Origin of the sequence: Brevundimonas variabilis (genome assembly GCF_014199945.1) — a bacterium.
Classification (GTDB): Bacteria; Pseudomonadota; Alphaproteobacteria; order Caulobacterales; family Caulobacteraceae; genus Brevundimonas; species Brevundimonas variabilis.
The window spans coordinates 113,028-168,182 of the sequence record NZ_JACHOR010000004.1; the positions used below are offsets into that span (position 1 = coordinate 113,028).

The 55,155-nt window shown below is 67.3% G+C and carries 60 protein-coding genes (2 of these 60 running past the window's edge); 33 read left to right on the forward strand and 27 right to left on the reverse strand.

The genetic code is table 11. The features are described 5' to 3' along the window. Both GGR13_RS11860 and GGR13_RS11865 read left to right on the forward strand, forming a co-directional pair. Positions 1–109, forward strand: the 3' end of a protein-coding gene (locus GGR13_RS11860; protein ID WP_183213763.1) for an ammonium transporter. Its footprint begins 1,247 nt before the window's first position; the window shows 109 of its 1,356 coding nt (coding positions 1,248–1,356); its start codon lies beyond the left edge, outside the window; it ends in the stop codon at positions 107–109. Between the two features lie 79 nt (positions 110–188). Continuing rightward, positions 189–863, forward strand: a complete 675-nt coding sequence (locus tag GGR13_RS11865) for a TorF family putative porin (RefSeq protein WP_183213764.1) — start codon at positions 189–191, stop codon at positions 861–863. A gap of 48 nt (positions 864–911) precedes the next feature. Here the strand turns inward: GGR13_RS11865 and GGR13_RS11870 are convergent, their stop codons facing one another. The 5 genes from GGR13_RS11870 to GGR13_RS11890 all read right to left on the reverse strand — a co-directional run bounded on the left by GGR13_RS11870 (position 912) and on the right by GGR13_RS11890 (position 7,818). After that, a complete protein-coding gene (locus tag GGR13_RS11870) occupies positions 912–3,059 on the reverse strand; it encodes an amylo-alpha-1,6-glucosidase (protein WP_183213765.1) in 2,148 nt (715 codons plus the stop codon). 114 nt (positions 3,060–3,173) lie between these two features. Continuing rightward, a complete protein-coding gene (locus GGR13_RS11875; protein WP_183213766.1) occupies positions 3,174–4,277 on the reverse strand; it encodes a glycosyltransferase family 4 protein in 1,104 nt (367 codons plus the stop codon). A gap of 57 nt (positions 4,278–4,334) precedes the next feature. Beyond that, positions 4,335–5,921, reverse strand: coding sequence for a hypothetical protein (locus tag GGR13_RS11880; RefSeq protein WP_183213767.1), 1,587 nt, complete (start codon positions 5,919–5,921; stop codon positions 4,335–4,337). Further along, positions 5,918–6,658 carry an ABC transporter ATP-binding protein gene (locus tag GGR13_RS11885; RefSeq protein ID WP_183213768.1) on the reverse strand — a complete coding sequence of 247 codons (741 nt, stop codon included), beginning with the start codon at positions 6,656–6,658 and terminating at the stop codon, positions 5,918–5,920. The genes GGR13_RS11880 and GGR13_RS11885 overlap by 4 nt, the downstream gene beginning before the upstream one ends. An 86-nt stretch (positions 6,659–6,744) precedes the next feature. Further along, positions 6,745–7,818, reverse strand: a complete 1,074-nt coding sequence (locus GGR13_RS11890) for a DNA methyltransferase (RefSeq protein ID WP_484478988.1) — start codon at positions 7,816–7,818, stop codon at positions 6,745–6,747. Between the two features lie 134 nt (positions 7,819–7,952). On the opposite strand from GGR13_RS11890, the gene murC reads away from it, so the two are divergent. From murC to lpxC, 10 genes are all read left to right on the forward strand, one after another. Then, a complete protein-coding gene (gene murC, locus GGR13_RS11895) occupies positions 7,953–9,377 on the forward strand; it encodes a UDP-N-acetylmuramate--L-alanine ligase (protein WP_183213770.1) in 1,425 nt (474 codons plus the stop codon). Positions 9,378–9,794: 417 nt separating this feature from the next. Further along, positions 9,795–10,709 carry a UDP-N-acetylmuramate dehydrogenase gene (gene murB / locus GGR13_RS11900; RefSeq protein WP_183213771.1) on the forward strand — a complete coding sequence of 305 codons (915 nt, stop codon included), beginning with the start codon at positions 9,795–9,797 and terminating at the stop codon, positions 10,707–10,709. 31 nt (positions 10,710–10,740) lie between these two features. Next, the gene (locus tag GGR13_RS11905) at positions 10,741–11,037 is read left to right on the forward strand and encodes a type II toxin-antitoxin system Phd/YefM family antitoxin (protein ID WP_221230653.1); all 297 of its coding nucleotides are present in this window, start codon (positions 10,741–10,743) and stop codon (positions 11,035–11,037) included. After that, positions 11,034–11,459 (forward strand): type II toxin-antitoxin system VapC family toxin, encoded by a 426-nt coding sequence (locus GGR13_RS11910; protein ID WP_183213772.1) that lies wholly within the window; start codon positions 11,034–11,036, stop codon positions 11,457–11,459. Before GGR13_RS11905 ends, GGR13_RS11910 begins: the two co-directional genes overlap by 4 nt. Before the next feature lie 119 nt (positions 11,460–11,578). Beyond that, a complete protein-coding gene (locus tag GGR13_RS11915) occupies positions 11,579–12,514 on the forward strand; it encodes a D-alanine--D-alanine ligase (protein ID WP_183213773.1) in 936 nt (311 codons plus the stop codon). Next, positions 12,502–13,416 carry a cell division protein FtsQ/DivIB gene (locus GGR13_RS11920; RefSeq protein WP_183213774.1) on the forward strand — a complete coding sequence of 305 codons (915 nt, stop codon included), beginning with the start codon at positions 12,502–12,504 and terminating at the stop codon, positions 13,414–13,416. The genes GGR13_RS11915 and GGR13_RS11920 overlap by 13 nt, the downstream gene beginning before the upstream one ends. 22 nt (positions 13,417–13,438) lie before the next feature. Continuing rightward, positions 13,439–14,767: a cell division protein FtsA gene (ftsA, locus tag GGR13_RS11925; protein WP_183213775.1), complete on the forward strand. Its 1,329-nt coding sequence runs from the start codon at positions 13,439–13,441 to the stop codon at positions 14,765–14,767. A 252-nt stretch (positions 14,768–15,019) separates the two neighbouring features. Then, positions 15,020–18,391 (forward strand): TonB-dependent receptor domain-containing protein, encoded by a 3,372-nt coding sequence (locus GGR13_RS11930; protein ID WP_183213776.1) that lies wholly within the window; start codon positions 15,020–15,022, stop codon positions 18,389–18,391. Between the two features lie 261 nt (positions 18,392–18,652). Further along, a complete protein-coding gene (gene ftsZ / locus GGR13_RS11935; RefSeq protein WP_183213777.1) occupies positions 18,653–20,263 on the forward strand; it encodes a cell division protein FtsZ in 1,611 nt (536 codons plus the stop codon). A gap of 274 nt (positions 20,264–20,537) precedes the next feature. Beyond that, the gene (gene lpxC / locus GGR13_RS11940) at positions 20,538–21,437 is read left to right on the forward strand and encodes a UDP-3-O-acyl-N-acetylglucosamine deacetylase (RefSeq protein ID WP_183213778.1); all 900 of its coding nucleotides are present in this window, start codon (positions 20,538–20,540) and stop codon (positions 21,435–21,437) included. On the opposite strand, the gene GGR13_RS11945 is transcribed toward lpxC, so the two are convergent. From GGR13_RS11945 to lgt, 5 genes are all read right to left on the reverse strand, one after another. Further along, positions 21,438–21,962, reverse strand: coding sequence for an SgcJ/EcaC family oxidoreductase (locus GGR13_RS11945; RefSeq protein ID WP_183213779.1), 525 nt, complete (start codon positions 21,960–21,962; stop codon positions 21,438–21,440). Between the two features lie 50 nt (positions 21,963–22,012). Continuing rightward, a complete protein-coding gene (locus GGR13_RS16860; RefSeq protein ID WP_183213780.1) occupies positions 22,013–22,813 on the reverse strand; it encodes a helix-turn-helix domain-containing protein in 801 nt (266 codons plus the stop codon). A gap of 95 nt (positions 22,814–22,908) precedes the next feature. Continuing rightward, positions 22,909–23,676 carry a peptidoglycan editing factor PgeF gene (gene pgeF, locus GGR13_RS11955; RefSeq protein ID WP_183213781.1) on the reverse strand — a complete coding sequence of 256 codons (768 nt, stop codon included), beginning with the start codon at positions 23,674–23,676 and terminating at the stop codon, positions 22,909–22,911. Further along, entirely contained in the window at positions 23,673–24,746 is a 1,074-nt protein-coding gene (locus GGR13_RS11960) for a class I SAM-dependent methyltransferase (protein ID WP_343060380.1), read from the reverse strand. Before GGR13_RS11960 ends, pgeF begins: the two co-directional genes overlap by 4 nt. Next, entirely contained in the window at positions 24,743–25,645 is a 903-nt protein-coding gene (gene lgt / locus GGR13_RS11965) for a prolipoprotein diacylglyceryl transferase (RefSeq protein ID WP_183213782.1), read from the reverse strand. The genes GGR13_RS11960 and lgt overlap by 4 nt, the downstream gene beginning before the upstream one ends. Positions 25,646–25,825: 180 nt before the next feature. Here lgt and GGR13_RS11970 point away from each other — a divergent pair, with 180 nt between their 5' ends. The 3 genes from GGR13_RS11970 (at position 25,826) to GGR13_RS11980 (ending at position 27,516) form a co-directional block, all read left to right on the forward strand. Then, positions 25,826–26,113: an accessory factor UbiK family protein gene (locus GGR13_RS11970; protein ID WP_183213783.1), complete on the forward strand. Its 288-nt coding sequence runs from the start codon at positions 25,826–25,828 to the stop codon at positions 26,111–26,113. 67 nt (positions 26,114–26,180) lie between these two features. Next, positions 26,181–26,684, forward strand: a complete 504-nt coding sequence (locus GGR13_RS11975; RefSeq protein WP_183213784.1) for a type III secretion system chaperone family protein — start codon at positions 26,181–26,183, stop codon at positions 26,682–26,684. Positions 26,685–26,718: 34 nt separating this feature from the next. Then, entirely contained in the window at positions 26,719–27,516 is a 798-nt protein-coding gene (locus GGR13_RS11980) for a pyrroline-5-carboxylate reductase family protein (protein ID WP_221230655.1), read from the forward strand. Here GGR13_RS11980 and GGR13_RS11985 read toward each other — a convergent pair. The 3 genes from GGR13_RS11985 to GGR13_RS11995 form a co-directional block, all read right to left on the reverse strand. Then, positions 27,506–28,021 (reverse strand): hypothetical protein, encoded by a 516-nt coding sequence (locus tag GGR13_RS11985; RefSeq protein WP_183213785.1) that lies wholly within the window; start codon positions 28,019–28,021, stop codon positions 27,506–27,508. The genes GGR13_RS11980 and GGR13_RS11985 overlap by 11 nt on opposite strands. Before the next feature lie 63 nt (positions 28,022–28,084). Next, positions 28,085–29,428, reverse strand: coding sequence for an ATP-binding protein (locus tag GGR13_RS11990; protein WP_183213786.1), 1,344 nt, complete (start codon positions 29,426–29,428; stop codon positions 28,085–28,087). Between the two features lie 172 nt (positions 29,429–29,600). Then, positions 29,601–30,359, reverse strand: coding sequence for a response regulator (locus GGR13_RS11995; RefSeq protein WP_183213787.1), 759 nt, complete (start codon positions 30,357–30,359; stop codon positions 29,601–29,603). A gap of 64 nt (positions 30,360–30,423) precedes the next feature. On the opposite strand from GGR13_RS11995, the gene GGR13_RS12000 reads away from it, so the two are divergent. Then, the gene (locus GGR13_RS12000; RefSeq protein WP_183213788.1) at positions 30,424–31,302 is read left to right on the forward strand and encodes a branched-chain amino acid aminotransferase; all 879 of its coding nucleotides are present in this window, start codon (positions 30,424–30,426) and stop codon (positions 31,300–31,302) included. A 25-nt stretch (positions 31,303–31,327) separates the two neighbouring features. Here GGR13_RS12000 and GGR13_RS12005 read toward each other — a convergent pair whose 3' ends face one another. Continuing rightward, complete coding sequence (locus GGR13_RS12005; protein WP_183213789.1) at positions 31,328–31,606, reverse strand: hypothetical protein; 279 nt, start codon at positions 31,604–31,606, stop codon at positions 31,328–31,330. A 154-nt stretch (positions 31,607–31,760) separates the two neighbouring features. Between GGR13_RS12005 and GGR13_RS12010 the strand changes: the two genes are divergently transcribed. Continuing rightward, complete coding sequence (locus GGR13_RS12010; protein ID WP_183213790.1) at positions 31,761–32,375, forward strand: superoxide dismutase; 615 nt, start codon at positions 31,761–31,763, stop codon at positions 32,373–32,375. 199 nt (positions 32,376–32,574) lie between these two features. After that, positions 32,575–33,504 carry an MBL fold metallo-hydrolase gene (locus tag GGR13_RS12015; protein WP_183213791.1) on the forward strand — a complete coding sequence of 310 codons (930 nt, stop codon included), beginning with the start codon at positions 32,575–32,577 and terminating at the stop codon, positions 33,502–33,504. 25 nt (positions 33,505–33,529) lie between these two features. Here the strand turns inward: GGR13_RS12015 and GGR13_RS12020 are convergent, their stop codons facing one another. Continuing rightward, positions 33,530–33,934: a type II toxin-antitoxin system VapC family toxin gene (locus tag GGR13_RS12020; RefSeq protein ID WP_183213792.1), complete on the reverse strand. Its 405-nt coding sequence runs from the start codon at positions 33,932–33,934 to the stop codon at positions 33,530–33,532. Next, the gene (locus tag GGR13_RS12025) at positions 33,934–34,194 is read right to left on the reverse strand and encodes a type II toxin-antitoxin system VapB family antitoxin (protein ID WP_183213793.1); all 261 of its coding nucleotides are present in this window, start codon (positions 34,192–34,194) and stop codon (positions 33,934–33,936) included. Before GGR13_RS12025 ends, GGR13_RS12020 begins: the two co-directional genes overlap by 1 nt. A gap of 212 nt (positions 34,195–34,406) precedes the next feature. Between GGR13_RS12025 and rpsD the strand changes: the two genes are divergently transcribed. After that, positions 34,407–35,024 carry a 30S ribosomal protein S4 gene (rpsD, locus tag GGR13_RS12030; RefSeq protein WP_183213794.1) on the forward strand — a complete coding sequence of 206 codons (618 nt, stop codon included), beginning with the start codon at positions 34,407–34,409 and terminating at the stop codon, positions 35,022–35,024. Positions 35,025–35,170: 146 nt separating this feature from the next. Further along, positions 35,171–36,259, forward strand: coding sequence for a WD40/YVTN/BNR-like repeat-containing protein (locus GGR13_RS12035; RefSeq protein ID WP_183213795.1), 1,089 nt, complete (start codon positions 35,171–35,173; stop codon positions 36,257–36,259). 337 nt (positions 36,260–36,596) lie between these two features. Here the strand turns inward: GGR13_RS12035 and GGR13_RS12040 are convergent, their stop codons facing one another. The 7 genes from GGR13_RS12040 to radC all read right to left on the reverse strand — a co-directional run bounded on the left by GGR13_RS12040 (position 36,597) and on the right by radC (position 40,867). Beyond that, positions 36,597–37,352 carry a hypothetical protein gene (locus tag GGR13_RS12040; RefSeq protein ID WP_183213796.1) on the reverse strand — a complete coding sequence of 252 codons (756 nt, stop codon included), beginning with the start codon at positions 37,350–37,352 and terminating at the stop codon, positions 36,597–36,599. Positions 37,353–37,519: 167 nt separating this feature from the next. Beyond that, on the reverse strand, positions 37,520–37,948 hold the full coding sequence (locus GGR13_RS12045; RefSeq protein ID WP_183213797.1) for an acyl-CoA thioesterase: 429 nt from the start codon (positions 37,946–37,948) through the stop codon (positions 37,520–37,522). 1 nt (position 37,949) lies between these two features. Beyond that, positions 37,950–38,321, reverse strand: coding sequence for a Grx4 family monothiol glutaredoxin (gene grxD / locus GGR13_RS12050; RefSeq protein WP_425486093.1), 372 nt, complete (start codon positions 38,319–38,321; stop codon positions 37,950–37,952). 59 nt (positions 38,322–38,380) lie between these two features. Then, positions 38,381–39,289 (reverse strand): aldo-keto reductase family protein, encoded by a 909-nt coding sequence (locus GGR13_RS12055; protein ID WP_183213798.1) that lies wholly within the window; start codon positions 39,287–39,289, stop codon positions 38,381–38,383. Between the two features lie 2 nt (positions 39,290–39,291). Then, positions 39,292–39,540 carry a BolA/IbaG family iron-sulfur metabolism protein gene (locus GGR13_RS12060; RefSeq protein ID WP_183213799.1) on the reverse strand — a complete coding sequence of 83 codons (249 nt, stop codon included), beginning with the start codon at positions 39,538–39,540 and terminating at the stop codon, positions 39,292–39,294. A gap of 83 nt (positions 39,541–39,623) precedes the next feature. Next, a complete protein-coding gene (locus GGR13_RS12065) occupies positions 39,624–40,136 on the reverse strand; it encodes a GNAT family N-acetyltransferase (protein WP_183213800.1) in 513 nt (170 codons plus the stop codon). Beyond that, complete coding sequence (radC, locus tag GGR13_RS12070; RefSeq protein WP_183213801.1) at positions 40,133–40,867, reverse strand: RadC family protein; 735 nt, start codon at positions 40,865–40,867, stop codon at positions 40,133–40,135. Before radC ends, GGR13_RS12065 begins: the two co-directional genes overlap by 4 nt. 126 nt (positions 40,868–40,993) lie before the next feature. Here radC and GGR13_RS12075 point away from each other — a divergent pair, with 126 nt between their 5' ends. The 10 genes from GGR13_RS12075 to GGR13_RS12120 all read left to right on the forward strand — a co-directional run bounded on the left by GGR13_RS12075 (position 40,994) and on the right by GGR13_RS12120 (position 49,982). Continuing rightward, positions 40,994–41,860 (forward strand): WecB/TagA/CpsF family glycosyltransferase, encoded by an 867-nt coding sequence (locus GGR13_RS12075; protein WP_183213802.1) that lies wholly within the window; start codon positions 40,994–40,996, stop codon positions 41,858–41,860. 9 nt (positions 41,861–41,869) lie between these two features. Beyond that, positions 41,870–42,625, forward strand: coding sequence for a competence/damage-inducible protein A (locus GGR13_RS12080; RefSeq protein WP_183213803.1), 756 nt, complete (start codon positions 41,870–41,872; stop codon positions 42,623–42,625). 75 nt (positions 42,626–42,700) lie between these two features. Further along, positions 42,701–43,336: a LuxR C-terminal-related transcriptional regulator gene (locus GGR13_RS12085; RefSeq protein WP_221230657.1), complete on the forward strand. Its 636-nt coding sequence runs from the start codon at positions 42,701–42,703 to the stop codon at positions 43,334–43,336. A 159-nt stretch (positions 43,337–43,495) separates the two neighbouring features. Next, entirely contained in the window at positions 43,496–44,272 is a 777-nt protein-coding gene (locus tag GGR13_RS12090) for a bacteriorhodopsin-like (protein WP_183213804.1), read from the forward strand. 64 nt (positions 44,273–44,336) lie between these two features. Next, the gene (locus GGR13_RS12095) at positions 44,337–45,290 is read left to right on the forward strand and encodes a Brp/Blh family beta-carotene 15,15'-dioxygenase (RefSeq protein WP_183213805.1); all 954 of its coding nucleotides are present in this window, start codon (positions 44,337–44,339) and stop codon (positions 45,288–45,290) included. A gap of 54 nt (positions 45,291–45,344) precedes the next feature. Beyond that, complete coding sequence (locus GGR13_RS12100; protein ID WP_183213806.1) at positions 45,345–46,283, forward strand: septation protein IspZ; 939 nt, start codon at positions 45,345–45,347, stop codon at positions 46,281–46,283. A gap of 59 nt (positions 46,284–46,342) precedes the next feature. After that, positions 46,343–47,686 (forward strand): flagellar protein export ATPase FliI, encoded by a 1,344-nt coding sequence (gene fliI, locus GGR13_RS12105; RefSeq protein ID WP_183213807.1) that lies wholly within the window; start codon positions 46,343–46,345, stop codon positions 47,684–47,686. Between the two features lie 16 nt (positions 47,687–47,702). After that, entirely contained in the window at positions 47,703–48,113 is a 411-nt protein-coding gene (locus GGR13_RS12110) for a flagellar export protein FliJ (protein WP_183213808.1), read from the forward strand. A gap of 13 nt (positions 48,114–48,126) precedes the next feature. Next, entirely contained in the window at positions 48,127–49,269 is a 1,143-nt protein-coding gene (locus GGR13_RS12115) for an endo-1,4-beta-xylanase (protein ID WP_183213809.1), read from the forward strand. 35 nt (positions 49,270–49,304) lie between these two features. Continuing rightward, on the forward strand, positions 49,305–49,982 hold the full coding sequence (locus GGR13_RS12120) for a class I SAM-dependent methyltransferase (RefSeq protein WP_183213810.1): 678 nt from the start codon (positions 49,305–49,307) through the stop codon (positions 49,980–49,982). Positions 49,983–49,985: 3 nt separating this feature from the next. On the opposite strand, the gene GGR13_RS12125 is transcribed toward GGR13_RS12120, so the two are convergent. Further along, positions 49,986–50,171 (reverse strand): hypothetical protein, encoded by a 186-nt coding sequence (locus GGR13_RS12125; RefSeq protein WP_183213811.1) that lies wholly within the window; start codon positions 50,169–50,171, stop codon positions 49,986–49,988. A gap of 61 nt (positions 50,172–50,232) precedes the next feature. Then, positions 50,233–51,342, reverse strand: a complete 1,110-nt coding sequence (locus GGR13_RS12130; protein WP_246347831.1) for a DUF2336 domain-containing protein — start codon at positions 51,340–51,342, stop codon at positions 50,233–50,235. A 208-nt stretch (positions 51,343–51,550) separates the two neighbouring features. Between GGR13_RS12130 and GGR13_RS12135 the strand changes: the two genes are divergently transcribed. Beyond that, positions 51,551–52,522, forward strand: a complete 972-nt coding sequence (locus tag GGR13_RS12135) for an alpha/beta hydrolase (protein ID WP_183213812.1) — start codon at positions 51,551–51,553, stop codon at positions 52,520–52,522. A 66-nt stretch (positions 52,523–52,588) separates the two neighbouring features. Here GGR13_RS12135 and ctrA read toward each other — a convergent pair whose 3' ends face one another. Then, on the reverse strand, positions 52,589–53,290 hold the full coding sequence (gene ctrA / locus GGR13_RS12140; protein ID WP_183213813.1) for a response regulator transcription factor CtrA: 702 nt from the start codon (positions 53,288–53,290) through the stop codon (positions 52,589–52,591). Positions 53,291–53,631: 341 nt separating this feature from the next. On the opposite strand from ctrA, the gene GGR13_RS12145 reads away from it, so the two are divergent. Both GGR13_RS12145 and GGR13_RS12150 read left to right on the forward strand, forming a co-directional pair. Continuing rightward, positions 53,632–54,000 (forward strand): helix-turn-helix domain-containing protein, encoded by a 369-nt coding sequence (locus GGR13_RS12145; protein WP_183213814.1) that lies wholly within the window; start codon positions 53,632–53,634, stop codon positions 53,998–54,000. Then, positions 53,997–54,707: a DUF6456 domain-containing protein gene (locus GGR13_RS12150; protein ID WP_183213815.1), complete on the forward strand. Its 711-nt coding sequence runs from the start codon at positions 53,997–53,999 to the stop codon at positions 54,705–54,707. Before GGR13_RS12145 ends, GGR13_RS12150 begins: the two co-directional genes overlap by 4 nt. Here GGR13_RS12150 and GGR13_RS12155 read toward each other — a convergent pair. Next, positions 54,692–55,155 carry the end of an alpha/beta hydrolase family protein gene (locus GGR13_RS12155; protein WP_183213816.1) on the reverse strand. The gene runs 508 nt beyond the window's last position, so the window shows 464 of its 972 coding nt (coding positions 509–972); its start codon lies beyond the right edge, outside the window; it ends in the stop codon at positions 54,692–54,694. The genes GGR13_RS12150 and GGR13_RS12155 overlap by 16 nt on opposite strands.

Sequence of the window (55,155 nt, forward strand, 5' to 3'; positions counted from 1 at the left end):
GGTGATCCTGGTGATCTGCAAATACACCACGGGTCTTCGGGTGACCGACGCCCAGGAGTCGGAAGGTCTGGATACCCACCTGCACGGCGAGGCCATGGACCACGCCTGACAACGACCATGACCGGGCGCAGGCGATCCCTGCGCCCGGGCTTCACAACAACAACAACCTCAATCAGGGGATCATCATCATGAGAAATCTAACCGTCTGTGCAGCCGCGCTTGCCGTCGCTGCCCTCGCCGGCACCGCATCGGCTCAGGACGCCCAGGTCGCGTTCAACGTCGTGGGGACCAGCGACTATGTCTTCCGCGGCTTCAGCCAGACCGGCGAGGATCCGGCTATTCAGGGCGGCGTCGACCTGACCATTGGCAGCGTCTACCTCGGGGCCTGGGCCTCGAACGTCGACTTCGGCGACTCCACCGATGCCGAAATCGACGTCTATGGCGGCTATCGCTGGGAATCCGTCGGCGTGGCCTGGGACGTGGGCGTGGTCGGCTATTTCTACGCACCCGGGTCCAACAGCGACTATGACTATGTCGAGGTCAAGGTTGCCGGGTCGCGGGCCATCGGCCCGCTGACTGTCGGAGCCGCAGCCTACTTCTCGCCGGACTTCTTCGGCGTCGACGATGAGGCGACCTATCTGGAAGCCAACGCCGCCATCACACCCGCCGACAAGTGGACGGTCTCGGGCGCGATCGGCAAGCAGTGGCTGAGCACTTCGGACGACTACAGCACCTGGAATGCCGGGGTGGCTTACGCGATCACCGAGAACGTCGCGCTCGACCTGCGCTACTACGATACCGACGTCAAAAACGTCCCCATCGCCAGCGACCGCGTCGTCGGCACCGTCAAACTGCTGTTCTAGTTTCTGCCATCAGGGGCTCTGCCGGTGAGGGCGGGGCCCCTTTTTTTTCTAATGGGTCATCACGATCCGGATGTCGCCGACCTTGTTTGTCGGCATGACCACCACCTGATCGCCGAGCCGCTGGAACGCCAGATCGACGCAGGCATCTCCGACCGCCAGGCCCGTGACCGACAGCCGGTCGATGCCGACTGGCAACGTCGGGCTTGCGATCTGCACTGTCCGTTCGAAGGCGTCGATGCTCAGCCCCAGTGACGCCTGCAGCATCAGGAAGACCGAGCCCGCCGCCCAGGCCTGGGGGATACAGGCCACCGGATAGGCGATCGGCGGTTCGCCTGCCTCCCGGTCAAACCCGCAGAAGAGTTCCGGCAGGCGCATCTGGAAATGGGTGGCGGCCGCGTAGAGTTCGCCCAGGATCAGGGCCGCTGCGTCCCGCTCGCCATACAGGGCCATGCCGGCAACCCCCAGCGCCGTGTCGTGCGGCCAGACCGAGCCATTGTGATAGCTCATCGGATTGAAGCGGGCCTGGCCCCTGGCCAGGGTCCGCAGGCCCCAGCCCGTCCGGAATTCGCCGGACAGCAATCGTGCCGACACCGCCTGTGCGCGGTCGCAGGCCGGCAGGCCAGTGAACAGCAGGTGGCCCGCATTCGACCCGATCGACCGGCACTGGGCCCCGTCGCCGTCGAGGGCGATGGCGTAGAAGCCCTCATCCTCCATCCAGAACCGGTCCTCGACCCGCTGGCGCAGGTCTTCGGCCCTGCCGGCCCAGTCCGCGGTACGGGCGTCGCCCATGCGGGCTCCCAGATCGGCCATCGCCCGCCAGGCCGCATAGGCATAGCCCTGGACCTCCAGCAGGGCGACCGGACCCTTTGGAAAGGCCCCGTCGGTGTGGAAGATCGAGTCCTCGGAATCCTTCCAGCCCTGGTTGGACAGCCCGGTTTCGGCCGCGCGCTGGTAGTCGATCAGGCCATCGCCGTTGCTGTCGCCGTAGTCCCGCATCCATTCGGTCGCGGCGATCAGGTGCGGCCAGAGCGTCCGGATCAGCTCCAGATCCCCGGTCCGCGTTGCATAGGCTCCGGCCAGGGCCACGAACAGACAGGTGGTGTCGACACCGCCGTAGTAGAGGCCGAACGGCACTTCGTGCAGCGCGCTCATCTCGCCGCCGCGGGTCTCGTGCATGATCTTGCCGGGCTGGCTGTCGCGGAAGGCCGAGGTCTCGGTGGCCTGGCGCGCCGCCAGATAGGACAGCACGCCCCTGGCCAGGGACGGATCCAGCCACAGCATCTGCCACGCTGAAAGAATGCCGTCGCGGCCGAACGGGGTCGAGAACCAGGGCACGCCGGCATAGGGATAGGGGCCCGTCGGCAGGTCGCTGGTCAGCAGGGCCATGTCGGCCCGCGACTGGTCCAGCCACTGGTTGAAGCGGGGACTGCGGGGCCCGCGCACGGAGGCTCCGCGACGACGACGCGCCCGCATGGCCATCCGCGCTGCCACGGCGTTGGCGCGCCAGCGGGTCTGGTCGGGCGTGTCGGCCGGGACCGGGCCGCATTCAATGAACAGGTTTAGCCGCTTTCCGGTGGGCAGGCTGAACAGGAACTCCGCGCGGCTGGCGGTCAGGCGGGCCGGGGGCTCCGAGAAGGAAAGGGTGCTGGTGCGAACGACGTCATCCAGGCCCGTGTAGCGGAAGGTCACGCGCCGCCCGTCGTGGGTCGGTGTCTCTGCCCTGCCGCTGCGCTGGCGCAGGGTGCCACGCACCTGGAAGATGTCCGCGAAATCGGCCCCGAACTCGAAGGCGACCGGCAGCAACACGTCTTCCATGCCATGGTTGACCATCTGCACCCGTTCGAACATCCGCCGGTTCCAGACGAACCGCCGGCGTTCGACATGCATCACGCCCGCAGGCGCGGACCGGCCGCCCATCGGCGGCAGGGGGCGGTTCGTCGAGTGGCAGGTGAAGAAGACGTTGTCGCGGGATGCGCCCGAGCTCAGCCGCGATGGGCGCGCGCCACCCACGGTCATGACCAGCCGCGACAGGATACGGGTGTCCTGATCGAACAGGCCATCGGCCCCGCCCTTCAAGTCACCCCAGCCATCGGCCACAAGAAAAGTGTCGCGGTCCTTCAGCGCCAGCAGCCGCTCCAGCCCTTCGTTGCCGGAGGCCTCTGCAGCCGTGGTCTGCACCGAATAGCCGTCGTCCATCACATCATTCCGTACGCTTACTGGGTGGGGCGGACCCTACAGCCAAATGCGGGGGGATGATGGCGGTTCAGGTATTCCGGTCACTTTAAAGGCGACCGGAAGCGTTTCGTCCGGTCAGGCGTGGGCGGCGAAGCTGCGGGGTTCGCCGACCACACGCGTGACGGAATCATTGACCGCGACGCCAAACGGTCGCTGGGCCAGCAGGTCGCCATAGACGTCGAGATACCGTCGGGCCATGGCGGCGGCCGAGAACCGCTGCTCGAACCGGTCGCGAATGGCCGAGCGATCCAGCAGATGGGCCCGGCCGGCTGCCTCGACCGCCGCATCCATCGTGTCGACGAGGAAGCCGGTGGTCCCGTCCTCGATGATCTCGGTGGTCGAGCCACATTTGAAGGCGATGACCGGCGTGCCGCAGGCCATGGCCTCGATCATCACCAGACCAAAAGGCTCGGGCCAGTCGATCGGGAACAGCAGGGCGTCGGCCTTGCCGAGGAACTCGGACTTCTGGTGATCACCGATCTCGCCGACGAATTCGATCAGCGGATTGGCCAGCAGGGGTTTGATCTTTGTCTCGTAATAGACCTTGTCGGCCGCATCGACCTTGGCCGCGATCTTCAGCGGCTTGCCCAGTTTCAGGGCGATCTCGATGGCGCGGTCGGGGCGCTTCTCCGGCGAGATCCGGCCGAGGAAGGCCAGATAGCCGTCCGACTTCGGCGCAAACCGGTAGAGCTCCTCGGGCATGCCGTGGTGAACCGTCGCCCGCCAGTTGGCAAAGGCCAGGGGCTTTCGCTGGTCGTCCGAGATCGAGACCAGGCCGAACTCGGGCCAGCGCTCATAGACCGGGGCCAGATCCTTCATGTCCAGACGGCCGTGCAGGGTCGTGATCGTCTTGTCCGCGAACCGGCCGAACATCGGGAAGTGGATCATGTCGGTGTGGAAGTGGATGACGTCGAATTCCTCGGCGCGCTCCAGGACCTCGCCCAGCATCGACAGATGGGCGGCCAGGTCGGACTTCAGCGGCGCCGGATCCAGACGGATCGCCTGATCGCGCACAGGTATAAGTCGAGCGCGGGTCCGGGCCTCGGCGCTGGCGAACAGGGTCACGTCATGGCCCAGGTCGACAAGGGCGTCGGTCAGGTGCGCGACAACGCGCTCGGTCCCGCCGTACAGCTTGGGCGGAACGGCTTCATAGAGGGGAGTAACCTGGGCAATTTTCATGGTGTGGGTCCCTGCGCGTCGACGTGCGCCCGTGCTCCCAAACTCGCGTCAGATCAATCAGTTCCCTGTGAGCACCGTCCGCTGTGACACATAGCGTGTTTTATCGGATCGCCGCAGCAGCGCCGTCGTTCCGATGGCCAGCGTGGCGGGGAGCAGCGCCCAGATCATGCCCGCGATGGCCAGGCCTGTGGCGGCGGCCCAGAACGCCTGGACGATGAACTCGGCCAGGCCGATCAGCACCGACCCGCGCTTGTTCTGGTTGAATGCCTTGCGTTTCTCCGGCCGCTGTTGCCACAGCTGGATCAGGCCGGAGGATCCGGCGGAACACACACAGCCGACCGCGACGATCAGGGCCGCCAGCGGTGACATGAAGGCAAAGCCCGTCAGCGCCAGCGCGGTAAGCGCCAGGGTGGGCACGAGCGCGGCCATCAGCTTGGCGCGATCGGCCGCGGCCCGGTTGATCGGCGCGCACCCCAGAAGGTCCGGGCTGTCCTCGGCCGAGATGATGATCCAGGCGAAATTGCCGGCCAGCTGTCCGGCCATGACCACGATGGCCGCGCCCCCGATGGCGGCGGACGCGCCGCTGGAGGCGTCCCGGAACATGATGAAGCCCAGCGGCAGCAGATAGATCAGCCGCAGCACCACCTGACTGACCAGCTGCGGGTCGCGGGCCAGCAGGCGCAGTTCCTTGCGGATCATGACCCGGGTCATGCCCTCGGCGAACGGCTTGTCGGCTCCGGCGCGCGGAGGGGGCGGGGCCTTGCCGCCGGCGGCCTCGGTTGCATTCGCCGCGAACCGGGGCGCCAGGCCGATGCTGACGGCCGCGAAACCGGCCACGGCAATCCCGCCGAGAACCAGAAGGGCCATCAGGTCGCCGGTCAGGGCCTGAACCGGCCAGGACAGGGGCTGGCCGGCTTCGAACAGGCCGGTGTCCAGCACACCGCGAAGGCTGGCATACAGGGGGCCGGGGCCATCGTCCTCGTCCCCCGGACGGGTCAGGTTCCACATCTGGCTGGCCAGGAAGGCGAGGCCGCCGGTCACGCCCGCCAGGATCTGGGCCACGGTGCGGGTCGCGCGCGGGCCGATGGCGGCAAACAGCCCCAGCGTCAGCATGATGCCGAGGGTCGTCGCCACCATGGCCATGGCCAGCAGCAGCACATAGAGCCCCAGCCACTCGGGCCGCCCCAGCACACTGGCCGTCACGATGAAGGGAGTGGCGAGCGCCGCATAGAGCATGACGGTCACCAGGGCGATCGACACCGCCCGCACCGTCAGCACGACGCGCGGCTTCAGGGGCGAGGACATCAGCAGGTCCAGGTCGCGCCGTTCGAACAGGGCCTGGACGCTCATGTTGATGGCCTGGGACAGCATCAGGGTGAACAGGGCCAGTGTGCCCCCCGTGACGATCAGGGCCACCAATGGTGTCTCGGGCAGGGGGAACCGTGCGGCGAGGAAACCGAACCCGATGCCGCCGATCGCGATCACGGCCATGCCGAAGATCGCCAGGCCGATCAGGACGATCTGGCTGGCCCCCTTTTTCGCCTTCTTGCCGTCGGCGGTCGGCTGCTCCATTCCGCGCAGGCCCATCCGCATCTCGTGCGCCAGTAGCCAGATCGCCGATCCGGCGGGCAGGAACCGCATCATGGCGCGTCGGTCCCAACCAGATCGAGGAAGACGTCCTCCAGCGTCCGGCCCTCGCGGCCCGAGCGGGTGCGCAGCTCGTCCAGGGTGCCTTCGGCCAGCAGCCTGCCCGACTGGATGATGCCGATCCGGTCCGACATCCGCTCGGCGACATCGAGGATATGGGTGGTCAGGATGACGGTAGCCCCGGCCTCGACGCGGGCCTGCAGCAGGTCCTTGACCTGACGGGCCATGGCGGCGTCCAGCCCGGTCAGGGGCTCGTCCAGCATCAGCAGTTTCGGATCATGGATCAGGGCCCCGGCCAGGGCCGCCTTCTGCTTCATGCCGCGCGAAAAGCCCTCGCAGCGTTCGGCCCGGTGCTCCCACAGGGCCAGCCATTCCAGCAGTTCCTGGGCCTTGGCCCGCGCGGACTTGGCGTCCACGCCCCAAAGGCCGGCGACGAACTCCAGATATTCCATCGGGGTCAGCTTGTCGTAGAGCATCGGCTCGTCCGGCAGCCATGCCACCATCCGCTTGGCCGCGACCGGATCGGCCAGGGCATCGACCCCGAAGATGCGGATCGACCCGGCCCCCGGCTGAGTCAGCCCGGCCACCATCCGCAGCGTCGTCGTCTTGCCCGCGCCATTGGGCCCAAGCAGGGCATAGAGCTCGCCGGCCCTCACCGTCAGGTCCAGATTGTCCACCGCCGGCCGCGTGAAAACCTTCCGCAGACCGCGGACTTCCAGCGCGCTCTCAACCATGACTCGATCCCCTGACTTACGCGCAGCGATGGTGACGGCGGGGCAGGGCGGGGTCAAATGACTCCGGTGTCATGGAGCGCGTTTTGTTACTGCATCCCCGCCCGCACCTCGGCGCGGAGGGCGTCGATGGAGCGCAGGCCGGTGTCGGTCTTGAAGCGCCAGTAGGTCCAGCCATTGCAGGCCGGGGCGTTCTCCAGGATCGCGCCCAGCTTGTGGATCGAGCCGGTGAACTCGCCGGAAATCAGTGAACCATCGGCCCGGACGCGGGCCTCGCGGTGGCCCTTGGGGCAATACAGGGTGTCGCCGGGGGCCAGCAGGCCGGCCTCGACCAGGGCCCCGAACGGTACCTTCACCTCGGCGCGCTTGGAGCCCATGACCACCAGGTCCTCGGGCTTGGCGGGGATGACGGCCTTGATCCGGGTCTCGGCCACATCGGCATAGGCGGCGTCACGCTCGATACCGACGAAACGACGGCCCAGGCGTTTGGCGGCGGCACCCGTGGTGCCGGTGCCGAAGAAGGGGTCCAGGATGACGTCGCCCGGCTTGGTCGCGGCCATGATGACCCGGTGCAGCAGGCCCTCGGGCTTCTGGGTCGGATGGGCCTTCTTGCCGTCCTCTCCCTTGATCCGCTCCTCGCCGGTGCACAGCGCCAGCGTCCAGTCGGAACGCATTTGGGTGTCCTCGTTGAAGGCCTTCAGCGCATCATAGTTGAAGGTATAGCGCTTCTGGTCGCGCGACTTGGCGGCCCAGATCAGGGTCTCGTGGGCATTGGTGAACCGGGTGCCCTTGAAATTCGGCATGGGGTTCGACTTGCGCCAGATGATGTCGTTCAGCACCCAGTAGCCCAGGTCCTGGATGGCGGTGCCGAGGCGGAAGATGTTGTGATAGCTGCCGATCACCCAGATCGAGCCCTCGTCCTTGAGCACCCGCCGGCATTCCTTCAGCCAGTCGCGGCAGAAGGCGTCATAGGCGGCAAAACTGTCGAACTTGTCCCAGTCGTCGTCGACCGCATCGACCTTGGAGTTGTCGGGCCGCAGCAGGTCGCCGCCCAGCTGCAGGTTATAGGGAGGATCGGCAAAGACCATGTCCACCGACCGGTCGGGCAGGGTCCGCAGGATCTCGAGGCAGTCGCCGCGGTGGATGACGTCGGTGGCGAGAATTGGGGTCTTGATATCGGTCACGGACACGGCCCTGCGCAGCTTGAGCCGACAGGGTGAATCCTTGTGGTTAAGGACGGTTGAACGGGGGCGTTTCCGATCGTGCATTCCTGCAAATCGGTCGCTATGACGCTTTGATGATCGCTCGCCTTCGCCCCGTTCCGTTCGACCTCGGTCCTGTCCATTTTGTCGGTATCGGCGGCATCGGCATGAGCGGCATTGCCGAGATCATGCTGAAGATCGGCTATTCCGTGCAGGGCTCGGACGCCAAGGCTTCGGCCAATACCGAGCGGCTGGAGGCCCTGGGGGCCCGCATCTTCATCGGCCATGACGCCACCCATGTCGGAGAAAGCGTTTCCGCTGTGGTCTATTCGACGGCGGTCAAGGCGACCAATCCCGAGATGGTGACCGCCCGGGCGCGGCGCATTCCCCTAGTCCGGCGGGCCGAAATGCTGGCCGAGCTGATGCGGCTGCAGTTCTCGATCGCGGTGGGCGGGACCCACGGCAAGACCACGACGACCTCGATGGTGGCGGCCCTGCTGGATGCGGCGGGGCTGGATCCCACCGTGGTCAATGGCGGGATCATCAATGCTTACGGGACCAATGCCAAGGTCGGGGACGGCGACTGGATCGTGGTCGAGGCCGATGAATCGGACGGCAGCTTCCTGCGGCTGAAGTCGACGGTGGCCATCGTCACCAATATCGATCCCGAGCACCTGGACCACTACGGCGACTTCGATGCGGTGCGTAAGGCGTTCATCGATTTCGTCGAGAACATTCCCTTCTACGGCTTTGCCTGTGTCTGTCTGGATCATCCGGAGGTGCAGAAGCTGGTGGCGGCGATCGATAACCGCCGTCTGGTCACCTATGGGCTGAACCCTCAGGCCATGGTGCGGGCCGACAATGTCGAGATGGCCGCCGATGGCTGCCGCTTCGATGTGGTGTTCCAGTCGGGATCGCAGGGGGGCGAGCCTCACCGGATCGAGGGCCTGCACCTGCCCATGGCGGGCTGGCACAATGTGGCCAATGCCCTGGCCGCCATCGCCGTGGCGCGCGAGCTGGATGTGTCGGACGAGGCGATCAAGGCCGGTCTGGCGGGCTTCGGCGGGGTCAAGCGGCGCTTCACCACAACGGGCGTCGTCGGCGGCGTCCGGATCGTCGACGACTATGGCCACCACCCGGTCGAGATCGCCGCCGTCCTGAAGGCCGCGCGTCAGGTCACCGAGGGCCGGGTCATCGCCGTGATGCAGCCGCATCGCTTCACCCGCCTGCGCGACCTGATGGAAGAGTTCTCGACCAGTTTCTCGGATGCGGACTCCGTCCTGATCGCCGACGTCTATCCGGCCGGCGAGGCGCCGATCGAGGGGGTCGACAAACATGCGCTCGTCGATGGCGTGCAGCGATATGGCCACCGCAGCGTGGCTGCACTGGACGGCGTGGCGGCCCTGCCGGGCGTGATCGCCGCCGAGGCGAAACCGGGGGATGTGGTCGTGCTGCTGGGGGCAGGGGACATCACGTCATGGGCCTACGCCCTGCCGGGCCAGCTGGAAGCGCTGGCGTGAGCCCCGGGGCTTTCGTCATCCTCCGGCGAAGCGCAGCGGAGACCGGGGGACCCAGCGGTGCCGAAGGCGATCTTTTCAACCGCGCAGTGTCCGCGACAGGGTCGCGCGTTCGCGCGCCGCTGGGTTCTCCGGTCGCTGCGCGCCGGACAATGACGAACACGGAGGGATGCGATGGTGCTGCCGGGCCTGCTGGAAGCGCTGGCGTGAGCCCCGGGGCTTTCGTCATCCTCCGGCGAAGCGCAGCGAAGACCAGGGCTTTCGTCATCCTCCGGCGAAGCGCAGCGGAGACCGGGGGACCCAGCGGTGCCGAAGGCGATCTTTTCACCCACGCTGTGTCCGCGACAGGGTCGCGCGTTCGCGCGCCGCTGGGTTCCCCGGTCGCTGCGCGCCGGAGAATGACGAAGGCGGGGGATGCGCATGACCTGGCGTAACACCCTTCCCACCGTGCGTGGCAAGCTGCTGCGAGACGAACCGCTGGCCCCGTTCACCTGGTTCCGGGTCGGAGGCGCGGCCGATGTGCTGTTCATCCCGGCCGATGCGGAAGACCTTGCGGACTTCCTGAAGGCGATCGCCCCCAACGTGCCGCTGACGGTGCTGGGCGTCGGGTCCAATGTCATCGTGCGCGACGGCGGCGTCGAGGGTGTGGTGATCCGGCTGGCGGGCCGGGCCTTTGCCGGGATCGCCGTCGACGGCCAGACCCTGACCGTCGGGGCCGGTGCGCTGGACGCCATGGTCGCAAAGGCCTCGGCGAAGGCCGGCATCGCCGGGCTGGAGTTCCTTGCGGGCATCCCCGGCACCATCGGCGGGGCCCTGACCATGAATGCGGGCTGCTATGGCTCCGAGACGAAGGACGTCCTGGTCTCGGCCCGGGGTCTGACCCGCAACGGCCAGAGGGTCGACTATGACCTGGCCGATTTCGGCTACACCTATCGCCATTCCGAGGCCCCGGCCGACATCCTGTGGCTCGAGGCCGTGTTCCGGGGTCAGCCGGACGACCCGGACGCCGTCATGGCCCGGATCGAGGCGATCACCGCCCGGCGCGAGACCACCCAGCCGATTCGAGAAAAGACCGGCGGCTCGACCTTCAAGAACCCGCCCGGCCATTCATCGTGGAAGCTGGTCGACGAGGCGGGCTGGCGCGGGCGGCTGCATGCCGTGACGGGCGGCGGGGCGATGTTCAGCGACCTGCATTCCAACTTCATGATCAATCCCGGCGAGGCGACCGCCGCCGACATCGAGGGCCTGGGCGAGGCTGTCCGCGCCGATGTGCTGGCAAAGACCGGCGTCCAGCTGGACTGGGAGATCAAGCGGATCGGACGTCCGGCGGATTGAATTCGAGCAGGGTCTGACTATGATGACCAACATGTCATCGAACGCTTCAAATCCGACCTGGTCGGTCGCCGAGGCCAAGGCGCGGTTCAGCGAAGTCGTCCTGCGCGCCAGGGCCGGAGAACCCCAGCGGGTGAGCCGCTATGGCAAGGACGAGGTCGTCGTCGTTTCGATCGACGACTGGAACGCCATGTCGGATCGCCAGAATGCGTCCGCGGTAAAGCCGCGTGGCAGTCTGCTGGACCTGTTCGAACCCCTCCGCGGCTCCGGCCTCGTGCTGGAGCGCGCGCCCGGTGGTGCCAGGACGCCCCCGTTCGGGGATGACGATTGAGGTATCTTCTCGATACCGTCGCCATTTCGGACTTCACCAAGATACCGGGAAATCCGGGCGTGACCGCATGGATCGGGTCGGTAGACGAAGACGATACCTTTCTGAGTGTCGGCGTTGTCGCCGAGCTACGCCTCGGCATCCAGAACCGGAGCGTGAACAGGCACGGCATCGATCTCGAGGCCTGGCTCAGCCAGAAACTTCTGCCGCGATTTGCCGGCCGGATCATCGGCGTTGATCCCATGGTCGCGGATGTGTGGGGCCGCAATCTGCATTTCCTGCGCGCGGCCGGTCGCGTGGACTATGTGGTCGATGCCCTGATCGCGGCGACGGCTCGCGTTCATGGACTGGTCGTCGTGACGCGCAATGTTCGCGACTTCGCGCCGCTTGGCGTGGATGTCCTGAACCCCTGGACGGACGAGTAGGGGCGAAGTCATCGCCGCTTTTCACAAATTTATCCGCGGCCGACCATCTCTTGGTTAAGGCTTCTTAACCCTCCCGGAGGCAATCGGGTGCGGGGCATCAAGGACGCCCGGAGCCGATCATGACCCGCCCGATTTCAGATCTTCACGTCGCCGTCCTGATGGGCGGGCTGTCGTCCGAGCGCGCGGTCTCGCTGTCGTCGGGCAAGCAGTGTGCCGATGCGCTGGAGGGGCAGGTCGCCCGGGTCACGCGCGTCGATGCCGGGCGCGACCTGGCCCAGGTGCTGGCCGCCCTGAAGCCCGATGTCGTCTTCAATGCCCTGCACGGCGACTGGGGCGAGGACGGCTGCGTCCAGGGCATCCTGGAAACATTGCAGATTCCCTATACCCACTCCGGCCTGCTGGCCTCGGCGATCACCATGGACAAGGACAAGTCCAAGGCCGTGCTGCGCGCCGCCGGGATCAACGTGCCGGGCGGCGGCCTGTTCGACCGCCATGCCGTGGCCCGCGGTCACGTCATTGCGCCACCCTATATCGTCAAGCCCAATGCCGAGGGCTCCTCGGTCGGGGTCTATCGCGTGCTGGAGGGCGAAGTCCCCGTCGCCGCCGTCGGGGCCGACGACTGGGCCTATGGCGAGCAGGTGATGGTCGAACCCTTCATCCCCGGCAAGGAACTGGCCGTCACCGTCATCGGCGAGGCGACCGGCCCCCGGGCCCTGACGGTCACCGACATCACCCCGGTCAAGGGCTTCTACGACTACGAGGCCAAATACGCTGCCGGCGGATCGATCCACAAACTGCCCGCCGAGCTGCCGCCCGCCGTCTTCGAGACGGCGCTGCGTCAGTCGGAGCTGGCTCACACGGCGCTGGGCTGCCGGGGAATCTCGCGATCCGACTTCCGTTATGACGATGTTAAGGACGATCTCGTTCTTCTGGAGGTCAACACCCAGCCCGGCATGACGCCAACCTCGCTCGCCCCCGAGCAGGCCGCGTTCGTCGGGATGGATTACAAAGCCCTTGTTCGCTGGATCGTGGAGGACGCCTCATGCCCGCGGTAGTTCGCGGCGGTCGGCGACAGAATCAACAGGCCCCGAAACGCGGCGCTCCGGCTGGGGCGTCGCGCGGCGGGCCCCGCAATGCTCCGGCGACGCCTGCCAAGGTCGCCGCGCTCGGCAAGCTGGATCTGTCGCCCCGCGCCGTCATGATCGCCCTGTTCTCGGGCGTCGTCGTGCTGGGCATCGTCCTGGCCACGGGGGCCCGCGCGGACCGCATCGGCGCATCCGTTGACCAGGGTATTGCCTCGGTGGCTTCGGGGCTGGGTCTGACGCTGGACCGCGTCCACATCACCGGTGCCTCCGCCGAAGCCACGCCCTCGATCCGCCGCGCGCTGCAGGTTCGCGCCGGCCAGCCGATCACGACCCTTGATCTCGCGGCCATCCAGGCCCGGGTCCAGTCGGTCGGCTGGGTCGAGTCGGCCCGCGTCGTGCGTCTGCTGCCGGATACCCTGATCGTCGAGGTCGTCGAGCATGACCGTCTGGCCGTCTGGCAGAGCGGCGGACGGGCCTTTGTCGTGGATGGCTCGGGCAAGGTCATTCCGGGGGCTGATCCGGGTCGTTATCCGGGCCTGCCGCTGATCGTGGGCCAGGGGGCCGACCAGGCGGCGGCCGAAATCCTGCCGCTGCTGGACCAGCGTCCCCGTCTGATGGGCCGGGTCGATGCCCTGGTGCGCGTGGACGAGCGTCGCTGGGACCTGAGGCTCAAGGACGGCAGCCTGATCCAGCTCCCGGCCACGCGGCAGGAGGCCGCCCTGATCCAGCTGGATGCCATGGACCAGCGCGAGCGCCTGCTGGACCTCGGCTTCTCGCGCGTCGACCTGCGCACGCCCGAGGCCATTGCCGTCCGTCCGTCCGCCGACACGCCCGTTCCGTCGCCGGAACCCGCCCCTTCGCCCGCCGTCTAGTCGCATAAGAGAGCCCACCCCCATGGCCGGACGCAAACCCGTCGAACCTGCAAACGACGCCACCCGCGCAGCGGCGCGCGCACCTGTCGTGGCCGCGCTCGACCTGGGCCAGTCCAAGGTCGCCTGTTTCATCATGAAGCCGGACGGCGTGCGCCATGCCGACCGGACCATCCGCGTCGCGGGGGCCAGCCATGTGCAGTCCAAGGGCGTGCGGGGCGGGGCCATCGTCAACATGGACGAGGCCGCCCAGGCCATCGGTCATGCCGTCGAACGGGCCGAGCGCACGGCCGGGGCCCCGGTCTCGGGCGTCATCGTCACCACGGCGATCGGCCAGATGGCCAGCCACCGGGTCCAGGCGCGCGTCTCGCTGGGCTCCAATCCGATCGGGGACGCCGAACTGGCGCGAGCCATCGGCATGGCGCTGGCCCAGATCCGTCTGCCGAACCGCCGCCCGATCCACGTCCTGCCCATCGCCTGGTCGGTAGACGGTGCGCGCGGCGTGCATGATCCCCGGGCCATGCGCGGCGGATCGCTGGGGCTGGACCTCCTGGTCGTGTCGATGGCCGAGAGCGCCTTTGCCTCGCTGAGCCACTGCCTCGAACTGGCGCATCTGGACCTCCAGGGTGTCGCCGCCGCGCCCATCGTCGCTTCCCTGGCCGCGCTGGAAGAGGACGAGATGGATCTGGGGTGCGTCTGCATCGACATGGGCGGTGGCTCGACCAGCGCCGCCGTCTGGGGTGGACGCAGCCTGCTGCATATCGAATCGCTGAACGTCGGGGGCGACCACGTCACGGCCGACATCGCGCGCGGACTGTCGACGTCCAAGGCCGGAGCCGAACGGCTCAAGACCCTGCACGGCTCGGCCATGGCCAGCGCCAACGAGGACCGCGAGATGCTGGAGGCCCCGCCGCGCGGCGAGGACCCGTCGGCCGGTCCCGTCATCGTCCCGCGCGCCATGCTCAAGACCGTGATCGCGCCGCGCGTGGAAGAAACGCTGGAGCTGCTGCGTGACCGCCTGCGTCATGCGGGCGTGGGACTCGAACCCGGCGCCGGAATGGTTCTGACCGGCGGGGCCAGCCAGCTGAATGGCGTGCGGGAGCTGGCGGTGCGGGTGTTCGATCGTCCCGTCCGGCTGGGCAAGCCGCAGCGCGCGCCTCACCTGGCCGACGCTGCGTCGGGCCCGGCCTTCTGCTCGGCCGCCGGCGTCCTGTTGCGCGCAGCCTATGGCCCGCGCGAGGCCGTTTCGGCGCGCAAGCTGATGACGCGACAGCTGACAGCGGCCGATGCGCCCCGCGTCCACCGCGGCAATCCGCTGGCCCGGGCTGCCGGCTGGCTGCGCGAGAATCTCTGACCATCCATCAACGCGATCGCTGAATGCGCACTCGGCAACCTGCGGTCGAATTCCGCCGGTCGCTCAATCGTGGCCATTTGGGGCCCGTGTTGCCGCACTGTGTCCAGATTGTAACATCTTCGTCTTTCGTTAGCCCTGAAACGGCCCCAGTTGTTGATCCTCGCCACAATGCTGCCTAGCGTGAACACCGGACGGTGAACCGCGTTCGCGGCGCACCCGCAATTTGGCATGTTTAAAGGCTGGGGTTTTTTCATGGTTTCCACACGCAAGTATCTCTTTGGCACGACAGTCCTCGCGGGGATCCTGTCGATGGCCGCCCCGGCGTTCGCCCAGACGGCACCCGCAGCGCCCCAGGACGACGAGGCCGTCGTCGACGAGATCGTCGTGACCGGCTCGCGCATCCGTCGCGACCCGGCCAGCGTTCCGACGCCGATCATCACCGTCCAGCGCGAAGCCCTGCTGGAAACCGGTCTGGCGACCGTGATCGACTATCTGGCCACCATCCCGGCCCTGTCCAACTCGCTGGTTCCGTCGGACACGACGGGTAACAACCTCAACGACGGCGGCCTGGAGTTTGCCAACCTCCGCTCGCTGGGTTCGGGCCGCACCCTGACGCTGATCGACGGACGCCGTCACGTCGGTTCGCAGGCCGGCACGCTGCAGGTCGACGTCTCGATCATCCCCCGCCTGCTGATCGAGAGCATCGACATCGTCACCGGTGGTGCCTCGTCGGTCTACGGCGCTGACGCCGTCTCCGGCGTGCTGAACTACACCCTGCGCAAGGACTTCGAAGGCCTCGAGATCGATGCCAACTACGGTCAACTGGTCCAGGAAGGCGATGCCAACACCCGCCGCGTCTCGGTCTTGGCCGGCAAGAACTTCTTTGACGACCGCCTGAACATCTATGCCCACGCCGAATACGAAAAGGCCGACGAGGTCTATTCGGAGTACATCAACTGGCTGGCTGACGGCCGCATCACCCTCGGCATCGACGCTGACCCCGCCAACGCGACCCTCGGCCCGATCAACGACGGCTTCATCGATATCGCCCAGTTCTACGGCGCCCGTCGTCTGGACCGTCCGCGGTGGGGTTCGACCACTCTGGCCAACATGCAGCGCCCGAGCCCGCTGTCCGACCCCGATGTGACCTTTGCGGACTGCCCCGGCGGTTCCTCCACGGCGGCTGGCTGCTTCAACGTCGATCCCGCCTATACCTACTGGTTCGACGGCACGACCGCCCGTCTGGCGAATTTCGGCCAGCGTATCGGCACCACCGGCACCAACCGCCCCTGGAACATCGGCGGCGACGGCGAGACTGCCAACGTCACGACCTTCGACCAGCGGTCGCGCTTCCCCGAGCAGGAGTCGCAGCGCTACCAGGTCGGCCTGAACTTCAAGATCACCGACTCCATCAGCGCCCTGCTTGAAGCCAAATACACGACCGAAGACGCCTTCGACGTCGGTCAGGCCTCGTTCTGGGATATCTACATCACCGACGCCGGCTTCGGCGGCACCATCAACACCGGCACCGGCCCCGGCCTGATTTCGGGCACCAGCGCCTTCACCACGCGTCTGGACAACGCCTTCCTGCCCGCCAACCTGCGTGCAGCGATCCAGAACAACACCTTCACGCGCTACAACAACGCCAGCGCCGCGACCCCGAACGATCCAGGCTCGATCCGCACCGTCGGTCTGGCCGCCCCGATCGCCATCCACCGCGGCTTCGGCATCGACCGGAACCAGACCAACAACCGGGAAGTCCAGCGTTACGTTGCGGCCCTGGAAGGCGCGTACGACAAGGTCGGCTTCGTCGACAACTTCGCCTGGAGCGCCTCGTACACCTACGGTGAGATGAACAACATCAACCGTGAAGCCGGACCGGACGCCATCCGTTTCGCTCACGCGATGGACTCGGTCGTCGACACCGCGGGTATCGTCAATGGTCGTCCGGGCGAGATCGTCTGCCGGGTTCGCCTGCTGGCCGCTCGCGGCCTGCCGATCGCCGAACAGAACCCCAACACCGCTGCCACCACCTATGCCAGCGCCACCAACCCGGAAATCGCCGGGTGCGTGCCGCTGAACGTCTTCGGTGCCGGCAATCAGTCGGCTGAAGCCCTCAACTACTTCAGCACCTCGATCGCCGTTCGTCAGAAGAACATTCAGGAAAGCGCCGTCGCCTCGGTTTCCGGCCAGCTCTGGGACTTCTGGGGTGCCGGCCCGATCGGCGTGGCCCTGGGCCTCGAGTACCGCCGCGAGTTCACCGAGGGCGTGGGTCGTAGCCGCGACACCGCTGGCCGCGTGCTGCAGCTGAACACCGGTGCCGACCTGCTGGGCGTCGAATACGAAACCGAAGAAGCCTTCGCCGAAATCGCCATCCCGCTGCTGCGTGACAGCTGGCTGGGCGAGTTCGCCGAGCTGAGCGGTTCGTACCGGACCTTCGACTACACGACCGCCGGCAGCGGCGACGTGTACGGTGTCAACCTGGTGTATCGTCCGATCACCGACATCACCTTCAAGTCGAGCTTCAACACCTCGTTCCGCGCACCGAACCTGTCGGAAAACTTCACGCCGCTGAGCCAGACGTTCGTTAACGCCTTCGTTGACCCGTGCTCGTCGACGGTCATCGCCAACTTCTCCGGGGCCGATGCGGCCACGGTCCGCGCCAACCGGATCGCGAACTGCACCACCCTGGCCCGTGCGCGTGGCCTGAACTACGACTTCGGTCAGACGACCCCGACCCCGACCGACGACTACCTGCCGGTCTATCCGTCGGGTATCGCCAGCTCCAGCGGTGGTAACCCCACCCTGACGCCGGAAACCTCGGAGTCCTTCACCTTCTCGACCGTGCTGCGTCCGCGCTTCGTGCCGAACCTGTCGATCGTTCTCGACTACTACGAGATCGAGGTCGCCAACGTGATCGTGACGCCGAGCGGGCAGTTCCTGGCCGATGACTGCGTCAGCGCAGGCCCGACCCTGAACCAGGCGACCTGCCAGTTCGTCTTCCGCAACAACCCGACCACGGGCGATGCCTTCGACGTCTTCAAGGTCGGTGCCGGTGGCTCGGACCCGGTCGGTGGCTTCATCCTGGCCCCGGTCAACCGCGCCAAGCTGCAGACCCGCGGTCTGGACTTCTCGATCAACTACGGCTTCGACTCCGAGGACCTGTTCGGCGTCAACCTGGGTCGCTTCGACTACACCCTGAGCGGCCTGTGGCTGATCGAGCAGAAGAACTTCCTCGACCCGACCAACCCGGCCGCCTTCACCGACTCGACCACCAGCGTCTTCTTCCCGCGTCTGGAAGGCGTCTCGCGTCTGTCGTGGTCGCCGAACGACAAGGTGCAGGTCTCCTGGACGCTGGACTGGCTGGGTTCGCAGGACCTCGCGAAGACCCGCGACATCCTGGCCACGGGTAACCTCGACGGTCGTCCGGTCGCCTGGAACATCACCGAGAACTTCTACCGCCACGACTTCTCGGTCCGGTACAACCTGACGGATGACATCACGCTGCGCGCCGGTGTGACCAACGCCTTCGACGCTGAGCCGCCCCCCTACCTGGGCTTCGCCAGCACCTTCGACCCCTACGGCCGTCGCTTCAACGTCGGCATCAACTTCCGCGCCTTCTGATCAGGGCAACGAACCCAAGGGAAAGGGCGGCTCTCCGGAGCCGCCCTTTTTTTGTTGTCCACGAAGTTCTTGGGACTACGTAATGCATCTATCTTGCGGCCACGCTTGAAGTTTTGGCTTCCGGCCTTCACGACTCACGTTATCGGGTAATGCTCCATTAACGAAGTTGGGGCTTTGCTTAACGCGCTCATAACCATCGCGATTCGACGGGGCATCTCGCGGTGGTATTGAAGGGCAGGGTCGAAGGTCGGATTACAGATTATGTCTCTCTCGCTTGTTCGGCCTCAGGCCACGGAATTGAAGCCACGCATCGTCGTGTTCGGTGTGGGTGGCGCTGGCGGCAATGCCGTCAACAACATGATCGATGCGGGTCTGGAGGGCGTCGAGTTCGTCGTCGCCAATACCGACGCGCAGCATCTGTCGTTCGCCAAGACCGACCGGCGGATCCAGCTGGGTGAGACCATCACCCAGGGTCTCGGTGCCGGTGCCCACCCCGAGGTCGGCATGAACGCCGCCGAGGAGAGCGCCGACGAGATCCACGCGCACCTGGAAGGCGCGCACATGATCTTCATCACCGCCGGCATGGGCGGCGGCACCGGCACGGGTGCTGCGCCGATCATCGCCAAATGCGCGCGCGATCGCGGCATCCTGACCGTCGGCGTCGTGACCAAGCCCTTCACCTTCGAGGGCCGTCACCGCATGCGTCTGGCCGATGCGGGCATCGCCGAGCTGCAACGCTACGTCGACACCCTGATCGTCATTCCGAACCAGAACCTGTTCCGCGTCGCCAATGAGCGCACGACCTTCGCCGATGCCTTCGGCATGGCCGACCAGGTGCTGCACTCGGGCGTGCGCTCGATCACAGACCTGATGATCCTGCCCGGCCTGATCAACCTCGACTTCGCCGACGTCCGCGCCGTCATGTCCGAGATGGGCAAGGCGATGATGGGCACCGGAGAGGCTTCGGGCGACGACCGCGCCCTGATGGCGGCCCAGAACGCCATCGCCAACCCGCTTCTGGACGAGACCTCGCTGAAGGGTGCCAAGGCCGTTCTGGTCAACATCACCGGCGGTCTGGACATGACCCTGCTGGAAGTCGACGAAGCCGCCAACGCCATCTCGGCCGAGGTGGACGGCGATGCCAACATCATCTTCGGTGCGGCCTTCGATCCGGCCCTGGACGGCAAGATCCGCGTGTCGGTCGTCGCGACCGGCATGGATGAGGTCGTCCTGCAGAAGATCGAATCGACCCCGATGTCGACCTTCCACGACACGCGCCGCCCGACACCGGGTCCGTTCGCAAGCCGGTCGGAGCCGGTGCGTGCGCCCGAGCCCGTTCGCGCCTCCGAGCCTGTCCGGAACGAGGCCCCGCGCATCGATCACCTGCGGGCCGAGCCGGCCGCAGAAATGCCGACCTTCGCGCCGCCCCCCGCGGCTCCGACCATGGCCGCCATGGCTGCCGCCGCAGCGGCCCGCCAGGCCCAGTCCGAGCCGGTGATCCATGTCGCCGAGGAGCGTACGCTCGAGCCGATCATCGATCCGTGGGTCGAACAGTTCGAAGCCGACCGCGGCCGCGCACCGTCCGTGGGCCAGGGCGACCTCTACATGGAACGCGCTGCTCCTGCGGCCCGCGAACCGGAACCCATGTACGACGACCAGGGCTACGACGACCGCGATCATCGCAAGTCGGGCTGGAGCCTGTTCGGCCGCAAGCCCCGGGCCCAGTCCAACTACGCCGCGCCGCCCATGTCGCGCACAGCGCCGCAGATGCGTCCCACCTCTTCGGCACAGGTCGCGCCGGAGCCCGACACACAGGGGGCCGGTCAGGATGATCTGGAGATCCCCTCTTTTTTGCGCCGCCTCGCGAACTAGGAGAGCGGGATTAGGGCCGGAGTCCTGAGGATCCGGCTCTCGGTCTGCCGCCCCTGGGTCGCAGTTTTGAGTTTGAGAGGGGCGATCCATCGGGTCGCCCCTTTTCAATTGTGAGCGGTGCCTTCGTCTCTGAACCGGGCAGCGGCTCGTTGTCCCGGGGACCGAAACAATCCGAAACGGGAGTTTCGTTTCGCACTTGCGAGACGTCCGTTAAGCATCAACGTACCGCCTTTCCGCATTTCTGCGGACTGGCCCAACAACAGCCGGGTGACCCTTGCCGCCACGTCACGACCATCGCCAGCGGACGATCGTCGCACCTGCGATCTGCGCGGGCGTGGGCGTTCATACCGGTCAGCGCGTGCGTCTGGCGATCCGCCCGGCCGGCGAGGGTACGGGCATCGTGTTCGTGCGCACCGACATCACCGACCGTGACAACCGGATCGTCGTCTCCGGCGAGGCCGTGGTCGACGCCCGTCTGAACACCATGATCGAGAATGCCGCCGGCGTGCGCCTGTCGACGATCGAGCATCTGATGGCGGCCTTCTGCGCCCTGGGCATTTCCAATGTCGTGGTCGAGGTGGACGGGCCCGAATTGCCGATCCTCGACGGCTCGGCCCTGCCTTTCGTGCAACTGCTGGACCGGGCCGGTTTCCGGCGCCAGGCCACGCCCGTTCGCTACATCGAGATCCTCGAGCCCATCCATGTGACCGACGGCGACAAGCACGCCGCCCTGTATCCCTGCGATCGCTACGAGATGCGCTTCGAGATCGACTTCGCCTCGGCCGTCATCGGCAACCAGGTCGTCGATTTCGTCGTGGATGAAGAGACCTTCCGCGCCGACATCATGGCTGCCCGGACCTTTGGCTTCGCCCATGAGGTCGAGGCCCTGCGTCAGGCGGGTCTGGCGCGCGGTGGCTCGCTCGAGAATGCGGTCGTCATCGACGGTGACGACATCCTGAACCCCGGCGGGCTGCGGATGGAACGCGAGTTCGTGCGGCACAAGGCGCTGGACGCCATCGGTGACCTGTACGTCCTCGGCGCACCGCTGCTGGGCCGCTACGAAGGCTACAAGGCCGGTCACGCCGTGAACAACGCCCTCGTCCGCGCCATGCTGGCGGCGCCCCATGCCTGGCGCGAGGTCGTCCGCGAACCCGAACTGGCCATGGCCGGCTGATCAGCCGCCGGGCGGTCCCTTCGACGGATCGAAATTCGCGGCGACCGGATCGATCTGGATGTTGGCCCCATGCGCCAGCCTCAGGCCGTCCGGCGTTCGTCGGAACACCAGCGTCATCCGGTCATCCGTCGCGGGAATGACCGCCCCGTCCGGCGCCGTGAACGCCCCCACGGACCATCGCACGACGGCCAGAACCACGTCCGGTCCGACCGGTCGCAGGCTTTCGATCCCGCGCAGGGTAAACGGCACGCCCTTGAACATGGTGCCCAGATAGACGTCATGGGCCGCCACGACCGCCGGCTTGCCGCGCCAGTGCATGCCGACGATGTTGACCCATTCGAGGTCGTCCGTCGCCATCCGGTACATCCGTCCGCCGTCCCCGGCTGCCCAGCCGGCGGCGTAATCCTCGAGCCATCCCGCAATGGCGGTCCGGTCGTCTGGGGCGAGGGAAGTCTGGCCGAGGGCGGGAACAGCGGTCATCAGCGGGGCTCCGGCAGCAAGGGTCATCAGGGTTCGGCGGTTCATCAGGTCCTCCAGGGTTCGTCGCGACGATGCCGCGGGGAGGGCCGGGCGCGCTAGGAAGGATCGGACATCGGCTGGCCCTCCGGGATCAGGCTGGACGGGGGCAACCCGGTAAAGGCATGGGCGTCGCGCAGCAGATGGGCCTGGTCGAAATAGCCATGGCGATGCGCCAGGTCGGTCCAGCTCAGCGAAGGGTCCTTGCGGCGTGCCTCCAGCACGGCATCGAACCGCACCGTGCGAGCATAGAGTTTGGGACTGAGCCCGACCTGTTCGATGAAGCGACGCTGAAGCTGGCGGGGGGACAGGCCGACCCGGGCGGCCATCTCGGCCACCCCCGGTGCCCCGCCCGCACGCCGGATCAGCCGCGCCAGACGGTCCACCGGTTCGATCGGCCTGGCCCAGGCCAGCCGGTGCGCGATCCAGTCGTCGGCGATCCGCACCCGCGCGTCGAAATCCGCGCCCTTGCGCACCCGGGCGACGAGGTCGTCGAGGGGTTTCAGACCCAGGTCCCCGGTTCCCACGCCCTGATCGACGATCTGGTCCATGCCGAGGCCGAACAGCCGGTGAAAGCCGGTGGGCTGGAACCCGATATGAAAGGTGGCGGCCGGGCCCTTCATCCATAGTCGCGTGCTCTGGCGGGACGAGGCTCCGACGAGGACGGCGTCAGGCACCGTCGCAAAGGCACCGCCATCGATACTGGCCTGATAGGGCGTGCCCAGATAGATCTCGAGGAACTGGGCCGGGCGCCCGTGCAGGGACAGCAGGACACCCGCTCCGTTGCCCTGGTCGATCCGTTCGCGATAGCCGCGCACGACGGCCGTGATGCCCGGCGAGGGCCGCTGCGCCCGCTGCACGATCATCGTCCTGCTGCCCCATGACCCCGTGGTCGGTCCATGCCGCCCCCCGCAGCTCAGCCGTCGTCGATGCCCAGCCTATCACGCCGCGTAGCCTATTTCAGGCTGATCGCGCTCATCAGGCGGCCGAAATCCGGCTCGCCGCGCTGGAAGGCCCGGCGGTTTGAGAAGAACCGGGCTTCGTCGGCACAGGTGTCGTCGCCGGTCCACGCGGTCTCTCCGACCCCCGCCTGTTCCAGCCGCCACAGGACAAAGCCGGGCAGGTCGAACTGACGCCTGTCCGCGCTGGCCCCGGGAGCGAAGAACCGGGCGCTGCCGGGATCGTGGTGCTCGAACCGGTCCAGGAAGTCGGCCCCGACCTCATAGGACGCCGGCGCGATACAGGGGCCGACGACGGCCACCATGCGGCGCGGCCGGGCCCCCAGAGCCTCCATGGCCGTGACCGCGCTGTGGACCACGCCGCCCAAGGCGCCCTTCCAGCCCGCATGGACGGCTGCGACGACCCCCGCCTCGGCATCGGCCAGCAGGACCGGTGCGCAGTCCGCCGTCAGCACACCGCAGATGACGCCCGGCACCCGGGTGACCACGGCATCGCCCTCGGGCCGTTCCCCCTGCCAGGGGCCTTCGGCCACGCGCGTGATGGCGGAATGGATCTGGTAGGCGGTGGCCAGGTCGTCGGGCAGGCCGCCCATGTGCGCGGCAATGCGGCGGCGGTTCTCGCGCACGGCCTCCGGGTCATCGGACGAGCCGATCCCGGTATTCAGGCCGGCATACAGGCCCTGCGACACGCCGCCCTCGCGCGTGAAGAAGCCGTGGCGGACCCCGGCCCGGTCCAGCAGGGGGTGGGTGACCGGCGCGATCATCGCTCGAACCCCGGGACCGACAGGCTGCGGGGCGAGAAGATCGCGGCGGCCTTGAACAGGGTCCCCATCTGGGTGTCTCCGATCAGCCGCTCCAGCTGCCGGGCGATGACCGGCGCGGCCTCGGGTCGGCCCGACATCAGCCGCTGCGCGCGCGTCTCGATCCCCAGGGCCCGCAACAGGTCGCCCTGGCCCCGACAGCCCGTGACATCGGCACCGGCCTGCAGGGCGGCTTCCAGCACGGCCGGGAAGTCGGCCCACTGGGTCAGGTCGGCCCGGCCCGGGTCGGCCAGGGGATCGACCTTCTGGTGACGCTTCAGGGCCTGAAGGGTGTCGCCGGGCCCCGCCCGGTCACGGCCATAGTCGATCAGCAGCGCCGCGCCCGAGGCCGCACCGACCAGCCGTCCCAGGTCGCGCCCGAACGCCGCCTGCTGGTCGGCGATCTCGACCACCTGTCCGGGTTCGACCTCGAAGGCCGGACGGGTGAACCCGCCGGTGATGCCGACCAGTCCGAAGATCAGGCCGTCGCCATCATCCACGCCGATCCGCCGCTCGGCCCAGCCATCGTCCGTCTTCACGAACTGGCGCGCCGGCAGGCAGTCCAGCACCTCATTGGCGATCAGGATGACGGGGGCGTCTGTCTCGATCGCCTCCAGCGACCGGACCCAGCGCGGGGCGACATCGGCATCGGCCAGCCGCCGCTCCTGCACCGTCCGCAGCGGCCCGCTGGGCTCGATCAGCACCAGATCGCAGGCCTCGAGGAAGCCCGGCATGACCCGCGCCGCGCGCAGGGCGTCGTCCATCAGGGTCCCGTCGCCGGGCCCGACCTCGACCAGCCGGAACCGCTCGGGGGCCCCCAGGCGGGTCCAGGTCTCGACCGCCCACAGGCCGATCAGTTCGCCGAACATCTGGCTGACCAGCGGTGCCGTGATGAAATCGCCACCCTCGCCGAGCGCCGGTCGCGTGGCGTAATAGCCGTCCTGCGGGTCGTGCAGGCAGCGTGTCACATAGTCCGCGACCGTCATCGGTCCCGTGAGGACGATCTCGCGGGCGATGCGGCTCTTCAGCGTCACGCTGGCCGGGCCCCGGCCTCCGGCTCGGCCGGAGCGGCGACCACCGGCGTCTTGAGCGCCCGGACGATCAGCCACAGGCCGACCAGCACCATCGGGATCGACAGATACATCCCCATCGTCAGGCCCAGCGGCAGACTTTCCAGTCCGGCATCCGGCTGTCGGGTGTTCTCCAGCAGGGCCCGTGCCGTGCCATAGCCGGCGAGGAACAGCCCCATGATGAAGCCCGGCCGCTTCAGCATGCGGAATTTCCATATGGCGAGGGTCAGCACCAGGAACAGGGCCAGACCCTCCAGCCCCGCCTCGTACAACTGGCTGGGGTGACGCGGGATGTCGCCGGCGGGGCAGAATCCATAGGTCGACAGGATCCGGTCGTTGCAGAAGCGGATCGCCCACGGGACGTCGGTCGCACGGCCCCAGAGCTCGCCATTGATGAAATTGGCCATCCGCCCGAAGAACAGGCCGATCGGCACGACCGGCGCGATCAGGTCACCGAGGCTGAGCAGGTTCAGCCGATGTTTCAGCCCATAGATGGTCAGGCCGATCACGACGCCCAGGAAACCGCCATGGAAGGACATCCCGCCGGTCCAGAGCTGGAACAGCTCCAGCCGCTCGCCCCAGCCATTGCCGGTGAACAGCTGGCCATAGAGGTCGGGCCGATAGAACAGCGCATAGCCCAGGCGTCCGCCCAGAATGATGCCGACGGTGACCCAGAGGACCAGGTCGTCCAGCTGCAGCGCCGTGACCGGGGGGCGGCGGGGGCTCCACACCGACTCCTGCTTGATCAGCCGGGCGGCGTACCACCAGCCCAGCACGATCCCCAGCACATAGGCCAGGGCGTACCAGCGCAGCGGCAGGGGACCGATGTTGAAGATGACCGGGTCGAACTCGGGGAAGATCACGCGCGCGTCGCTCCGGTGGCTGCAGGCCTGCCCTTTAGCAAGGACGATGCCGGGCGTCGCCCCTGCACCGGCGCAAAGCCGTCATTTTGACGCACGAAGCGGCTTAGACGACACCGTGTAAAGGTTTCGTTCACCGTATCGCGTAACCTTCGTTTAACCAGCTTTGAGTCGGAGACCGACATGCAGACCCGCAACCCGATCATGGACGAGTTCGCCAAATTGACGACCGGGGCCATGGGCCTGGCCCAGGCGGCCGGCGAGGAAGCCAAGGCGGCGCTCCGGGCCCAGACCGACCGCGTCGCTGCGGAGATGGATCTGGTCCGTCGCGACGAATTCGATGCCCTGAAGGCCGAGGTCGCCGCCCTGCGGGACCAGCTGACGGTCCTGAATGCGGCCTTTGCGGCCACGAAGTCCCCGAAAAAGGGAACGTCCACAGGTGGAACTCCCGCCGGGGACGCAGCCGGTTGAGCCGAATCTGCGAACACGCCTACCGTCCCGATCTGGGGCATGAGTCGCGCCCGAAGAGAGCCTGTTGATGGACGCTGCCGAACCGCATGAAGTCGACGTGCCCTACGATCCCCTGGATGTCGTCGAGCACGTTCTGAATGCCGAGAACCTGCCCTTCGACCGTACGGACGATGGCGACCTCGCCTTCGCCCTGGCGGGCGACTGGAAGGACTACGAGCTGTGGTTCGCCTGGCGGCCCGAGGGCGACTGCCTTCAGCTGTGCTGTGCACTGGACCTGAGGGCCTCGCGGGCCCGCCGGGGTGCGGCCTATGAACTGGTCTCGATGGTCAACCAGCGCACCTGGATGGGCCATTTCGAGGTCTGGTCCGAGGATGGCGAGATCGTCTTCCGCCACTCCCTGGCCCTGCCGCATGGCGAGCGTCCGACCCTGGCCCAGGCGGCGTCGATGATCGACGCGGCTGTCGAGGCGGCGGATCGCTACTATCCGGCCTTCGACTTCATGATCCGCGGGTCCAAGAAGCCTCAGGACGCGATCGACGCCTGTCTGTTCGACACCGTCGGCACGGCCTGATCCTTCGGTTCCGCCAGCGCGGGGAACGGACATCATGCGCCAAGGGCCCGTTGTCCTGCTGGGGTGCGGCCGACTGGGATCGGCCATGGTCGAAGGCTGGCTCCTGACCGGGTCGGTCGATCCAGCCGAGCTGATCATCCTGACGCCCTCGACCAAGCCCGCGGCCGAACGCGCACGTGTGCTCGGTGCCCGGATCAATCCCCCGGCTGACGAACTGGCCGGTGCCCGTTGCCTGGTGCTGGCCGTGAAACCGGCGATGTGGCGGGCGGCTTCGGAGCCGGTCGTGGGCGCGCTGGCAAAGGATACAGCAATCGTATCGGTCATGGCCGGGGTCCGCGCCGGGGATCTTTCGGCGGGCTTTCAGGGTCGACCGATCGCTCGCGTCATGCCGACCACGGCTGTGGCCTGGGGGCAGGGGGTGGCTGCCATCCATGCCGAGGACCCGCAGGCCCGGACCCTGGCGCATGGCCTGTTCCAGCCCCTGGCCGATATCGTCGATCTGGACGACGAGGACCTGATGGACGCAGCGACCGCCGTAGCAGGCTCAGGCCCGGCCTATCTGCATGCCTTCACCCAGGCCCTGGCAAAGGCGGCGCAGGACGTCGGCCTGCCGCCCGAGACGGCGCTGACGCTCGCGCGCGGCGCGGCAAGGTCGGCCGCCGCCTCGGCCCGGGGCGAAGGGACGCTGGAATCACTGATCGGACAGGTGGCCTCGCCCGGCGGCACGACGGAGGCAGGGCTGAAGGCCCTGAATGCCGGGGGACAGCTGGATCGCGCCGTCGCCGACGCCGTCAGGGCCGCCCTGAACCGCGCGCGCGACCTCAGCGCGTGACGTAGCGACCCGCCGCCAGGTTCCGGGCCAGCCGGTCATAGGCGCGCTCGGCGTCATGCCAGGTCGAATAGCCGAAGACGTCGGCGATGCTGGTCGAGTAGCGATCGAATTTCACCGGCAAGGTCTGGCCCTGCGCGGTGATGACCTCGCCCTCGATCGTCGCCCCGCCGATGGAGAGGCTGTCGATCAGCGACAGGCCCGGCCGGTCGATGGCTTGCTGGAACGTGGGGCGATTGGGCTTGAGGTCCGTCAGCACCAGATTGATGGTCGCACCCTGCAGCGCTCCGCGGCTGGCGAGGGTCTGCTGGACGGTCTCGGTCAGTTCGGCGACCTGAAGGGCGACCTCGCGCTGGCCGAGCTTTTCAGACTCTTCCTGAAGGTCTTCGCCCAGGGTGACGTTGACGGTCGGGGCCCCGGTTGGCTGGGCCCCGGTCGGCTGGGCGATGGCGATCGAGCCAAGGGCCAGCGAGGCGGCGAGCGGGGCGATGAAGGCGAAGCGGCGCATGGTGAAATCTCCGATGTCCCTGTCGAACAGGAATATGCGCCTTCTCCAGCGCTTTCGCCAGTGTCAGCCGGGCAGCCGGACGATGGCCTTCAGCCCGCCCAGATCGCTGCGGTCCAGGGTGATGTCGCCGCCATGTCCGCGCACCACGTCCCGCGCGATGGCCATGCCCAGGCCGACGCCCTTGCGGTTCTGGTTCCGGCTTTCGTCCAGCCGCGAAAAGGGCAGGAAGGCCTCGTCATGCATCGCCTCGGGGATGCCGGGGCCGTCATCCTCGATGGTGATCTCGATCCCGCCCGAGGTCAGGGGCCGGGCGGACAGCCGGACATGCTCGCCATGGGCCGCAGCATTGCCGGACAGGTTCATCAGGGCCCGCCGGATCGCCATCGGCCGCAGGGATGCGGTCAGTCCGGGCGGCGCGATGACCTCGACCTCTGCGCCCGCGCGTCGCCCGTCCTCGCCCACGGCAATCAGCAGGGGGGCGATCTCGATCGACTGGGGCGCCTCGCCCGCCTCGCCCTTCGCGAAGGCGAGGTATTCGTCGATCATGTGCTCCATCTCGTCGAGGTCGCCCTGCATGGCCGAGGCGCGCTTGAACTTGGGCGCCAGGGCCAGTTCGAGGCGCAGCCGGGTCAGCGGCGTCCTCAGGTCATGGCTGACCGAGGCCAGAAGCGCCGTCCGCTGTTCGATGTGGCGCTGGATCCGGTCGCGCATGGCGAGGAAGGCGGTTGCCGCCTGACGCACCTCGCGGGCTCCGTGCGGCTTGAAGCGCGGGGACAGCTCCCCGCGCCCGAACGCCTCGGCCGCCTCGGCCAGCCGCTCGATGGCGCGGACCTGGTTGCGGATGAACAGGATCGCAACCGACATCAGCAGGACCGTGGCCAGCATCAGCCACAGCACGAAGATATGGGCCTGGGTCGCCACGGCCCGCTCACGCGGGGCGATGACCCTCAGGACGCCGCCGGGCTGCTGCACCTGGATGTCGACATAGGCGGGATAGCGGGTCGTCGAGAACCAGAAGGGCTGGTCCAGCCGGCCCGCCAGCGCGGCCTCCAGCGTCCGGTCCACCACACCGACCGGACCGCGCTCCTGTTCCGCGGGCAGGGTGTAGCCGGGGCGGAAGGCGATCGACAGCTGGACCGACCGTTCGGCCCGGTCGGCGATCACGGCCAGGTTCTGCTCTGAGGGATCGTCCTGATAGGTCTCCACCGCCCAGGCGACGTCGCCGGCCAGTCCCTCGGACAGCCGCGCCGTCACCGTCTGCCAGTGCATGTCGAAGAAGGCCCAGGTCACCGCCCCCTGCATGACCATGACCGGGATGACGATGATCAGCAGCGACCGACCCCACAGCGAGGTCGGCAGCCGCCGCTTCAGCAACCGCCCCAGCACCGAAAGCGGAACCAGCCTCACATTATCCTCCCCGCGCCGCGGGGAGGGGAACCCTCCGCGGGAGGGTGGAGGGGCAAGGGCTGGCTTATCCTCCCCGCGCAGCGGGGAGGGGGACCATCCGAAGGATGGTGGAGGGGCCAGGGCAGGCGGGGTGTAGAGTTGCCCCCTCCACCACGCTGCGCGCGGTCCCCCATCAGTCCGGGGCCAGCATGTATCCGATGCCGCGCACGGTCTGCAGGTACCGTGGGTTCTTCGGATCGGCCTCCAGCTTGCGGCGCAGGCGCGTGACCTGGACATCGACGGCCCGGCCCGTGATGTCGGCGGTGTCCGATGACAGGTCCATCCGCTCGACCGGGGCATGGGCATGCAGGGCCAGCGTCTTCAAAAGCTGGGCCTCGGCCTCGGTCAGTCGCAGCGGCGCGCCGTCCCGGGTCAGCTCCAGCCGTTCCATGTCGAACATGGCGGTGCCCAGCCGGATCTCGCGCGGGGTCAATGGCTTGCCGCCCGTGCGACGCAGGATGGCCTCGATGCGCAGGACCAGCTCGCGCGGGTCGAACGGCTTGGTCATATAGTCGTCGGCCCCGCGCGACAGGCCCTCGACGCGGTCGTCGGCCTCGCCCCGTGCGGTCAGCAGCAGCACTGGCGTGCGCGACAGCACCGCCTTGTTGCGGACCCAGCTGGTCAGCTCCAGCCCGCTCTCGCCCGGCATCATGATGTCCAGCACGACCAGGTCGAACTCGATCAGCTCCATCAGCCGGCGCGCGGCCGCGGCGTGGGCGGCCCCGGTCACGCGATAGCCTTCGCGCGCCAGATATTCCTTCAGCAGCTCGCGAATGCGGTCGTCATCATCGACGATCAGCAGGTGGCGACCCGATCCCTGACCGGCCACGGGGCCTGAACGACTGCCGCTCACGCGCGTTTTCCCGACGGGATGTCGCGAATCATCGTGCATCCAGCGTTGACCTGAGCGTCTGGCGAAGGTCTAACCGGGCGACTTATCCGGGAGATGTTATCCAATGGCCTTCGTTCCTTTCGACGATCGTGACGGCTGGATCTGGATGGACGGCGATTTCGTGCCCTGGCGGGAAGCGAAAACGCACGTTCTGACCCATGCTCTGCACTATGGCTCGTCGGTGTTCGAGGGTGAGCGTATGTATGCCGGCGAAATCTTCAAGCTGACCGAACATTCGCAGCGGCTGGAACGCTCCGCCAACCTGCTGGACTTCGATCTGCCCTATAGCGTGGCCGAGATCGATCAGGCCTGCAAGGACACCTGCGCCAAGATGGGCTTCGACGATTGCTACATCCGCCCCTTGGCCTATCGCGGGCCCGAGGCGCTGGCGGTGTCGGCGATCAACAACAAGACCCACGTGGCCATCGCCGTCTGGGACTGGCCCAGCTATTTCGATGCCGAAACGAAGGCAAAGGGCATCCGTCTGGAGTGGGCCAAATGGCGTCGCCCCGACCCGATGACCGCCCCGTCGGCCGCCAAGGCGGCGGGTCTGTACATGATCTGCACCATGTCCAAGACGGCCGCCGAGAAGCGCGGCTTTGCCGATGCCATGATGCTGGACTGGCGCGGCTATGTCGCCGAGGCGACCGGGGCCAATGTCTTCTTCGTCCAGGACGGCGTGATCCACACCCCGCCGGTCGATGCGATCCTGGACGGTATCACCCGCCAGACCCTGATCGCCATGGCCCAGGCCAAGGGCATCGAGGTGGTCATCCGCCACATCCGCCCCGAGGAACTGGCCACCTTCTCGGAATGCTTCCTGACCGGCACAGCCGCCGAGGTGACCCCGGTGTCCGAGATCGGCGAATACACGTTCAAGCCTGCGGCCCTGTCTCTGGGCCTGATGGAAGACTACGGCCGGCTGGTGCGACGTCAGGCCTGAGGCCTGACGTCTGGATCAACGCCTTCTAGTCAACCGTACGGGTGCTCGATGTGGTCGTGACGGTACCGTCGGCCGCCGTGGTCGTCGTTGTGGTCTTGGTGGTCGTCCTTTGCCGTCCCCACAAGGTGCAGTCGACACTGGTCTGTCCATCCGGCTGAGCGCGGCTCTGGCAGCGCGTGTTCTCTGACAGATTAACGGCCAGGGCGTCTGCCCTTCGGTCGATCGCATCGACCGTCGAGGCACACCCGATCGGGCCTAACAGGACGGCTGCGCCGATAAGGGCGGCCCGGACGAAACGCGGCATGATTGCGACCCCTTACATTTATAGCGCGATCGTGCCCCGGCTGCGGCAACCGGGCAAGAGCGTTTTCTGAACGATTTGTGGTCTTGGCCGCTTGGGTCATACGCTGAACGCCCTACATACCGTTCAGCTTCCATCGTCCTCAGGAGAACCCGATATGGCCTTCACCCTTCCGCCGCTGCCCTATGCCTATGACGCGCTGGAGCCCGCGATCGACAAGGAGACGATGACGATCCACCACGGCAAGCATCATCAGGCCTATGTCGACAAGCTGAACGACGCCGTGGCCGCCGATGCGTCGCTGGCCGACCATTCGATCGAGGACCTGCTGGCCGGCATCTCGAAACTGCCCAAGGCCGTCCGCAACAACGGCGGTGGCCACTGGAATCACAGCCTGTTCTGGGAGCTTCTGGCCCCGGCCGGTCAGGGCGGTGAGCCTTCGGCAGAGCTGGCCGCCGCGATCGACGCGGATCTGGGCGGAATGGAAAAATTCCAGGCCGACTTCAACGCCGCCGGTGCCGCCCAGTTCGGTTCGGGCTGGGCCTGGCTGATCGTTCAGGACGGCAAGCTGAAGGTCACCTCGACCCCCAACCAGGACAATCCCCTGATGGACGTCGCCGACGAACAGGGTGCCGTGGTTCTGGGCGCCGACGTCTGGGAACACGCCTACTACCTGAAATACCAGAACCGTCGCCCGGACTACCTCAAGGCCTTCTGGGGCATCGTGAACTGGAACAAGGCCAACGAACTCTACGCCGCAGCCAAGGGCTGATCACCGGCCCCTCCACCGCATCTTGTCCTCCCCGTCGCGACGCGACGCGGAGGGGGACCGCGCGCAGCGGGGTGGAGGGGCTGGTTCAGCAACTCAACAGTTCCGTGGCGCGGCACCGGCCCCTCCACCGCTTCGCGGTCCCCCTCCCCACGCCGTGGGGAGGAAATCGCCTCCCGATCCCCAGCACCAGAGAGATGTCATGAGAGTTGTGAATACGGCGGCTGTCGCTGCCCTGCTGATGGCCCTCGCGGCCTGTAACCCCGCCGCCGAGACCACCGATGCCGCCGCGACCGAGACCGCAGCCGTCGTGGCCAGCCCGGATGTCCATGCCTTCAAGATCGGCACCATGGACGCCTTTGCCCTGCGCGACGGCAGCCTGGCGGTCCCCAATGACAACAAGACCCTGGCGATCGGCGAAAGCGCGGCCGATACCAATGCCCTGCTGACGGCTGCCGGCCTGCCGACCGACACCCTGGCCCTTAGCATCCAGCCTCTGCTGGTCAGGAACGGTGACGCCGTCCTGCTGTTCGACACCGGCGCGGCCGGGGGCATGGGCACCGAAGGCAAGCTGATGGGCTCGCTGACCGCTGCCGGCGTCCAGCCGGATCAGGTCACCGACATCTTCATCTCCCACCTGCATGGCGATCACATCGGCGGTCTGGTCACCAGCGCGGGAGCCCTGGCCTTCCCCAACGCCACCATCCGTCTGTCCAACGAGGAATGGGCGGCGATGAAGGCGGACGCGACCCTGGCCGCCCTGGTGACGGCAATCACGCCCAAGGTTCAGGCCTTCGCCGCCGGTTCCGAGATCGTGCCGGGCGTCGCCTCGGTCGATATCGACGGCCATACGCCCGGCCACTCCGGCTACCGCATCGGCACGGGCGCCGACAGCCTGACCTATTTCGGCGACACCATGCACCACCAGGTCATCTCGGTGCAGCGCCCCGACTGGACCATCCAGTTCGACGGCGACGAGGCCACCGCCGAAGCCAGCCGCAAGGCCCTGCTGGAGCGCGCGGCGTCAGAGAACCTGCATCTGTACGGCGTGCATTTCCCGTTCCCCGGTCTGGGCCGCATCCGCAAGGACGGCGAGACCTTCGTCTGGGTGCCGGACGCACCCGCGACCTGAGATCGTTATAAGGAGGCGCGGTCGCTCAGGGCCGCGTCTCCACGTCCGTCTGCTGAAGCAGACGATCCAGGGTCAGCAAGGGCGTCCCCGCGGCCCTGGCCTGCGCATAGTGGAAGCAGTCGAAATTGCTGAGGGCGCGTTTGCCCACACCATGCGTCTGGGCGACGGCGACCGCGTGCGCCAGGACGGTCCTTGGATCGAGATGTTCACGCAGGACGATGCCGTTCGTCTCGAGCCAGCTGACAATGACGCCTTCTGCTTCGGTGTAGGAACAGTTGAGCTGATCGGGTCGCGCCATGATGATCACGGCCTCCCAGGCGGCCAGTGAAGAGGTGAACGGGGCCGCCGCTGCAGTCAGGGCGGACTGATAGGCCTCGGCCGTGTCCTCTCGCGCCATGATCGAAATGATGGCGCATGCGTCGACGAACATCAGTGGTCTTCACCCGTCAGGTCGTGATCGAGGTCATGATAGGCGCTCTGCGGCACGGGTTGACGACCTGGCGGGAAAGACAGCCCGCGTTCCTCAAGAATACGCTTCGCAGATTCCATGGGGCTTTCCCGGCGCGTCTCGGCCTTCATGGCCGTTTCCAGCGCGGTCTCGACAGCGTCCGTGATCGTCACCCCCCGCAGCGCGGCCAGTTGCCGCGCAAGCTGGTTGGCTCTCGGACTACGGATGCTTAGCGTGCTCATGGCGGACGCTCCCTTCAGTCATACACTATCACGCCGATGTATGACTCCCAAGGCCGCGATTGACTCATGCGCCCCATCCCGTCATAAGCCGCGCCTTCACGTCACCGACCCTGTCGGCGGCGCGTTGACACTACGGACGATGCGTGGACCGCCGTTGAGATCGCATTCCCAGTTGCGGGGATGCCGGGCCGCATCAAGTTGAAGAGAACTCTATGTCCAAGCGCCACAGCGCCAAATACAAGATCGACCGTGCCATGGGTGAAAACCTGTGGGGTCGCGCCAAGTCCCCCGTCAACAAGCGTTCCTACGGTCCCGGCCAGCACGGCCAGCGCCGCAAGAACAAGGTCTCGGACTTCGGTCTGCAACTGAAGGCCAAGCAGAAGCTCAAGGGCTACTACGGCAACCTGACGGAAAAGCAGTTCCGCAAGACCTATGACGAGGCTGCCCGTCGCAAGGGCAACACCTCCGAGAACCTGATCGGCCTGCTGGAAGCCCGTCTGGACGCGATCGTCTACCGCGCCAAATTCGTCCCGACCGTCTGGGCCGCCCGCCAGTTCGTCAACCACGGCCACGTCACGGTCAACGGCAAGAAGGTGAACATCGCCTCCTACCGCGTGAAGCCGGATGACGTCATCGAGGTCAAGGAAAAGTCCCGCAACATGGCTCTGGTCCTCGAGGCCCAGCAGTCCGGCGAGCGCGACATCCCTGACTACATCGAACTGGGCGACCGCGGCTTCTCGGTCCGCTACGTCCGTCAGCCCGAACTGGCCGATGTGCCGTTCGCGGTGAAGATGGAGCCCAACCTGGTCGTCGAATACTACGCGTCCTGATCGACCCTCGATCACGGACAGGACAAGGCCCCGGAGCAATCCGGGGCCTTTTTCTTTGGCGGGTCGACAGGCGGATTACGAACGTTTCACTTGCCCGCTGACGTAAAGGACGCTTTCCATTGCCCTGACAGGCAGGAGGGACGGACATGGATCGCAGGCAACTCATGGCGGGCACGGTGGCCATGGCGGTCGCGCCGGCTGTATCGCGGGCGCAGGCCCCGGCGACGGCCCCGGCCTGGGTCAAGCTGCCGACCGAGCCCTATCGCGGCAAACAGGACGACGTCGTCTTCGTCGATGCCATGACCGGCTGGTACGGCAACGGGCTGGGGCGGCTGTTCCGGACCACCGACGGCGGCCAGACCTGGACGAAACAGCTGGATCGCCCCGGGACCTTCGTGCGGGCCCTGGGCTTCGTCGATGCGCAGCTCGGCTTCCTCGGCAATATCGGGCCCGACTATTTCCCCGGCGTCACCGACACCACCCCCCTGTACCGCACGCGGGATGGCGGCGCGTCCTGGGAGCCGATCACCATCGCGGGCCCGGCGGTGACGGGCATCTGTGCCATCGACATCCACAAGGCGGCCTTCATCAATGCGGGGGTTCTGGATCACAGGATCACGGTGCGGGCCGGGGGTCGCGTCGGCGGCCCGGCCCTGCTGGCGACCTCGCGCGACGGGGGCGAAACCTGGACATCCGAGGACCTGTCCGCCCTGACGGCGATGATCCTGGACATTCATTTCGTCGACGAGCGCATCGGCTTCATCGCCGGGGCGACGGACACCAGTGTGGAACAGTCGCGGGCCGTGATCCTGCGGACGGCGGATGGCGGTCGCAGCTGGTCGCGGGTCTACGAGGGGCAGAGGCCGTTCGAACTGACCTGGAAGATGAGCTTCCCGACCGAGGCGACCGGCTATGTCACGGTCCAGAGCTACAATCCCGACCCCACGGTCAGCCAGCGGGTGTTTGCAAAGACCACCGACGGCGGTCTGACCTGGGCGGAAATGCCTCTGGTCGACAATGCGGCCGCCCGGGCCTTCGGGGTCGGCTTTGTCGACGAACAGCACGGCTGGATCGGTGCCATGCCACACGGCTTCGAGACCCGCGACGGCGGCGCGACCTGGACCCCGGCCACCATGGGGCTGGCCGTCAACAAGGTGCGGGTGGTGCCGACGGCGACGGGCAAGGCCGTGTTCGCCATCGGCGTCGAACTGCACCGGCTGGATCTGGAGTCCTAAGGACAGCCGCGGCCTTCAGCGGCCCCGTCTGACAGCGGTCAGGCGCGATCGCAGCGCGGGTCGCCGGGGCAGGTCGGCAGGTCGCCCCCGCTGTCTGGCGGAGATATCACCGGAGGCGGTGGCGGCGGTGGTGGGGGCGGCACGGCGTCTCGGGACGAAGCGAACAGCTGACACCCCGCCATGGGAGCGGTCAGCAGCGCCACCACCAGAAGCCGGGTCAGCCTCAGCCTCCGAACCCTAGAATCCCGACCGGTCATCCCGATGCCCTCCGCGCCACGATCTGGCAGGGCAGGGTCACCCCGCCTTGGTCAGGCGTCAACAACATTGTTCTTCCGGCCTACCGGCCACATTTCAGGAAGGCATAGCCCTGATCCTGAAGCCGTGCGGCGAGCCAGGGCCGGCGGGGGCCGGGCCCGGGTGACGTCAGATCCAGCACACAGGTCGCGACCTTCTCTCCGTCCGAGTGCAGCTGATAGCGAAACCGGATGGTCAGGGTCTGCACCCGGTCCAGGGCACCGGCGGCGCTGGCGAGGTCGACAAAGGCGTCGCAGGCTCCCTCCACGGCGCAGTTACCCTTCTCAAGAACGAAACCGATGTACTCGGACCGTGATGTGCCGCCCGGCACATCCAGCGTCCGTCGCGGCTCCTCGATGGCCAGGAACCGGTTGTTCCGGACGCACCGCGACGTCACAGGGCAGTCCGCCGCCTGCCGTTCGGCGGTTTCGCTGAACACGGGGGTGACCAGGGTCTGGTACTCGAACACGGGATCGATGGCGGCCGGGGTGTCGATCTCCATCGTGATACGGGTCACCACGTCGCCGTAGTTCGCGCTGGCCGAGTTCACCAGGGCCGTATCGACGCCCGCCGTCAGGACCGCACCCTTTCCGGCGTCGCGATAGAAGAACACGCTGTCAGGCGGCACCGCCGTCACCACCGACCCCCGGACCGCGAACCAGGCCGAGCTCGACAGGCTGAGCAGGGAGACCAGCAGGGCCGCCAGTGCGACGATGGCCTCGGATGTGAAGGTGATCGGCGGATGGGGCGTCTTTTCCTTCGTCACCCGCCGGATCGGTGTCTTCGGAACGCGTGTCACAGCCGCCAATCCCCCAACGACTGCCCGTCGCCGAACGGAAGTCTGCCAGCAAAATGAGGCGTTTGCGAATTGGACCCGGCCGCTGCCGACGTCGAGGCGATCCCGCCATGACCATGGCCTACCGACGCGAGAAACCGCCCGGCGCGGCGTTCATTCTTGGGTTGCGTTCAGCGCCGCTCGAACGTCGGCAGCATGGTCGCCGGGATGCGCTGGGGTCTGAGCGTCCTGACGTCGACCAGGCACCATTCCGACACGCCCTGGGCGCACAGGCGGCCCTCGCCGTCCTCGATGCGGACATAGCGGTTGAAGCGCGGGCCGGCCGGATCCCCGACCCAGGTGCGGGCGACCACGCCCTGCGCATCCGGGCCGATGCCGCGCAGGTAGTCGATCTCGTGACGCAGGGCGACCCAGGACCAGCGGGCGCGGGTTTCGGTATCGAACCGGGCATTCCAGTGCGCCATGCCGACGTCCTGAAGCCAGCCGACATAGACCACATTGTTGACGTGGCCGTTGGCGTCGATGTGCTCGGGCCGGATGTCGAGGGGCACCACGAAGACCTCGCGGTCCTCGCGCGGGGTCAGGGGCGTGCGGGCCAAGTCAGGCCTGGCCCAGCTCGACGCCTTTTTCGGTCATCAGGGCGGCCAGCTCGCCGGACTGGAACATCTCGCGCACGATGTCCGAGCCGCCGACGAATTCGCCCTTCACATACAGCTGGGGGATGGTCGGCCAGTCGGTGAAGGTCTTGATGCCGTCGCGCAGGCCCTCGTCCTGCAGCACGTCAACCCCGACGAACGAGGCCCCGACATGGTCGAGGATCTGGACGGTGGTCGAGGAGAAGCCGCAGCGCGGCGCGTCGGGCGTGCCCTTCATGAACAGCACGACGGGGTGTTCGGCCACGGTCTGGGCGATGAAGGCCTGGATCGGATCGGGGGTCGCGGCGGGGGCCTGATCGGTAACGGGGTCTGTCACGGGGATACCTTTCGCTGACGTCAGTCAGCTATGCACCCGGCACGCGATGGTCAAGGGCATCAGGCCGCGGTGCGGACCCGCGCCATCTCGATCTGGGCGGCCAGACCCGGCGGCATGTCCCGCTCAGGGATGTTGGCGAGCTGGTCCAGCCGCCGTGCGTCGGCGGCATTGATGATCACGCTGCAGATCGAGGGGTTGGTCATGGCATGCGCCAGACAGATGGCCTCGGCGCTCCAGTTCGGGGTCTCGTGCAGGAAGGCGAAGGTTCCCACGCTGGCCAGCGGGTTCTTGTTCCGGCGCTGGCCCAGGCCGAAGAAGCCGAATTTGGGCTTGGCGATATTCGCGGCCTTGCTGGGCGTGTTGAGGCTTTCGGGGAAATAGTCGTAGGTCAGGATGGCCATGTCCTGTTCGCGCGCCTGACGCACGCGGCTCTGGATGCGCCAGTCGACATTGACGTGATAGGGCGTCACCAGCACATCGAACGCGCCGGTGGAGACATAGGTGTCCAGGACGTCGTCGTCGCCGCCGATCCCCAGGTATTTCACCCGCTCCGTCGCCCGCAGGGCCTTCAGCGCATTGAGCGAGGGCTGGGACAGTTCGTCCTCGGCCGGCTGCTGCAGGATGGCGGTGTCGAACCACTTCAGGCCCGAGACATTCAGCGCCCGGTCGATGTATCCGGTCATGCCCTCGGCGGAAAAGTCCCGCTCGCTGTTGCGCCGCCCGTCGCCGGTGCCGAGCGTCATGCTGACATTCAGAAGCCTGCGATCCATGTTCGACAGGGCCCGGCCCACGACCTCGGCCACGACCGGATCGGCCGTCTCCAGCCGGTAGCTGTTGATGCCGGTTTCAAGCGCCGAATAGATCAGGGACTCGGCCGCCTCGGGTCCTGCCGCCAGGGCATCGAGGCCGACACTCAGGGTCAGCGTTGAAACCGTCGAGCCCGAGGCTCCAAAGGGCCGGTAGCGCATGTTCAGGCTCCAGACGACGCAGGGGGAGCAGAGGTCTCCAGGGCGAGCGCGTGAAGCGCGCCGCCCATCTGACCTTTCAGGGCCGCATAGACGAGCTGATGCTGGCGAACGCGAGCCAGGCCGGCAAAGGCGCTGGAGACGATACGGGCGCGGTAGTGGTCACCGTCCCCGGCCAGATCGTCGATGGCGATCTCGGCATCGGGAAAGGCTTCGGCCAGATGGGCGTGCAGCGTTTCGACGGACATGGGCATGGGCACTGGGTCTCGCAGCGTTCATCGTAGACAATGCCGCATAAACCTTAATGAGCGGCATACAGCGATTTTGCCGTTAGGATTCAGTCCGGGCGGACTCTTTCCAGCAGGGTGATGGGTTCGTCCTTGTAGCGACCCTCGCGATAGACCCGGTATCCCACGCGCTCGGCCAGCTTGAAGGAGGCGGCATTCTCCGGGCCGATCATGCAGACCGTCCGGGCATAGCGGGCGTCGGCCCAGGCCAGCGCGGCATCCAGTCCCTCGCGCGCCAGACCCTTGCCCTGATGCTCGCCACCGATGCCCCAGCCCAGTTCGGGGGCATCGAAGGGAATGTCCAGGTCGCGCTGATAATCCAGAACGCCGACCGTCCCGACATAGGCTCCGGTCCCGGTCAGCCGCATCGACCAGTTTCCATGGCCGAGCGCGGTCCAGTGACCGATATCGCGCAGCAGCCGGAACCAGACCTCCTCGGCGCGCAGCGAACGCCCCATGACATAGCGGGTGAAGTCCTCGTCGCCCCACAGGCGCTGCAGGTCCGGAAAATCGTCCGTTGAAACAGGCTTCAGCGTCAGTCGCGCGGTGGTCAGAATGGTCACATCAATCCCAGTTGCTTGAGGCTGGTCACACCGTCGCGGCCGACGATCAGATGGTCATGAACGGTGACGCTGAGGGCCTGTCCGGCCTGGACGATCAGCCGGGTCATGTCGATGTCGGCCCGACTGGGCGTCGGATCGCCGGACGGATGATTGTGCACCAGGATCATGTTCTTTGACGACAGCTCGAGGGCACGGCGGATGACCTCGCGAGGATAGACAGGGGCATGGTCGACGGTGCCGCGATTCTGGATTTCATCAAGGATAAGCTGGTTTTTCTGGTCCAGATACAGAACGCGAAACTGTTCGCGCGGTTCGTGCTGCAGGGCGACCCGGACATAGGCCAGAAGGGCGGTCCAGGACGAGATGACGGGGCGTTTGGACGCAGGTTCGCGCGCAACCCGGCGCGCCGTGTCGAAGATCAGCATCAGGTCGAGCGCCGCCGCACGGCTGGCCTTGCCCCGGGCGAACCCCAGGGTGCGGGCCACCTGGTCCTCGATCGCGGCATGGCTGGCGGCACCGATGCCCTCCAGCGAGCCGAACCGGGCCAGCAGGTCCTTGGCCAGGGGTTTGGTGTCCCGGTAGGGGATCGACCGGAACAGCAGCAGTTCCAGCAGTTCATAGTCGGGCAGGGCATCGATCCCGCCCCGGGTCGCGCGTTCGCGCAGCCGCTCGCGATGCCCCGCGTGGCGCGGCGGGCCCTTCTTCGACGGTGCGGCAGACGCGTCAGTCACGAGAACCTAGGGTATAGCCTGCAGCGTCAGGATCAAGACAGGGTTGTGCGGACTCGCGGGTCCGGCAACGGGCTGTTAAGCCTGTCCGGGAACGACGCGTTGACGGGCCTGCGGTATTGAGGGGGCATGTTGCAGGAGAAGGCGATCCACGACTTCATCTCCGCCGCGCCGGATCGGCGACGGGCGGTGCGGTCTGCCCATCGCCGGGTGCGGCGCGACGAGGAGCGGGTGACCCTCCTGGAGGAACCGGTCGACCTGCTGCGTCCCGAGGAGCTGATGCTCCAGATCGAGAAATGGGTCGGGGCCGGCGAGCAGAGGATCGTCGCCAACCACAATCTCCACAGCCTTTACCTGGTCCGGCGCGAGCCCGAGATGCGCGAGATCTATGATCGCGCCGACGTGGTCCAGCTGGACTCGACGCCCCTGCTGCATTTCGCCCGCCTGCTGGGCCTCCGGAGCCGGCCCTTCCACCGCTGTACCTATCTGGACTGGCGCGACCATTTCTGGAGCCTCGCCAACCGGCGCTGCTGGCGGGTGATGTATGTCGGCGGCGCTGCCGGGGTGGCGGACACAGCCGCCTGGAAGCTGCGCGCACGCTATCCGCGGGCCACCATCGCCGCCCACAGCGGCTATTTCGATGCCACCGAAGGATCGTCGGGGAATGCGGCGGTCGTCGAGGCTGTGCGGGCGTTCGCGCCGGACGTCCTGTTCGTCGGCATGGGCATGCCCCGCCAGGAACTCTGGATCATGCAGAACCTCGCGGCCCTGCCGGACGCCGTGATCCTGCCGGTCGGGGCCGCCTTCGACTATGAGGCAGGAGCCCAGAAGGCCGCGCCGCGCTGGATGGGGCCCCTCGGGCTCGAGTGGCTGTTCCGGCTGGCGGCCGATCCGCGCCGCCTGTTCGTGAGATACTGCGTCGAGCCCTGGTTCCTGATCGGCCCGGCGCTCGCGGACCTCAAGGCCGCAGGTGACCGACGGAGCGCAGGCCGCTAAGACCCGGCCATGAGCCAGCCGCCTGCCACTGCCGCCGTCCTGATCATCGGCGACGAGATCCTGTCGGGACGGACCGCCGACACCAATCTGAATACCATCGCCCGTTTCCTGTCGGCCCTCGGCGTCGATCTGAAGGAGGCGCGCACGGTCGGCGACCTTCCGGCACAGATCATCGCCACCCTGAATGCGCTGCGGGCCAGTCATGACTACGTCTTCACGACCGGCGGGATCGGTCCCACCCATGACGACATGACCGCCGACTGCGTGGCCGAGGCCTTTGGCGTGCCCCTGCTGGACCATCCCGAAGCGGTGGCCATTCTCGAGCGCCGGTATGGCAGCGACTTCAACGCGGCGCGACGCCGGATGGCCCGGATCCCCGCGGGCGGCACGCTGATCGCCAATCCCGTGACCGACGCACCCGGCTTCCAGATCGGCAATGTCTTCGTCATGGCCGGTGTGCCCAGGATCATGACCGCCATGCTGGAGGACGTCGCGCCGCGCCTGCGTCATGGCCAGGTGGTTCTGGCCCGCACCGTCCGCGTGACCGGCGTCGGAGAGGGGGCTGTGGCCGCGATTCTGGGCGACATGGCGCGCGCCCGCACCGACCTTTCGTTCGGCAGCTATCCGTTCGGCGCTGGCAGCGACGGCGAGATCGGCACCAATCTGGTCATCCGGGGACGCGACACCGAGGCGGTGAATGCTGCGGTGGAGGCCCTGCGCGCGCAACTGGCCGCGGCCGGGATCGAGACCATGCTGCCGCAATAGGGCGCAGCCGACAGCGCCAGGTGCGACGACGCAATGCCTTTGTGATTGTGGCGCGGGGGCGTAGGGCACACGCATGTGCAGGGCGTCCCGGTGATCGATTGCGACCTCGATGAAGACGGCAACGTCCTTCTGGCCTCGATCGTCAACAGCCCGATCGCCTCGGTGATCAGCAATCCCAGACTGGCCGACAATCCCATCATCGCCGTCAACCGGGCCTTCTGTGACCTGACCGGCTATGGCGTCGATGAGATCGTGGGTCGGAACTGCCGCTTCCTGGCAGGGCCGGCGACCGAGCCCTGGCTGACGCAACGGATCCGGCAGGGCACGCGTGACCGCAAGCCCACCCTCGTCGAGATCCTGAACTACAAGCGCAGCGGCCAGCCGTTTCGCAATGCCGTGCTCGTGGCACCGGTCTTTTTCGCCAACGGGGACCTGGAGTATTTCATCGGCACCCAGGTCGAACTGGACGAAGACGCCGTCGGCCCGTCATCGAACCGGCACCATCATGCCGTCGAAGTCGTCCGCACCCTGTCGACGCGTCAACGCGAAATACTGCAACAGATTTCGCGAGGCTATCGCAGCAAACAGATCTCGTTCAGCCTGGGACTGAGCGAGAAGACCGTCAAGATGCACCGGGCCCTGATCCTGGAAAAGATCGGCACCCATAATGTCGCAGACGCCATTCGACTTGCCGTAGAGGCCGGTCTCTAGGCATTCAGCGCCCCGACAGCCGACGAATACGGCCTAAAGACCGTATGGCGTGCCGATCCGGCAGGTCCTAACCCTCTCCGCACTAGGAAACATCGAAACCCGATCCGGAAACAGGGTCGTTTGTTTCGCCGGATCGCCGTCTGCAGAGAGAGAAAAACCATGCCTCCCATCGAGATCGGGCAGTATCTGCTCGTCTACAATGCGTTCTCGTTCACCTTCGCGACCATGGCCGCCGCGACCATCTTCCTGTGGTTCGGCCGCTCCCAGGTCGGCCCGGCCTACAAGACGGCCCTGACGATTTCGGGCCTCGTGACGGCCATCGCCGCCTATCACTACCTCCGGATCTTCGACAGCTGGGAAACCGCCTATGAGGTGCGCAACGGCGTCATCTCCGTGACCGGCCTCGCGTTCAACGACGCCTATCGCTACGTCGACTGGCTGCTGACCGTGCCGCTCCTGCTGATCGAGCTGATCCTCGTCATGCGTCTGTCGCAGGAAGAGACCGTGTCCAAGTCGCTCAAGCTCGGCTGCGCCGCGGCCCTGATGATCGCGCTGGGATATCCGGGCGAGATCGCGAACGACAATGTGACCCGGGCGATCTGGGGCACGCTGTCGACCATCCCGTTCCTCTATATCGTCTGGGAACTGTTCAAGGGTCTCGGCGCCTCGATCGAGCGCCAGCCCGAGAGCGTGAAGAAGCTGATCAAGACCGCCCGGCTGGTGACCTTCGCGTCCTGGGGCTTCTACCCGATCGTCTACATGGTGCCCTTCATCAACCTGGGCGGCAGCACGGTCGAGACCAGCCTGCAGATCGGCTACACGATCGCCGACATCATCGCCAAGGTCGGCGTCGGCATCCTGATCTACAATATCGCCGTCCGGAAATCGGCGGTCGAGTACGGCGACCTCAAGCCCGCCGGCGCAAGCGCCCACTGACGGTGGACGGGGGTCGGTCCGATCGGATCCTCCCCCGGCCACGGTCGCGGAACCGGTGTCCTTCATGACCCTTTCGAACCGTTCACCGTCCGACCGGCCGCCCCGGGTGCTTGCACTGGGGGCGGCCGCCTGCGGTCTGGCCATGATCGCGGGCGTGCCCCTGGGGGGAGCGGCGGCGACCTCGGTCGGCTGCCTGTCGCTGCTGGTCTTCGGCCTGCCGCACGGCACCCTGGACCTGGAACTGATCAAGGCGCGCAGCCGCGGGCCGTGGACCGGGCTGGCCGGTCTGCTCGTCCTGTATCTGGGATGCGCGGCCCTGATACTGGCCCTGTGGCAGGTGGCGCCCGTCCTGGCGCTGGGTGCCTTCATTGTGACCGCCACGGTTCACTTTTCCGAGGACTGGGACGGGACGGGCGCGCGTTTCCTCGAACTCGGTGTCGCCCTCGGACTGCTGTGTGCGCCGACCCTGATCCATCGCGACGCCATGGCCCGGATCTTCGTCGGCCTGACCGGACAGGCTCAGGGTTCGATGATCGCTGACCTGATGTTCCTCGTCATGCCGGTCGCCCTCGTCGTGGCGCTGGTCGCCGTGGCCGCCCTCTGGTCCAGCGGGCGACGGTCCCGGGCGATTGCCGCGACGCTGTCGCTGGCATCGATGGTCCTGCTCCCCCCGATCGTGGGATTCGCCCTGTACTTCTGCCTTTTCCATTCGCCACGCCATTTCCGCGAGAGCCTGTCTGCCCTGCACTGGCTCGGCTTTGCCCGGTGGGGCTGGGTCGTGGTGCCGCTGACAGGAGCCGCCGGACTGATCGCCCTGTCGCTGTTCGGGATGGAGATCCGTCCGGCCCTGCCCGAGCGGATCATGGCGGCCAGTTTCATGACCCTGTCGATCCTGACGGTCCCGCACATGCTGGTGCCGCTGCTGGTCGAGGCGCTCGCCCGTCGGGGCACGCCCGTCGCGACCCGGGACGCTGCCATCGCTCTGGGCCAGCATCCCCGCGCTGCACTGGCGGATTGAGTTGGCGGGCCGGGCCCCATAGTTTCCGGGGACTTGCATTGCCTGCGGAGTCCCATGCCCATCCGTCTGTCGCGCCTGAACCGGACCTTCACCCTCGACGGCCAGACCCTGGCGGTCGAGCACGAGGTGTTCATGGACCACAGCCGGTCCGCCCTGACGCTGGACGGTCAGGTCGTGGCCCGCGACGGGATCGAGAAGGGGTCGAAGGACCTGCTGCGCAACCACTGGCTTGTCTGGACCCGCCCGGACGGTCGGGTGCTGGAGGTCGAGATCGGGCCGGCGACGACCTGGAGCTATGGCATCGCGGCCCGCCTGGACGGCGAGGTCGTGCATGAAAGCCACCCGGGCAGCAGACTGGCCTATGGGCCGGGGATGCAGAAATTCGTCGACATGGCCGAAGCCAGCAACAGTGCGGAAATGCAGGCCCGCAGCCAGGCGGCGTGGAAGCGGAACTGGCCGTCATTGGCCACCGATGTCTCCCTCGGACTGATCTTCTTCTTCGTGGCCAGGGAATACGGACTGGTCACCGCGGCGGTCGGTGGGGCCGGAGCCGGTCTGGCCCTGTGGGTCGTCCAGCGGATCACGAAGATCGACCTGCTGGGCGGGCTGGCCGTGTTCGGCATCGCCATGAGCCTGGTCTCGGCGGCCTTCGCCCTGATCTTCCAGGACGACCGGATCATCCAGCACCGGAGCACGATCCTGGGCGTCATCGGCGCCGTGCCCTTCCTGCTGGACGGCTGGCTGGGCAAGGGTCAGAAACTGGCGGCGCGCCTGGCCCGCTATTTCGCCTTCGACGTCGATGCCCGCCGGCTGGCCATCGGCATGGGACTGATCGGGCTGGTGTCGGCCGGGATGAATGCGACGGCCGTGGCCCTGCTGTCCCGGGACGCCTGGCTGGTGTTCACCACCTTCCTCGACGTGCCCATCGTGATGGTGTTGTTCCTGTCGATGCTGTGGTGGGTCCGCAAGGGACCGGAGGCCCGCGCCTACTAAGCTGGGGAGGATTGGTTCGCCTTCACCCCCCGTTAACCACGATCCCGCATCGCTGATGCATGCGCAATCTCGTGGCCGCCATCGAAGCGATCGACCCGCTGGTCGTGACCGGCAAGGTCGCGGGCGTATCCGGATTGCTGATCGAGGCGCGCGGCGGGCTCAGCCGTCTGGCGGTCGGGGCGCGGGCCGAGATCACGCGCCGGGGCACCACCGCCCTGCCGGCCGAGGTGGTCGGCTTCCGCGACGCCAAGGCCCTGCTGATGCCGTTCGGGCCGGTCGAGGGCGTGGCACCGGGGGCGGACATCCGCATCATCGGCTCGGCGGCATCCGTGCGACCCACCAAGGCCTGGCTCGGCCGGATCATCGACGCCTTTGGCCAGCCCATCGATGGCAAGGGTCCGCTACCCCAGGGGCCCGTGCCCTATCCGCTGCGGGCGGCTCCGCCCCCGGCCCATTCGCGCGGCCGGGTGGGCGAGCGTCTGGATCTCGGCGTGCGGTCGATGGACGTCTTCACCACCACCTGCCGGGGCCAGCGCCTGGGCATCTTCGCCGGATCGGGCGTGGGCAAGTCGGTGCTGCTGTCGATGCTGGCCAAACAGGCGACCTGCGACGTCGTCGTGGTCGGGCTGATCGGCGAACGGGGCCGGGAGGTGCGCGAGTTCATCGAGGAGACCCTGGGCGAGGACGGGCTCAGGCGCGCCATCGTCGTGGTGGCCACCTCGGACGAACCGGCGCTGAAGCGACGCCAGTCCGCCTACATGACCCTGGCCATCTCGGAATATCTGCGGGACCAGGATCTGGAGGTCCTGTGCCTGATGGACTCGGTCACCCGTTTTGCCATGGCCCAGCGCGAGATCGGGCTGGCGGCCGGCGAGCCGCCGACGACCAAGGGCTATACCCCGACCGTCTTCACCGAACTGCCCAAGCTGCTGGAGCGGGCGGGGCCTGGGCCGATCCGGCCGGACGGCACGACTGCGGGGCCGATCACCGCCTTGTTCACGGTTCTGGTGGACGGCGGCGACCATGACGAGCCGATCGCCGATGCCGTACGCGGGATTCTGGACGGCCATATCGTGATGGATCGCAAGATCGCCGAGCGGGGCCGGTTCCCGGCCATCGACGTCCTGAAATCCGTCAGCCGGACCCTGCCGGGCTGCCAGACGCCGCCGGAGCGCGAGCTGAACCGCCGCGCCCGCCAGTGCCTGTCGGCCTATTCCAACATGGAAGAGCTGATCAAGATCGGGGCCTATCGCACCGGGGCCGACCCGGTCGTGGACCGCGCGATCGCCCTCAATCCCCAGCTCGAGGAATTCCTGGGCCAGGACAAGGACGACACCACCCGTCTGGCCGATTCCTTTAGTCGTCTCGAAACCATTCTGAACCAAGGAATGGTGCAGCCGTGAATTTGGAGTTCTCTGTATGACCGCCTGGGCCCATTCGCTGATCCGGATTTCCAACTACGAGGTCGAGACGCTGCAGAAGCGCCTGGCCGAGATCGCGGAGCGCCGGACCCTGGGGCAGATGCGGCTGGCGGTGCTGGATGCCGAGGTCCAGGCCGAGCGCGACCGCGCGCGGGCCGATGCCCAGGCCGGCATGATGCTGCAGGCCTATATGCAGGGCTGGGCGGGCCGCAAGGGTGCCGCCGAGGCCGATCTGATGGTGCTGGACGCCGAGGAAGAGGGGGCCCGCGACGCCCTGACGACCGCCTTCGAGGAACTGAAGAAGTTCGAGCACGTCGCCGAACAGACCCGGCTGAACGCCCTGATCGCCGCCAACAAGCGCGAGACGGCGACGTTCGACGAAATGGGTCTGCGGAAGCGTGCCAGCTAGGCGACCTCTGGCGATGGACCGCCGCACGGTCCTCGCCTCCCTGTTTGCCCTGGCGTCCTGCGGCCGGGGAGCCGAGGCCTATGGCCCGAAAGACATCGACGCGCGGCTGGCGGACTTCGACCGCCAGACGGCCGGCCTCCCCGAGGTGGCCGACCTGCCGCGCACCGACCCGCCCCCGGGGCTCCGGGACCTGTCCGACCTGCCGATCGGCACCTGTTTCCTGCCGGACAAGGTTTCGGACAGCGTCTTTGTCGACCTGACGGCGCGCCATTTCTCGCAGCTGACCCCGGAGTGGAATTTCCAGCTGCCGGCCGTCATGGGCGAGGACGGTCGCTATGACTGGACCTGGCCGGATCGTATCGCCGACTTCGCCCGGGCCCACGGCCAGCGCCTGCATGGCACCAGCCTGGTCTGGTACGCGCTGGACGATGTCCCGGCCTTCCAGCGTCTGGACGGCCAGGCGGCGGCGTTCGGCAGGGCTTTCGAGACCCATATCCAGACGATCGTGAAGCGGTATCGCGCGATGACCCCCAGCTGGGACGTCGTCAACGAACCGGTGGCCGAGGACGGCAACGGCTTTCGCGACAGTCTGTGGAGCCGCAATCTCGGGCCAGAGGACTATATGGTCCGCGCCTTCGAGGCCGCGGCCGAGGCGGACCCCGGGGCCATCCTGTTCGTCAATGACTACAATCTGGAACTGCTGCCCGAAAAGCGGGTGACCTTCATGCGTCTGGTCGACCGGCTGCGGTCGCGCGGCTGCAAGGTCGGGGGCGTGGGCACCCAGACCCACCTGCACGCCGACACCGCGCCGGGGCTGGTGACGGCGGCCCTGACGGACCTCGCCAGCCTGGGGCTGCCGATCCACATCTCCGAGTTCGACGTCAAATTTGGGCCTGCTGGCCGGTCGCCCCTGACGCGTGCGCAGAAACTGTCGATCCAGGAGGCCCTGACGGCCGAGACGGCGGCGGCCTTCCTGGCCCTGCCCGTGGCCCAGCGTCATGCCTTCACGACCTGGGGCGTCCGGGACAGCGACAGCAATCTGAACCGCCCCGAATATGACGGCGACGGCAGCGACCTGCCCCTGCTGTTCGATGAGGGCGGTCAGCCCAAGCCGGCGTTCTGGGCCCTGGCCGACCGGCTGGCCACCGCCGCTTAATCGGCTGTGAACCGGTGTTCCGGTACAGGCCGTGCATGAATCTGATCCACGCCCTTCAGGACAATTCCAACCCTGACTCCCTGGTGTCGCGCTTCCGGCGGGCCCGGGCGCGGCGGATCATCGCCCTGATCGAAACGATCCATGCCGAGAAAGGCGCCGTCCGGATCATCGATCTGGGGGGCGAGGCCAACTACTGGACCCTGTTCGACCGGGGTTTCCTGGACCGGTCAGGTGTCCACATCACCCTGGTCAATCCCGGCGGGTTTGAAGCGGTGGACGAGACCCTGTTCGATGCGGTCGACGGCGATGCCTGTCACCTGCCGCAGTATGCCGACCGGGGGTTCGATCTCGTGCATTCCAACTCGGTGGTCGAGCATGTCGGCGACTGGGTGCGGATGGAGGCGTTCGCAGGCGAGGTTCGCCGGCTGGCTCCCCGCTACTACGTGCAGACGCCCTATTTCTGGTTCCCGATCGAGCCCCATTTCTCGGCGCCCTTCTTTCACTGGCGCAGCGAACAGGGCCGGGCGCGCGCCCTGATGAAACGCCCGCACGGGTTCTCGCAGAAGGCGGCGGACATCGGGGCGGCCATGCGCGATGTCCAGCATGCCCGGCTGCTCGACAAGACCCAGTTCCGCTTCCTGTTTCCGGACGCCGAACACCACGACGAGATTGTCCTGGGGCTCACCAAGTCCCTGATCGCCGTCCGCGCCTGAGGCCTATCGGCTCATCCAGGGGCGCGATTTCCCGGTCGTGATCCGGGCGGCCTGCTCGCGCTGGAAGCGACCGCCGCGCGGCGGTTTGGCGCGCGCCTCGAGGGCTGCCGTCTTCAGGCGCAGGGCCCGCTGGACGGGGGTTTCCTCCGGCCCGTCCGGGGTCGGCGGCGCGGGGCTGTCGTCGTCCATCGTTGTCATCCCCGATCCCTAGCACGATCCCGGCGGCGGCGCGCGTCGCGCCCGTGCCCGATCACGCGGCGCGGCGCATCCGCCAGAACCGCAGCGTCCGGGTGGCGGCATCCTGGCCCAGTTCGGCATAGTGCAGGGCATAGGCGCGGGCCTTGCCCATGGCGGAGGCCGTGTTCCCCAGCACCGACAGCGCGATCGTCAGGAACAGCGGGCCGTCCAGGTTCGCCGCCCGGCACAGCACCGCCAGCCCGTCGATCTCGCCCTGCTCCATGATCCGCGACACGGTGTAGAAATCGACGTCCGAGACCTCGGCCAGGGCGATGCGAAAGGCGGTCTGGTTGCCGGATCTCAGGATGCGGGCGATCTCGATCGATGACAGTGTCCGGCCACTCCGGTTCGTCTTCACCAGGGCCAGGGCGTCGAGATAGTCCCGCGGCAGGACCCCGTCCTCCGTCCCGAGCCGCGCGAGCCCGGCCGAAATCGCGGTCTCCAGCAGGTCCGGATCGAGCGCGGCATTGCGCGCCACGATGCGTCGACGCAGTTCGCTTTCCACCACGAAATACATCTCGTTGAGAAGGTCCGGTGGCAGGGTCTTGCGGTCGACGACGACGGCATGCAGGTCGGGATTGCCCTTGGCCCGGTCGATGGCGCTTTCGGACGCCTGCCGCGACAGGCTGGCCCCTTCGTTCTCCAGCAGGGTCTGCAGGGTCTCGTCATCGCTTCGGGCGACGATGACGTCGGAGACCACCTCGCTGACCGAGGCACGACGGGAGACGGCCCGGAGGTGCCCCTGGCCCTGCGTCCGGACCACGGCCAGCAGGTCTTCATCGGTGAGCACGGGCGAGCCCTGCAGGACCGGTTCCGCGACCTCGATCTCGTCGCTTGCAAACCGGCGGATCAGGGAACGCGGGGCATTCAGCCGGGTCGAGAAACGCTGGGACAGTTCGGCCCGCACTGCCGTCTCCATGTCGGCCAGAAGCCGGGTGAAGACGTCGCTGTAGAGTTCGGCCTCGGCCTCGCCATGGGCAGGAGACCCGAAGAAATGTTCCGACAGTTCGCGCAGCAGTTCGCGGCGGCGTTCGCTCGACGACTCGCTGGCCATGGCGATCAGATCGGGCAGGCGCGATAGGCGGTCGGGGGTTTGCCCCGGGGTCGGTACGCTGTCTGTCAACCGGGTTACTCCTACGCGTCCGCTTGGCCTATGTTCAAAGGTCACGATTCTGATAGGCTTGGACACTCCAAAGTTGGGTATGGCATATCGCCGCTCGCGACGGAGGGTGTCGGGGATCCGGGCTTGCCGCGTCTTTTTGGCCAGAGTCGGGGCGTCGGTTGGGTCTGGTCCGGGGATGATCTCCGGTAACTCTGGGTGGAGGGCGGTCATGTCGATCTGGAAGCCGGGGCGTCGCGATCTGCTGGGCCTCGCCGCCGCCGTCGGGGCCATGCCCGCGGTCGGCATGGCCCGCACGCCGGACGTAAGCGTGACGCCGCTCTGGCCCGGCGAGGCTCCGGGCGGGGAGGCGGTTCAGGTCACCGAGGAGGTCATCCTGCGCACCCCGGGCGGCGATCCGAACGACACGGCCTTCCTGCACGTGACCCGGCCGTTTCTGATGATGCGCCGTCCTGCGGTCTCGAATGGCGCGTCCGTCCTCATCATCCCGGGCGGCGGGTTCCGTCGTGTGGCTGTCAGTCGGGCCGGCGGCACGATCGATCGGTGGCTGGCCAGTCTCGGCTATACGGCCTTCGTCATGAACTACCGGCTCCCGGCGGACGGCTGGGCGGCGGGTGCGGACGTGTCGTTGCAGGATGCCCAGCGCGCGATCCGGGTGATCCGGGCCCGCGCGCCGTCGCTGGGTCTCGATGCGGAACGGGTTGCCGTGCTGGGCTTCTCGGCCGGCGGCCACGTGGCCGCCCGCGTGGCGACCCGGTTCGAGCAGCCGGCCTATGCGCCGCTCGATGCGGCCGACGCCCTGTCGACCCGCCCCGCCGCCTGCGGACTGTTCTTTCCGGTCGTGACCCTGACGGCCCCGCATGCCCACGGGGGCTCCCTGAAGGAGATGCTGGGCGACGCCCCGTCCGAGGAGGCCCGCAATGCCGTCTCGGCGGAACGCCATGTCCCGGCGAATGCGCCGCCGACCTTCATCGCGGCGGCGGCGGATGACCCGGTCGTGCCGGTCGAGAACAGCCTGATGATGTGGTCCGCCCTGCGCGCGCAGAAGATCCAGTCGGAGATGCATCTGTTCGAGGTCGGCGGTCACAGCCTGGGCGGCCTGAACCCTGCGGATCCGGCGGCGGCCTGGCCCGGCCTGCTGACCGGATTCCTGACCCGGCACGGGCTGACCACGGCGGCGTGACCCCGCCCAACGAAAAACGCCCGCCGGTGTCCCGGCGGGCGTCGGATCTTTCGATCGCAGCCTGATCTAGGCGGCGACGCTCTGGGCGGTTTCCGACGGGTCGCGCAGGACATATCCCCGGCCCCAGACGGTCTCGATATAGTGTTTGCCGCCGGCGGCCGTGGCCAGCTTCTTGCGCAGCTTGCAGATGAAGACGTCGATGATCTTCAGCTCGGGCTCGTCCATGCCGCCGTACAGGTGGTTCAGGAACATTTCCTTGGTCAGGGTCGTGCCCTTGCGAAGGCTCAGCAGCTCCAGCATCTGGTATTCCTTGCCCGTCAGATGGACGCGGTGACCGTGCACCTCGACCGTCTTGCCATCCAGGTTCACGGCGATCTCGCCGGTGTGGATGATGGCCTGGGCATGGCCCTTGGAGCGGCGGACCACGGCGTGGGTCCGGGCGATCAGCTCGTCCTTGTGGAACGGCTTGGTCATGTAGTCGTCGGCACCGCCGCCGAACGTCTTGACCTTGGTTTCGATCTCGGTCGAACCCGACAGGATCATCACCGGTGTATTGACCTTGCCGACGCGCAGCTGGCGCAGGACTTCCAGGCCGCTCATGTCCGGAAGGTTCAGGTCAAGAAGAATGAGGTCGTAGTCATAGATCTTGCCCAGATCGATGCCTTCCTCGCCAAGGTCGGTCGTATAGACGTTGAAGCCTTCGGACTTCAGCATCAGCTCGATGCTTTGCGCCGTGGCGTGGTCGTCTTCAATCAGCAGAACACGCATTAATGCCCCTCCAGGCAAAGCTTGACCGTTAGTCCCGACCGAGGCGGACGGGTAACCATGTTAGGGACTTAAAGCCCCAAAACCTTAAGAAGGGTTAAAGCCCAACCATTGAGGCGAATCGTAGGCTGATTTGCGAATCGGCGTCGAGGCCCTTCGAGTCAACTGTGGCCAAATAAACCCTGCGTCCGGCTCGGGCCGGCATCCTCTCCCAACCTCGCCCCTGCAATCACAGGTATGCCTTGGTAATGCGACCGACTTTGTCGTGTGGTAGGAACATATTCCTGTCCCAGGTTTGGCGACCCCTACAGTGTTGCCGTCAGAACGATGGCAGGAGAAGACGGATGACGGAACGATATCGCGTAAGGGTGGCGGAAGGCGACCAGATCAAGGCCGGTCTGGCCATGCAGATGGTGGCGCTGGCCACCTGTATTCCCTCGGACCGGATGGTCTCGCGGCAGCGACAGGCCCCGCAGGTATGCCGCGCGCGCTGGCTGTCGATGTATCTGACCCACGTCGGGTTCGGCTGGTCGCTGGAAAGGGTCGGCCATGCCTTCGGCTTCAACCGGTCAACCGTGGCCATGGCCTGCCGCTGGGCCGAGGATGCCCGCGATCGGCCCGAGCTGGACGCGGTGATCGAGCGGATGGAGGCGACCATTCGCGACATCTGCGAAGGCCCGGCCCTGGTGCTGGCTCCCGGAGCGCCGTCGTGACCGGACGGCTGTCCCGCGCCCGCAGCCTGCTGGGCCGGTCCGGTGCCTGGATCGATGTCCATGGTACCGGCTATGGCCTCCGGATGGGACCGGACCGCCGCTCGCGCGTCCTGCTGACGGTCGACGAGATCGTCTTCCGGGGCCTGGTCGAGACCCCCGGGCTGAAGTCGCGACCCGGGGGTGGCTGGCTGGCAAGACGGGAGCCGCGATCGCCGGCCGGTCCGGCACCCGGCTGTCCGGGCCGGATCGACGGGATCCGCCTCGTCATGGACGCAGGCGGGCGGCTGGTGGAGCACGCCGCCAATCTGGGCGAGAGCCCCATCGCCTGGCTGGCCCGGCGACGGGATCCTGCGGGACGCCCGTGGCTGACGCCGGCCGAGGTCGCGGCGGGCGAGCGACTGCGGCGCGATGCGGAAATGGCCGGCTCGGGGGCGTCGGTGACCATGCGCTGGGACGCCCTGCCCCGCAGCGGCGGCGGCTCGGCTTTGCGGGTCGAGCCCGGCGATCGCGCCGTCAACGCTGGCCGCCGGGTCGAGACCGCGCTTCAGGCCGTCGGCCCCCGCCTCAGGCCCTTCGTCGTCCGCGTCTGCCTTCAGGAAACCTCCCTCCAGCTGGCCGAGCGCGAGGCGGGCCTGCGCCGCCGCCAAGGCAAGACGATCCTCAAACAGGGCCTCCAGGCGCTGGCCGAACACTATGGAATGGGTTGAGGGTCCCTCCCTGCGCGCGGGCTCAGGGTCCGGTCGAAGAAGGCGACCACCTCGGCGTTGAAGGCGGATCGGAACGCCCCTCTGTCAAAACCCGGCGTCGGTGTGCAGATCTGCGGCGCAGCCCGTGCCAGGATTTCGTCGCAGACGGGCAGGAAGTCGAAATGTCCGGCCCCCTCGGCGACACGGTAGTCGGCCCTGCCGCCCAGCCCGTCCCGGACCGGCTCGACATAATGGGGGGAGGGGAGAACCTGATCCTGTGACCCCCTCCAGAGCTGCACGGGAATGGAAAGACCCTCGAGGCTTTCCGGGGTGAAGGAATAGCCCAGGGCCGGGGCCGCGCTGACGATGGCCTTCACCCGCGTATCGCGGTGCCAGTTACCCCAGACGAGATCGGCCTGCGATGTCTGGGCGATCATCCCGCATTCGAAAAAGCGGCTGTCCCTCTGGC

Excerpts from the sequence above, each read along its gene's own strand:
- GGR13_RS11865 (WP_183213764.1), top strand. The coding sequence starts at position 189 with ATGAGAAATCTAACCGTCTGTGCAGCCGCGCTTGCCGTCGCTGCCCTC.
- GGR13_RS11870 (WP_183213765.1), bottom strand. The coding sequence starts at position 3,059 with ATGGACGACGGCTATTCGGTGCAGACCACGGCTGCAGAGGCCTCCGGC.
- GGR13_RS11875 (WP_183213766.1), bottom strand. The coding sequence starts at position 4,277 with ATGAAAATTGCCCAGGTTACTCCCCTCTATGAAGCCGTTCCGCCCAAG.
- GGR13_RS11880 (WP_183213767.1), bottom strand. The coding sequence starts at position 5,921 with ATGATGCGGTTCCTGCCCGCCGGATCGGCGATCTGGCTACTGGCGCAC.
- GGR13_RS11885 (WP_183213768.1), bottom strand. The coding sequence starts at position 6,658 with ATGGTTGAGAGCGCGCTGGAAGTCCGCGGTCTGCGGAAGGTTTTCACG.
- murC (WP_183213770.1), top strand. The coding sequence starts at position 7,953 with ATGATCGCTCGCCTTCGCCCCGTTCCGTTCGACCTCGGTCCTGTCCAT.
- murB (WP_183213771.1), top strand. The coding sequence starts at position 9,795 with ATGACCTGGCGTAACACCCTTCCCACCGTGCGTGGCAAGCTGCTGCGA.
- GGR13_RS11905 (WP_221230653.1), top strand. The coding sequence starts at position 10,741 with ATGTCATCGAACGCTTCAAATCCGACCTGGTCGGTCGCCGAGGCCAAG.
- GGR13_RS11915 (WP_183213773.1), top strand. The coding sequence starts at position 11,579 with ATGACCCGCCCGATTTCAGATCTTCACGTCGCCGTCCTGATGGGCGGG.
- GGR13_RS11920 (WP_183213774.1), top strand. The coding sequence starts at position 12,502 with ATGCCCGCGGTAGTTCGCGGCGGTCGGCGACAGAATCAACAGGCCCCG.
- ftsA (WP_183213775.1), top strand. The coding sequence starts at position 13,439 with ATGGCCGGACGCAAACCCGTCGAACCTGCAAACGACGCCACCCGCGCA.
- GGR13_RS11930 (WP_183213776.1), top strand. The coding sequence starts at position 15,020 with ATGGTTTCCACACGCAAGTATCTCTTTGGCACGACAGTCCTCGCGGGG.
- ftsZ (WP_183213777.1), top strand. The coding sequence starts at position 18,653 with ATGTCTCTCTCGCTTGTTCGGCCTCAGGCCACGGAATTGAAGCCACGC.
- GGR13_RS11945 (WP_183213779.1), bottom strand. The coding sequence starts at position 21,962 with ATGAACCGCCGAACCCTGATGACCCTTGCTGCCGGAGCCCCGCTGATG.
- pgeF (WP_183213781.1), bottom strand. The coding sequence starts at position 23,676 with ATGATCGCGCCGGTCACCCACCCCCTGCTGGACCGGGCCGGGGTCCGC.
- GGR13_RS11970 (WP_183213783.1), top strand. The coding sequence starts at position 25,826 with ATGCAGACCCGCAACCCGATCATGGACGAGTTCGCCAAATTGACGACC.
- GGR13_RS11975 (WP_183213784.1), top strand. The coding sequence starts at position 26,181 with ATGGACGCTGCCGAACCGCATGAAGTCGACGTGCCCTACGATCCCCTG.
- GGR13_RS11980 (WP_221230655.1), top strand. The coding sequence starts at position 26,719 with ATGCGCCAAGGGCCCGTTGTCCTGCTGGGGTGCGGCCGACTGGGATCG.
- GGR13_RS11985 (WP_183213785.1), bottom strand. The coding sequence starts at position 28,021 with ATGCGCCGCTTCGCCTTCATCGCCCCGCTCGCCGCCTCGCTGGCCCTT.
- GGR13_RS11995 (WP_183213787.1), bottom strand. The coding sequence starts at position 30,359 with ATGCACGATGATTCGCGACATCCCGTCGGGAAAACGCGCGTGAGCGGC.
- GGR13_RS12000 (WP_183213788.1), top strand. The coding sequence starts at position 30,424 with ATGGCCTTCGTTCCTTTCGACGATCGTGACGGCTGGATCTGGATGGAC.
- GGR13_RS12005 (WP_183213789.1), bottom strand. The coding sequence starts at position 31,606 with ATGCCGCGTTTCGTCCGGGCCGCCCTTATCGGCGCAGCCGTCCTGTTA.
- GGR13_RS12010 (WP_183213790.1), top strand. The coding sequence starts at position 31,761 with ATGGCCTTCACCCTTCCGCCGCTGCCCTATGCCTATGACGCGCTGGAG.
- GGR13_RS12015 (WP_183213791.1), top strand. The coding sequence starts at position 32,575 with ATGAGAGTTGTGAATACGGCGGCTGTCGCTGCCCTGCTGATGGCCCTC.
- GGR13_RS12020 (WP_183213792.1), bottom strand. The coding sequence starts at position 33,934 with ATGTTCGTCGACGCATGCGCCATCATTTCGATCATGGCGCGAGAGGAC.
- GGR13_RS12025 (WP_183213793.1), bottom strand. The coding sequence starts at position 34,194 with ATGAGCACGCTAAGCATCCGTAGTCCGAGAGCCAACCAGCTTGCGCGG.
- rpsD (WP_183213794.1), top strand. The coding sequence starts at position 34,407 with ATGTCCAAGCGCCACAGCGCCAAATACAAGATCGACCGTGCCATGGGT.
- GGR13_RS12035 (WP_183213795.1), top strand. The coding sequence starts at position 35,171 with ATGGATCGCAGGCAACTCATGGCGGGCACGGTGGCCATGGCGGTCGCG.
- GGR13_RS12055 (WP_183213798.1), bottom strand. The coding sequence starts at position 39,289 with ATGCGCTACCGGCCCTTTGGAGCCTCGGGCTCGACGGTTTCAACGCTG.
- GGR13_RS12060 (WP_183213799.1), bottom strand. The coding sequence starts at position 39,540 with ATGCCCATGTCCGTCGAAACGCTGCACGCCCATCTGGCCGAAGCCTTT.
- GGR13_RS12075 (WP_183213802.1), top strand. The coding sequence starts at position 40,994 with ATGTTGCAGGAGAAGGCGATCCACGACTTCATCTCCGCCGCGCCGGAT.
- GGR13_RS12080 (WP_183213803.1), top strand. The coding sequence starts at position 41,870 with ATGAGCCAGCCGCCTGCCACTGCCGCCGTCCTGATCATCGGCGACGAG.
- GGR13_RS12090 (WP_183213804.1), top strand. The coding sequence starts at position 43,496 with ATGCCTCCCATCGAGATCGGGCAGTATCTGCTCGTCTACAATGCGTTC.
- GGR13_RS12095 (WP_183213805.1), top strand. The coding sequence starts at position 44,337 with ATGACCCTTTCGAACCGTTCACCGTCCGACCGGCCGCCCCGGGTGCTT.
- GGR13_RS12100 (WP_183213806.1), top strand. The coding sequence starts at position 45,345 with ATGCCCATCCGTCTGTCGCGCCTGAACCGGACCTTCACCCTCGACGGC.
- fliI (WP_183213807.1), top strand. The coding sequence starts at position 46,343 with ATGCGCAATCTCGTGGCCGCCATCGAAGCGATCGACCCGCTGGTCGTG.
- GGR13_RS12110 (WP_183213808.1), top strand. The coding sequence starts at position 47,703 with ATGACCGCCTGGGCCCATTCGCTGATCCGGATTTCCAACTACGAGGTC.
- GGR13_RS12115 (WP_183213809.1), top strand. The coding sequence starts at position 48,127 with ATGGACCGCCGCACGGTCCTCGCCTCCCTGTTTGCCCTGGCGTCCTGC.
- GGR13_RS12120 (WP_183213810.1), top strand. The coding sequence starts at position 49,305 with ATGAATCTGATCCACGCCCTTCAGGACAATTCCAACCCTGACTCCCTG.
- GGR13_RS12125 (WP_183213811.1), bottom strand. The coding sequence starts at position 50,171 with ATGGACGACGACAGCCCCGCGCCGCCGACCCCGGACGGGCCGGAGGAA.
- GGR13_RS12135 (WP_183213812.1), top strand. The coding sequence starts at position 51,551 with ATGTCGATCTGGAAGCCGGGGCGTCGCGATCTGCTGGGCCTCGCCGCC.
- ctrA (WP_183213813.1), bottom strand. The coding sequence starts at position 53,290 with ATGCGTGTTCTGCTGATTGAAGACGACCACGCCACGGCGCAAAGCATC.
- GGR13_RS12145 (WP_183213814.1), top strand. The coding sequence starts at position 53,632 with ATGACGGAACGATATCGCGTAAGGGTGGCGGAAGGCGACCAGATCAAG.